At 70.3% G+C, this 56,695-nt stretch carries 52 protein-coding genes, 1 tRNA gene, 1 pseudogene and 1 other annotated feature (1 of these 55 cut by a window edge); of the genes and pseudogenes, 15 read left to right on the top strand and 39 right to left on the bottom strand.

All coding sequences use genetic code 11. The annotated features are described in order from the left end of the window. On the bottom strand, positions 1-1,656 hold the 5' portion of the coding sequence (locus B042_RS0113205) for an ABC transporter family substrate-binding protein (RefSeq protein ID WP_028648695.1). It extends 42 nt beyond the left edge of the window; only the first 1,656 of its 1,698 coding nucleotides appear in the window; it begins with the start codon at positions 1,654-1,656; its stop codon lies off the left edge, out of view. Between the two features lie 622 nt (positions 1,657-2,278). Here B042_RS0113205 and B042_RS0113200 point away from each other — a divergent pair. Both B042_RS0113200 and B042_RS0113195 read left to right on the top strand, forming a co-directional pair. Further along, positions 2,279-2,752, top strand: a complete 474-nt coding sequence (locus B042_RS0113200; RefSeq protein WP_028648694.1) for a hypothetical protein — start codon at positions 2,279-2,281, stop codon at positions 2,750-2,752. A gap of 97 nt (positions 2,753-2,849) precedes the next feature. Further along, positions 2,850-3,461, top strand: coding sequence for a rhomboid family intramembrane serine protease (locus B042_RS0113195; protein WP_028648693.1), 612 nt, complete (start codon positions 2,850-2,852; stop codon positions 3,459-3,461). Positions 3,462-3,533: 72 nt separating this feature from the next. Here the strand turns inward: B042_RS0113195 and B042_RS0113190 are convergent, their stop codons facing one another. The 4 genes from B042_RS0113190 to dcd form a co-directional block, all read right to left on the bottom strand. Then, positions 3,534-4,544 carry a glycine betaine ABC transporter substrate-binding protein gene (locus B042_RS0113190; protein WP_028648692.1) on the bottom strand — a complete coding sequence of 337 codons (1,011 nt, stop codon included), beginning with the start codon at positions 4,542-4,544 and terminating at the stop codon, positions 3,534-3,536. A gap of 46 nt (positions 4,545-4,590) precedes the next feature. Continuing rightward, on the bottom strand, positions 4,591-5,826 hold the full coding sequence (locus B042_RS0113185) for a proline/glycine betaine ABC transporter permease (RefSeq protein WP_028648691.1): 1,236 nt from the start codon (positions 5,824-5,826) through the stop codon (positions 4,591-4,593). After that, positions 5,823-6,824: a glycine betaine/L-proline ABC transporter ATP-binding protein gene (locus tag B042_RS0113180; RefSeq protein WP_028648690.1), complete on the bottom strand. Its 1,002-nt coding sequence runs from the start codon at positions 6,822-6,824 to the stop codon at positions 5,823-5,825. The genes B042_RS0113185 and B042_RS0113180 overlap by 4 nt, the downstream gene beginning before the upstream one ends. Before the next feature lie 428 nt (positions 6,825-7,252). Beyond that, positions 7,253-7,846, bottom strand: a complete 594-nt coding sequence (dcd, locus tag B042_RS0113175; protein WP_028648689.1) for a dCTP deaminase — start codon at positions 7,844-7,846, stop codon at positions 7,253-7,255. Between the two features lie 140 nt (positions 7,847-7,986). Between dcd and B042_RS0113170 the strand changes: the two genes are divergently transcribed. Together B042_RS0113170 and B042_RS23100 are read left to right on the top strand one after the other, a co-directional pair. Next, positions 7,987-8,057, top strand: a tRNA-Gly gene (locus B042_RS0113170). A 295-nt stretch (positions 8,058-8,352) separates the two neighbouring features. Further along, entirely contained in the window at positions 8,353-9,048 is a 696-nt protein-coding gene (locus tag B042_RS23100; protein ID WP_155989077.1) for an N-terminal phage integrase SAM-like domain-containing protein, read from the top strand. Here the strand turns inward: B042_RS23100 and B042_RS25050 are convergent. The 5 genes from B042_RS25050 to B042_RS0113145 form a co-directional block, all read right to left on the bottom strand. After that, the gene (locus B042_RS25050; protein WP_081748770.1) at positions 8,954-9,214 is read right to left on the bottom strand and encodes a helix-turn-helix domain-containing protein; all 261 of its coding nucleotides are present in this window, start codon (positions 9,212-9,214) and stop codon (positions 8,954-8,956) included. The two genes, B042_RS23100 and B042_RS25050, sit on opposite strands and share 95 nt — an antisense overlap. Then, positions 9,192-9,596, bottom strand: a complete 405-nt coding sequence (locus B042_RS25045; RefSeq protein WP_028648688.1) for a WhiB family transcriptional regulator — start codon at positions 9,594-9,596, stop codon at positions 9,192-9,194. Before B042_RS25045 ends, B042_RS25050 begins: the two co-directional genes overlap by 23 nt. A 707-nt stretch (positions 9,597-10,303) precedes the next feature. Continuing rightward, positions 10,304-11,140, bottom strand: coding sequence for a replication-relaxation family protein (locus B042_RS0113155; protein ID WP_028648687.1), 837 nt, complete (start codon positions 11,138-11,140; stop codon positions 10,304-10,306). Between the two features lie 145 nt (positions 11,141-11,285). Then, a complete protein-coding gene (locus B042_RS0113150; RefSeq protein ID WP_051415671.1) occupies positions 11,286-11,723 on the bottom strand; it encodes a hypothetical protein in 438 nt (145 codons plus the stop codon). A gap of 91 nt (positions 11,724-11,814) precedes the next feature. After that, positions 11,815-12,330 (bottom strand): ATP-binding protein, encoded by a 516-nt coding sequence (locus B042_RS0113145; RefSeq protein ID WP_081748768.1) that lies wholly within the window; start codon positions 12,328-12,330, stop codon positions 11,815-11,817. Between the two features lie 325 nt (positions 12,331-12,655). Between B042_RS0113145 and B042_RS0113140 the strand changes: the two genes are divergently transcribed. Continuing rightward, the gene (locus B042_RS0113140; RefSeq protein WP_028648684.1) at positions 12,656-13,510 is read left to right on the top strand and encodes a helix-turn-helix transcriptional regulator; all 855 of its coding nucleotides are present in this window, start codon (positions 12,656-12,658) and stop codon (positions 13,508-13,510) included. Continuing rightward, entirely contained in the window at positions 13,507-13,899 is a 393-nt protein-coding gene (locus tag B042_RS23095) for a DUF397 domain-containing protein (protein WP_081748766.1), read from the top strand. The genes B042_RS0113140 and B042_RS23095 overlap by 4 nt, the downstream gene beginning before the upstream one ends. Here the strand turns inward: B042_RS23095 and B042_RS0113130 are convergent. After that, positions 13,886-14,731, bottom strand: coding sequence for an NAD(P)-dependent oxidoreductase (locus B042_RS0113130; RefSeq protein ID WP_028648683.1), 846 nt, complete (start codon positions 14,729-14,731; stop codon positions 13,886-13,888). The two genes, B042_RS23095 and B042_RS0113130, sit on opposite strands and share 14 nt — an antisense overlap. A 192-nt stretch (positions 14,732-14,923) precedes the next feature. Here B042_RS0113130 and gltX point away from each other — a divergent pair, with 192 nt between their 5' ends. Beyond that, complete coding sequence (gene gltX, locus B042_RS0113125; protein WP_028648682.1) at positions 14,924-16,291, top strand: glutamate--tRNA ligase; 1,368 nt, start codon at positions 14,924-14,926, stop codon at positions 16,289-16,291. A 1,271-nt stretch (positions 16,292-17,562) separates the two neighbouring features. Here the strand turns inward: gltX and B042_RS0113115 are convergent. From B042_RS0113115 to B042_RS23090, 5 genes are all read right to left on the bottom strand, one after another. After that, positions 17,563-18,465, bottom strand: coding sequence for a sulfatase-like hydrolase/transferase (locus B042_RS0113115; protein WP_028648680.1), 903 nt, complete (start codon positions 18,463-18,465; stop codon positions 17,563-17,565). Positions 18,466-18,469: 4 nt separating this feature from the next. Next, positions 18,470-19,717, bottom strand: a complete 1,248-nt coding sequence (locus B042_RS0113110; RefSeq protein WP_028648679.1) for a methionine adenosyltransferase — start codon at positions 19,715-19,717, stop codon at positions 18,470-18,472. Continuing rightward, on the bottom strand, positions 19,698-19,829 hold the full coding sequence (locus B042_RS26885) for a hypothetical protein (protein ID WP_255342344.1): 132 nt from the start codon (positions 19,827-19,829) through the stop codon (positions 19,698-19,700). The genes B042_RS0113110 and B042_RS26885 overlap by 20 nt, the downstream gene beginning before the upstream one ends. Before the next feature lie 150 nt (positions 19,830-19,979). After that, entirely contained in the window at positions 19,980-20,162 is a 183-nt protein-coding gene (locus B042_RS27080) for an HAD family hydrolase (protein WP_369797701.1), read from the bottom strand. 39 nt (positions 20,163-20,201) lie between these two features. Continuing rightward, entirely contained in the window at positions 20,202-20,675 is a 474-nt protein-coding gene (locus B042_RS23090; RefSeq protein WP_197024295.1) for a haloacid dehalogenase-like hydrolase, read from the bottom strand. Positions 20,676-20,909: 234 nt separating this feature from the next. Between B042_RS23090 and B042_RS23085 the strand changes: the two genes are divergently transcribed. The 3 genes from B042_RS23085 (at position 20,910) to B042_RS23075 (ending at position 23,074) form a co-directional block, all read left to right on the top strand. Continuing rightward, positions 20,910-21,617, top strand: coding sequence for an XRE family transcriptional regulator (locus B042_RS23085; RefSeq protein ID WP_197024293.1), 708 nt, complete (start codon positions 20,910-20,912; stop codon positions 21,615-21,617). Further along, positions 21,532-21,837: an NUDIX domain-containing protein gene (locus B042_RS23080; protein ID WP_081748764.1), complete on the top strand. Its 306-nt coding sequence runs from the start codon at positions 21,532-21,534 to the stop codon at positions 21,835-21,837. Before B042_RS23085 ends, B042_RS23080 begins: the two co-directional genes overlap by 86 nt. 5 nt (positions 21,838-21,842) lie before the next feature. Beyond that, a protein-coding gene (locus tag B042_RS23075) for an IS3 family transposase (protein WP_231494002.1) occupies positions 21,843-23,074 on the top strand; the annotation gives its coding sequence in 2 pieces (ribosomal slippage) (positions 21,843-22,122 and positions 22,122-23,074; 1,233 coding nt in all). Continuing rightward, positions 22,121-22,234, top strand: a sequence feature (AL1L pseudoknot). (Overlaps the previous gene by 114 nt.) 244 nt (positions 23,075-23,318) lie before the next feature. Here B042_RS23075 and B042_RS0113080 read toward each other — a convergent pair. Next, positions 23,319-23,870 carry an HD domain-containing protein gene (locus tag B042_RS0113080; protein WP_028648676.1) on the bottom strand — a complete coding sequence of 184 codons (552 nt, stop codon included), beginning with the start codon at positions 23,868-23,870 and terminating at the stop codon, positions 23,319-23,321. A gap of 312 nt (positions 23,871-24,182) precedes the next feature. Between B042_RS0113080 and B042_RS0113075 the strand changes: the two genes are divergently transcribed. After that, positions 24,183-24,329 (top strand): hypothetical protein, encoded by a 147-nt coding sequence (locus B042_RS0113075; RefSeq protein WP_155989075.1) that lies wholly within the window; start codon positions 24,183-24,185, stop codon positions 24,327-24,329. A 769-nt stretch (positions 24,330-25,098) separates the two neighbouring features. Here B042_RS0113075 and B042_RS0113070 read toward each other — a convergent pair. Then, positions 25,099-25,446: a MerR family transcriptional regulator gene (locus tag B042_RS0113070; protein WP_028648674.1), complete on the bottom strand. Its 348-nt coding sequence runs from the start codon at positions 25,444-25,446 to the stop codon at positions 25,099-25,101. A 1,333-nt stretch (positions 25,447-26,779) separates the two neighbouring features. Here B042_RS0113070 and B042_RS0113065 point away from each other — a divergent pair. Next, a complete protein-coding gene (locus B042_RS0113065; protein ID WP_028648673.1) occupies positions 26,780-27,547 on the top strand; it encodes a hypothetical protein in 768 nt (255 codons plus the stop codon). Between the two features lie 10 nt (positions 27,548-27,557). On the opposite strand, the gene B042_RS0113060 is transcribed toward B042_RS0113065, so the two are convergent. The 8 genes from B042_RS0113060 to B042_RS0113025 form a co-directional block, all read right to left on the bottom strand. Further along, positions 27,558-28,292, bottom strand: a complete 735-nt coding sequence (locus tag B042_RS0113060; protein WP_155989078.1) for a spermidine synthase — start codon at positions 28,290-28,292, stop codon at positions 27,558-27,560. Positions 28,293-28,339: 47 nt separating this feature from the next. Next, entirely contained in the window at positions 28,340-29,434 is a 1,095-nt protein-coding gene (locus B042_RS0113055) for a sorbosone dehydrogenase family protein (RefSeq protein ID WP_028648671.1), read from the bottom strand. 125 nt (positions 29,435-29,559) lie between these two features. After that, on the bottom strand, positions 29,560-30,705 hold the full coding sequence (locus B042_RS0113050; protein ID WP_028648670.1) for an aromatic acid exporter family protein: 1,146 nt from the start codon (positions 30,703-30,705) through the stop codon (positions 29,560-29,562). A 229-nt stretch (positions 30,706-30,934) separates the two neighbouring features. Next, the gene (locus B042_RS0113045; protein WP_028648669.1) at positions 30,935-32,095 is read right to left on the bottom strand and encodes a VWA domain-containing protein; all 1,161 of its coding nucleotides are present in this window, start codon (positions 32,093-32,095) and stop codon (positions 30,935-30,937) included. Beyond that, positions 32,092-34,401 (bottom strand): DUF5682 family protein, encoded by a 2,310-nt coding sequence (locus B042_RS0113040; protein ID WP_028648668.1) that lies wholly within the window; start codon positions 34,399-34,401, stop codon positions 32,092-32,094. The genes B042_RS0113045 and B042_RS0113040 overlap by 4 nt, the downstream gene beginning before the upstream one ends. Continuing rightward, positions 34,401-35,516, bottom strand: coding sequence for an AAA family ATPase (locus B042_RS0113035; protein WP_028648667.1), 1,116 nt, complete (start codon positions 35,514-35,516; stop codon positions 34,401-34,403). The genes B042_RS0113040 and B042_RS0113035 overlap by 1 nt, the downstream gene beginning before the upstream one ends. Then, positions 35,513-37,021 carry a DUF5691 domain-containing protein gene (locus B042_RS0113030; RefSeq protein ID WP_028648666.1) on the bottom strand — a complete coding sequence of 503 codons (1,509 nt, stop codon included), beginning with the start codon at positions 37,019-37,021 and terminating at the stop codon, positions 35,513-35,515. Before B042_RS0113030 ends, B042_RS0113035 begins: the two co-directional genes overlap by 4 nt. Continuing rightward, on the bottom strand, positions 37,018-38,268 hold the full coding sequence (locus B042_RS0113025; RefSeq protein ID WP_028648665.1) for an SWIM zinc finger family protein: 1,251 nt from the start codon (positions 38,266-38,268) through the stop codon (positions 37,018-37,020). Before B042_RS0113025 ends, B042_RS0113030 begins: the two co-directional genes overlap by 4 nt. An 826-nt stretch (positions 38,269-39,094) precedes the next feature. On the opposite strand from B042_RS0113025, the gene B042_RS0113020 reads away from it, so the two are divergent. Then, positions 39,095-39,400, top strand: coding sequence for a hypothetical protein (locus tag B042_RS0113020; RefSeq protein ID WP_028648664.1), 306 nt, complete (start codon positions 39,095-39,097; stop codon positions 39,398-39,400). A gap of 65 nt (positions 39,401-39,465) precedes the next feature. Here B042_RS0113020 and B042_RS0113015 read toward each other — a convergent pair whose 3' ends face one another. Both B042_RS0113015 and B042_RS0113010 read right to left on the bottom strand, forming a co-directional pair. After that, a complete protein-coding gene (locus B042_RS0113015) occupies positions 39,466-39,645 on the bottom strand; it encodes a DUF397 domain-containing protein (RefSeq protein WP_028648663.1) in 180 nt (59 codons plus the stop codon). Then, complete coding sequence (locus B042_RS0113010) at positions 39,642-40,451, bottom strand: Scr1 family TA system antitoxin-like transcriptional regulator (RefSeq protein ID WP_028648662.1); 810 nt, start codon at positions 40,449-40,451, stop codon at positions 39,642-39,644. Before B042_RS0113010 ends, B042_RS0113015 begins: the two co-directional genes overlap by 4 nt. Positions 40,452-40,704: 253 nt before the next feature. On the opposite strand from B042_RS0113010, the gene B042_RS0113005 reads away from it, so the two are divergent. Beyond that, entirely contained in the window at positions 40,705-40,983 is a 279-nt protein-coding gene (locus B042_RS0113005) for a hypothetical protein (RefSeq protein WP_028648661.1), read from the top strand. A gap of 131 nt (positions 40,984-41,114) precedes the next feature. Here B042_RS0113005 and B042_RS0113000 read toward each other — a convergent pair whose 3' ends face one another. The 8 genes from B042_RS0113000 to B042_RS0112965 all read right to left on the bottom strand — a co-directional run bounded on the left by B042_RS0113000 (position 41,115) and on the right by B042_RS0112965 (position 51,626). Next, complete coding sequence (locus tag B042_RS0113000) at positions 41,115-42,437, bottom strand: ABC transporter substrate-binding protein (RefSeq protein WP_028648660.1); 1,323 nt, start codon at positions 42,435-42,437, stop codon at positions 41,115-41,117. 22 nt (positions 42,438-42,459) lie between these two features. Then, positions 42,460-43,554 carry a branched-chain amino acid ABC transporter permease gene (locus B042_RS0112995; protein ID WP_028648659.1) on the bottom strand — a complete coding sequence of 365 codons (1,095 nt, stop codon included), beginning with the start codon at positions 43,552-43,554 and terminating at the stop codon, positions 42,460-42,462. A gap of 2 nt (positions 43,555-43,556) precedes the next feature. Further along, positions 43,557-44,408, bottom strand: a complete 852-nt coding sequence (locus B042_RS0112990; protein ID WP_028648658.1) for a branched-chain amino acid ABC transporter permease — start codon at positions 44,406-44,408, stop codon at positions 43,557-43,559. 10 nt (positions 44,409-44,418) lie between these two features. Continuing rightward, positions 44,419-45,138: an ABC transporter ATP-binding protein gene (locus tag B042_RS0112985; protein ID WP_028648657.1), complete on the bottom strand. Its 720-nt coding sequence runs from the start codon at positions 45,136-45,138 to the stop codon at positions 44,419-44,421. Further along, positions 45,135-45,929, bottom strand: a complete 795-nt coding sequence (locus B042_RS23070) for an ABC transporter ATP-binding protein (protein WP_051415669.1) — start codon at positions 45,927-45,929, stop codon at positions 45,135-45,137. Before B042_RS23070 ends, B042_RS0112985 begins: the two co-directional genes overlap by 4 nt. 115 nt (positions 45,930-46,044) lie before the next feature. Then, positions 46,045-48,942, bottom strand: a complete 2,898-nt coding sequence (locus B042_RS0112975; protein WP_081748763.1) for a LuxR family transcriptional regulator — start codon at positions 48,940-48,942, stop codon at positions 46,045-46,047. Between the two features lie 399 nt (positions 48,943-49,341). Beyond that, entirely contained in the window at positions 49,342-50,316 is a 975-nt protein-coding gene (locus tag B042_RS0112970; RefSeq protein ID WP_028648655.1) for a carbohydrate kinase, read from the bottom strand. Then, on the bottom strand, positions 50,313-51,626 hold the full coding sequence (locus B042_RS0112965) for an AGE family epimerase/isomerase (RefSeq protein WP_028648654.1): 1,314 nt from the start codon (positions 51,624-51,626) through the stop codon (positions 50,313-50,315). Before B042_RS0112965 ends, B042_RS0112970 begins: the two co-directional genes overlap by 4 nt. Before the next feature lie 179 nt (positions 51,627-51,805). On the opposite strand from B042_RS0112965, the gene B042_RS0112960 reads away from it, so the two are divergent. After that, the gene (locus B042_RS0112960) at positions 51,806-53,797 is read left to right on the top strand and encodes a cation:proton antiporter (protein ID WP_051415672.1); all 1,992 of its coding nucleotides are present in this window, start codon (positions 51,806-51,808) and stop codon (positions 53,795-53,797) included. A 30-nt stretch (positions 53,798-53,827) separates the two neighbouring features. On the opposite strand, the gene B042_RS0112955 is transcribed toward B042_RS0112960, so the two are convergent. From B042_RS0112955 to B042_RS0112945, 3 genes and pseudogenes are all read right to left on the bottom strand, one after another. Further along, the gene (locus B042_RS0112955) at positions 53,828-55,162 is read right to left on the bottom strand and encodes an acyltransferase (protein ID WP_028648652.1); all 1,335 of its coding nucleotides are present in this window, start codon (positions 55,160-55,162) and stop codon (positions 53,828-53,830) included. 281 nt (positions 55,163-55,443) lie between these two features. After that, entirely contained in the window at positions 55,444-56,028 is a 585-nt protein-coding gene (locus B042_RS0112950) for a putative glycolipid-binding domain-containing protein (protein WP_028648651.1), read from the bottom strand. A gap of 96 nt (positions 56,029-56,124) precedes the next feature. Further along, positions 56,125-56,695: pseudogene (locus B042_RS0112945) on the bottom strand (sodium/proline symporter PutP); the annotation flags it as partial.

Genomic DNA, 56,695 nt, shown 5'->3' with positions numbered 1-56,695 from the left:
GAAGCTGGAGAACAGGTTGTCCTCGATGCCCGCGACCCGGTCGCTGGCGAAGAAGTAGTTCGGGTCGGCCAGGATGGGCAGGACGTAGGCCTCCTGGACGACGAGTTCGACGGCCTCGTTGGAGTACTCGGCGGCCTCGTCGAGGGTGGGGGCGGAGTTGGCGGCCTCGGCGGCGGCGTCGATGTCCTCGTTGGAGATGCTGCCGAAGTTGCTGCCGCTCTCGCTGTGCCAGAACTGGTGGGCGCTGCCGGCGAAGTAGGGGGAGCCGCTCCAGCCGAACTGGAAGATGTCGTAGTCGGCCTCGGTCAGGTCGCCTCCGAGGTCGTCGGACATCTCGATGTTGGCCTCGATGCCGATCGCGGCCAGGTGGGACTGGACGAGCTGCACGGAGGTGCTGCGGATGTCGGTGTCGGTGGTGCGCAGCCGCAGCGGCCCGACCTGCTCACCGTCGAGGGTGAGGGTGTCCCCGTCGAGCTCGTACCCGGCCTCCTCCAGGATCTCGATGGCCGCCTCGGTGTCACCGGTGCCCTGGGCGGTCTCGCCGATGTAGTCCGTGTAGTACTCGCTGTCGCTGTTGAAGATGTGGTTGTTCTTCAGCTCGTAGTCGGGGTAGCCGGTGCCGTAGAGGCGTTCGGCGATGTCGGCGCGGTCGATCGCGGTGAAGATGGCGCGGCGCAGTTCGACGTCGGCGAGCCACTCGTTCTCGGTGTTGAGGTCGATGTGCTCCCAGGTGGAGCCCTCGGCGACGGTCACGGTGGCACCCGGCAGGTCCTGGAGACCGAGGATGACGTCCTCGGAGTACTGGGCGGGGTTGGCGCCGTCGATCTCACCGTTGGCGAAGGCGGTGACGAAGGTGCCCTCCTCGGTGTTGAAGGGGTGGATGATCCGGTCCACCTGCGTCTCGGCACCCCACCATTCGGGGTTGGGCTCCTTGACGACCTGGTTGGTCAGGTCGCCGTCGACGATCTGGAAGGGGCCGCCGGACCACTCGGGGCGGGTGTCGTGCAGCCAGGTGTAGAACTCGCCGAGCTGGTCGGGGTCCTCGACGTCCCAGCCGTTCTCCTCGGCCAGGTGGGAGGGGTAGAAGCCGGCGCCCGCGCTGGCGAAGTCGAACAGGCTCGTCCACTCGGGGTCGGCCATGCCCTCCTTGAGGGTGACGGTGAGGGTCTTGCCGTCGACCTCCATCGTGTCGATCATGTCCTCGGTGGCACTGCCGCGGGGGTCGCAGGTCGTGCAGTAGCCCTCGCTGGGGGAGGCGGTCATCATCACGGTGACCCGCAGGTCCTCGGCGGTCATCGGCGTACCGTCGTTCCAGACGGCGTCCTCGTGGAGGGTGAAGCTGTACTGGAACGGGCCCTCGTCGAGGTCGCCGTTGATGAGGACTGGCTCCTCGGCGAGGACGTCCATGTTGAACTCGTACTCGCCGTTGGGCAGGTAGGTTCCGGTGTTGGGGACCACGCCGGAGAGCATCTGGACGGTGTAGACGCTGCCGCCGGCACCACTGGTGCTGGCCCACTGCGATGGGACGTTGTTGATCACCCAGGTGATCTGCCGGACCTCCTCGGCGGGGTCCGCCCCGCCGGCGCAGGCCGTCAGAGCCATCATCGCTGAGGTGCCCGCCGCGGCGAGCGCAAGCGTCTTCCTACTTCTGTGCATCGGTTCCACCCTTGGTCACTGATACCAGCCGAACGTCTATCGTTTCAATGCTTCGCGCATACCCCGACGAAGTTAGGCGATTAGTCAGCTAGAAGACCATTAAGCGAAATGTCTGTATAGCCCTGAGGCCGAATTCGTGACCGATCCGCAATCGCCGCGCGCTCCTCGCTCGACCCGGCGGAACCGCCTTCGTGACTCCGGGGAAACATCACCGCAAGGGAGTATGTTCGCGCAGCTCAGCGCGGATCTCTATCCGATCTTCATGACTCCTTGATTCGGGCGTAACATAATTAATTTATAGATCCCGACCAAGGCTTTCCGGCTACTGGGAGTAAACCGGGAGCAGCAACGGCCAGCATTCCGTACCGCACCGCCGGAGAAAGCGGCCACCTCCGCACACCCTCCGCAGCACCCGCCCCGAACAGCTGGAACACCGACGCCCGACGCGATCATGACACACGCGCACATCATAGTCACAAAAAGTAACAAAAAGGGGTGTGGCGCCGGTGAGCGTGCGGCATACTGGATGTCCGAAACCCCCGAGCGCAGGACCTATGAGCCGATAGGGTTTCGACCGGTGCCCACCACCCCCATGCAGCACTTCAGCGAAAGAGGCCCCGCCGTGTCCGAAACCGTCCGCATGGTCTGCCCCGTGGGTCGCAAGCACGTGGAGCTGTGGAGCGGTTGCCTGCTGGTGGCGGCGGCCGCCGCCATCGCGATCGCCGCCGGAGGCCACTGGGCCGCCGTCGCCCCAGCCCTCGTCCTCGCCGCCTGCGGCGTCGCCCTGGCCGTCCACGGACGCCTCATCAAGGCACCCGTGCTGGAGGTCGCCGACGGCGAGTTCCACTACACGCGCGGCCGCTACACCGTCAGCGTCCCCTTCCACTCCATCGGCTCCTACCACGTGCTTCCCGGCCGCATCCGGTCCCTGGCCCTGTACGACACCGCCGGACGGCCCAAGCGCTTCCCGTCGCTCCAGAAGCGCCGCACGGCCCGCACCCACCTGCCGCTGACCGGGATCACCAGGCCCGCCAGGGTGGAGGCGTTCATGGCCGCCGCCGGAATCCCGCCCCGCGAGCGTGCGCTGCCGTCCTGAGCACGGGCCCGCGCCCCACCGGCCGCCCCCGTTCTTCGGCACACCAGGAACCACGCCGACATACCGGGACCAGGGCACATCATCTACCCTCGGTGGGGTGAAGCAGTCCAGAATCACCGCCATCCTGACCGTAGCGGGGATGCTCGCGACCATGTGGGTCTTCGAGATCCTCGACAGCGTCCTGTTCATGGAGAGCCTCGACAGGCGGTTCGGGCTGCGCGCCTGGACCCTCGACGACCTCTGGACCGTTCTGACCGCGCCGTTCATGCACGGCAACCTTCCCCACCTCATCGGAAACTCGCTGCCGTTCCTGGTCCTGGGCTCCCTGGTGGCCTTCAGCGGGCTCAGCCGGTTCCTGCTGACCACGCTGATCGTGACCCTGGTCAGCGGGGTGGGGGTCTGGCTGTTCAGCACCCCCGGCACACTCACCGTCGGCGCCAGCGGCCTGGTCTTCGGCTACTTCGGCTACACCGTCCTGCGCGGCATCATCGAGCGCAAGACCGTCGACATCGTGATCATGATCTGCGTGATCATCTTCTACGGCACCATGATCTGGGGGGTCCTGCCCCAGTACCCCGGCGTCTCCTGGCAGGCGCACCTGTTCGGGTTCATCGGCGGACTCGTCTCCGCCTACGCCCTGCCCAAACGGGAGAACCCCCGGGACGACCGGTGGAACCCCGGAGCACAGGGCGGCTACTACGCCCCCTGACCCGCACACGGGCGGGCCGCCTCCCCAGGGGGAGGCGGCCCGCCCTTCGCTTCAGGTTCGAAGAGGCACGGCCTAGAACTCCAGGCCCTCGGCGTCCTCACCCAGCGTGCGCTCCAGGAACTCGGGGTTGTCCGCGAGCCAGGTGCGGGCGCCCTCCAGCGGGTCCTCCACGTCCGCGGCCGCGGTCAGGGCCTCCAGCTCGCCCAGCTCCTCGTCGTTGAGCTCGAAACCGCTCAGCCAGGAGGCGGCGTTCGGGTAGTCCTCAGCGAAACCGGTGCGGCCGATCGAGTGGATCGTCTCCGCGCCGCCCATCATGCCCTCGGGGTCCTCCAGGTCCTTCAGGTCGTACTGGGCGTAGGCCAGGTGCGGACGCCACAGGGTGACGACGATCGGCTCCTCGGCCTGGTAGGCGGAGTCCAGTTCGGCGAGCATCGCGCCCGTGGAGGACTCCAGCAGCTCGAAGTCGTCCTCCAGGCAGTAGCCCGGCATGGCGTGTTCCTTGGTGGTGCGCACCAGGCCGGAACCAGACTCGATACCGACGATCTCGCCGCCCAGGTCGTCGGCGTGCCCGCGCAGGTCCGCGATGGTGTTGACGTCCTCCATGTAGGTGGGGACCGTCAGCGTCAGGACCGCGTTGTCGTACCAGGCACCCAGGTTCTCCAGGTCGGAGCCGTAGTCCGCCCAGTAGTCCGAGTGGGTCTGGGGCAGCCAGGTGTCCAGGAAGAGGTCGATGTCGCCCTGGGCGGTGCCCTGGTACATGGGGGCGACGTCGAGCTCGGTGATGGTGACGTCGTAGCCCTTCTCCTCCAGGATCGCCTGCCACAGGTTGGTGGCGGCGATGCCCTCCTCCCACGGGATCAGGGCGATGTTGATCTCCTCGGCGTCCTCACCGGACTCGGGGATGTCCACCACGGGGATGTCGGCGTTCTCGACCACCGGCGCCTCGGCACCGGGCACGCACTCGTCCGCGGCCTGGTCGCCGCCCTCCTCCCCGGTCAGGTCCTGGTCGCCGCCGCCACAGGCGGTCAGCAGAAGGCTTCCACTCAGGCCCAGGGCCGTGAGCGCTGCGAGACGCGCGTTCATAGACTCTTCCTTCCCTCGGAATCTGGGTTCTTCGGAATCTGGGTTCTCACGAGCGCGCACTCGCGGCGCGCGCCTGCGGGGTCTTGTCGGTGACGGCCGCCGTCAGCCTGTCGAGGAAGATCGCCAGGATGACCACGGCGATGCCAGCCTCGAACCCGAGAGCGCCGTCGTTGCGGGCGATGCCCTGGTAGACCTGGTTGCCCAGGCCTCCGGCACCGACCATGCCCGCGATGACGACCATCGAGAGGCTCAGCATGATGACCTGGTTGATACCGGCCATGATCGTGGGGAGGGCTAGCGGGAACTGGATCCCGGTGAGGATCTTGCGGCTGGGCGCCCCGAAGGCCTCCCCGGCCTCCACCAGCTCCTTGTCGACCTGGCGGATGCCGAGCTCGGTCAGGCGCACGCCGGGCGGCATCGCGAACACGATGGTGGCGACCACGCCCGGCACGGACCCGATCGAGAAGAAGAAGATCGCCGGGATGAGGTAGACGAAGGCCGGCATGGTCTGCATCAGGTCCAGGATCGGCTTGACCGTCTTGCTGACCGTGCCGTTGTAAGCGGCCAGGACCCCGATCGGCACCGCGACGGCCACGGCGATGACACTGGCCACGAGCACCAGGCCGAGGGTGTCCATGGCGTTGGTCCACTGCTCCACGGACGCCACGAGCGCCAGCGCCACCAGCGCGAACAGGCCCATGCGCCACCCGGCCACCAGCCAGGCGAGCAGGCTCAGCAGCAGGAGCATGAGCAGCGCCTCGGGTTCGGTCACCAGGAGGGGCAGCACGAACCAGCCGAGCAGGACCGCCACCAGCCACCCGCCCGCGACGACACCGGTGCGGACCCGGGTCGACCGTTCCAGGGCCCCGAGCACCGTGACGGCGAGCAGTGACAGGAACGCGACGACGAAGAACCCGTCGGCGTACTCGCCGGTCACGTCGATGAGCCAGAGGATCGGCGCGGGCGGCAGGAGGTTGTTGATGATCCAGTCCCCCGCCCCGGCGAACACCTGGAGGAGGAGCAGCAGCGCGCTCGCGGCCGCGATCACCAGGACCGGCACGGTCCGGATCCGCAGCAGCGGCAGCGCGACGGCCACCGCGGCGATGAGCGCGAGCTGACCGGCAGCGGGTTCGGTGAAGAACCCGGAGAGGAGGTCCACGGACCAACTGATGAACGCGCCGAGGGCGTCGAAGAACCACCCGAAAGTGGACTTGAGCCATCTGTTGAGCGCCTCGAAACCGGCACCGATCGGAATGCTCGGCGGGAAGTCGACGGGTGTCACTGGCTCTCCTCCCCGTCGTCGGCACCGGAGAGCGCGGCGAGCACGGACTCGCGCGTCACCGTCCCGACCGTCCGGCCCTCGTCGACCACGCGCATGCGGTCGGCGGCGCTCACGTCGGGGTACAGGTCGGCGATCGGGGTGTCGGCGTCGACCTTGGGCAGGGAGTCGTCGGCATCGGCTGTGGAGTCGAGCGCCGACACGGCGGTGAGCACGCGCGTGCGGTCGACGTCCTCGGTGAAGCGCGCGACGTAGTCGTTGGCCGGCTTGCTGAGGATCTCCTGGGCGGTGCCGATCTGGGCGACGCGGCCGTCACGCAGTACGCAGATCCGGTCGCCCAGGCGCATGGCCTCGTTGAGGTCGTGCGTGATGAAGACGATGGTCTTGCCCAGCGACTTCTGGAGTTCGAGGAGCTGGGACTGCATGTCACGGCGGATCAGCGGGTCCAGGGCGCTGAACGCCTCGTCCATGAGGATGATGTCGGTGTCCGCGGCCAGGGCGCGGGCCAGGCCCACGCGCTGCTGCATACCGCCGGAGAGCTGGTGGGGCAGCCGCTCCTCCCAGCCGCCGAGTCCCACGAGTTCGAGGGTCTCGTCGGCCTTGCGGTCGCGCTCCTCACGCGGCACGCCGCGCAGCTCCAGCCCGTAGGCGGCGTTCTCCCGGACGGTGCGGTGCGGCAGGAGGGCGAAGTGCTGGAAGACCATGCTGATCTTCTCACCGCGGAGCGCGAGAAGGCTCTTCTTGTCCAGGGCGGAGATGTCGACGCCGTCGACCGCCACGGTGCCCGCGGTGGGCTCCAGAAGGCCGTTGAGCATGCGGATCAGGGTCGACTTGCCCGAACCGGACAGGCCCATCACCACGAAGATCTCTCCGGGCTGCACCTCGAACGAGACGTCGATGACGGCAGCGGTGACGTCGAGGTCGGTGATGGTGTCCCGGTGGCTGCCGTCAGAGAGACGCTCGACGGCGGCCCTCGTCCGTTTCCCGAACACCTTGTACAGGTGGTCTGCGCGTACTGCTGGCACGGTCTCCTCTAGGGGGCTGTCACGCCGCGAAGCCTGCCCAGGCACAGTGTGGTGTCCCTTCGTCGCTCGCGGTTCCCTCAGGTGACGGGTCGGCGCGGAGCCCCCGTCCGCGCCCCCGGGGACGGGGCAGAGCCGTCACCTGATCACGTCAGCTCGTCACGGTACCGGCGAAGTACACCGACGGTTTAACCCGACGATAAACACCCGATAACGGGTTTAACCTGGGTAAAAATCGACCACCAGCCCACATCAGGAGATGTGGGCACGCCAAAGCGCCCGGTTGTGATCTGTGCCACCGGGAGAAAAGATGTGACTCCGGTCACTTATTCAATGTGGCCACTTCAACGAAACGGTGCCCCTCGCGCCCCTGGGTCAGGGCCGCGTCACACACGGCACTGGAGTACTCAGCGCTCCTGTGGGGCGGGGATCGGCGTTCGGGTGAAGTTCATGTGCGCACGAGAGGGCGTGGGCCCCCGCTGCCCCTGGTACCGGGAACCGTACCGGGCGGAGCCGTAGGGGTACTCGGCCGACGAGGAGAGCCGGAACAGGCACAACTGGCCGATCTTCATACCCGGGTAGAGCTTGATCGGCAGGGTCGCCACGTTGGACAGTTCCAGGGTGACGTGCCCGGAGAACCCGGGGTCGATGAACCCTGCCGTGGAGTGGGTGAGCAGCCCCAGACGCCCCAGGGAGCTCTTGCCCTCCAGGCGGCTCGCAAGGTCGTCCGGAAGGCTGACCACTTCGTAGGTGGAGGCCAGCACGAACTCGCCGGGGTGCAGTACAAAGGCGTCGTCGCCTCGGGGCTCCACCAGCCGGGTCAGGCCCGGCTGCTCCACCGAGGGGTCGATGTGGGGATACCTGTGGTTCTCGAACACCCGGAAGTAGCGGTCCAGCCGGACATCGATGCTGGAGGGCTGGACGAGGTCCGGATCGAAGGGGTCGATACCGACCCGGCCGGCGTCGATTTCGGACCTGATATCGCGATCGGAGAGGAGCACGGTCCGAACCTACCGCCTGCGGCGACGCCCCGTCCGAGGCGGCGGCCCGGTGGCACGGGCCGGAAATCCGGTTACCCGTCGACAGCGGAGTTGGGCTACGATGGGCCTTGTTGCCGACCGGTGAACCATCGGTGGACGACGCGGATGTAGTTCAATGGCAGAACTTCAGCTTCCCAAGCTGATAGCGCGGGTTCGATTCCCGTCATCCGCTCCGTTCGAAAGACGGCCCCTGATCTGCGAATATCGTTCGCACACCAGGGGCCGTTTTCGCGTCGAGGGTGCACCAGCGGGTGCACGGGGCCGGGATTCGCCCGGCGGGTGTCCTCCGACCACCCCGTCATACACACCCCGGCCAGGGTGCGCGCGGGTACACGAATCAGGCGTGTGAGCGCGACAACCAGGGCGAATACGGATGGATCACCTGTTCTGGCACCGGGGTCGAAGGTTCTCCGAGATCCTTCACCAATTCCCTTCGCTTCCGCGCCGACCCGAGCGATGGTCCACGCATGGCAACCATCAACCAGCGAAAACTGGCCGACGGACGCATCCGCTACTGGGTCAAATGGCGCCTCGGCGGCACCCGTAGCGGCGCACCCCAGTCCGAACCCTTCGACGTCCACGCCGACGCCTACACCTTCAAACTCCACGTCGAAGCGGCGGGCCACCTGTGGCCAGAGCACTGGATCCCCCGCCGGGGGTGGGCCGAGGGGTGGGTCCCCGGCCACGGATGGGTGAACACCGACGACGAACCCGAAGACGAACCGGTGCTGTTCACCGACTTCGCCCGCGACCTGATCGACTCCATGTCCGGCATCGACGAACGCACCCGCGCCGACTACCACCGCGACCTCAACCGCCACCTGCTCCCCCACTTCGGGAAGGTGAACCTGCGCGACACGTCCCAGCTCAAACCCAAGGACGTCCGCGCCTGGGTCAACCACCTCCAGACCGGCATCCCCGACCCCAGGACCCCCATCAACCCCAACAACGGCAAGGGCAGCAAGAAGGGCGCCGAACGCGGCCAGAAGAACGGATGGCTGCGGCCCCCGCTGGCCCCGAAGTCGATCCAGAACCTGCACGCGCCCGCCCACCGGCCCCTTTCTCCCCCTACCAGGTGTGCGACCTCCCGTAGTAGGTGCGCCGTGCGGGGGCCACCCGCTGAGCGGACTGCTCCACGATCCGCTCCAGATCGGCGGCGGTGAAGCGGACGTGCTTGCCGAGCCTGCGGTGCGGCACCCGCCGCAGCCGCACCCGCTCGCGCAGCCACGACTCGGGCACCGCCAGCACCCGCGCCGCCTGCGCGATCGTCAGCAACCGCTCCCCCGCCCCGCCCTCCCGGCCCTCCTCAGGCCGCGTGCTCCCATCCACCGGCGCCACCTCCCCTCGCCCTGCGCTCGTCCCGGCGGGCAGCGCGGAACCGGCGCCGCTCCTCCTCCGACGCACCACCCCACACCCCGTACGGCTCGCCTCGCCTCATCGCCTCGGCCAGACAATTGACCTGCACCGGGCAGGCCCGGCACACCCGCTTGGCCGCGCGCACCGCCCCGCCCTGGGCCGGGAACCACAGATCCGGGTCCATCCCCCGGCACGCCGCGTGCGCCTGCCAGCCCCCACCCCGGGGTTCGGGCCGTGCGGGGCCGCCACGCGGCCCGTCCGCGCCCACCGCACCCGAACCGCCCATGGGGCGCGGGACCGGGGTCGGGGCCGCCACAGTGCCCCACTGCCGCCGTCGCCGATGCGCATCGCCCATGTCCGCCCTTTCGTGATCGGTCCGGGTCGCCTCGCCGCTTCCCGGTGACGGTCCCCTATGAAGCCGTGCCGGGGCCCGGATGCGACATCCGGCCTGCGAGATGACGGCGGCGGCGCGCGGTGCGGCTGGCGCTGGCACGCGCCAGGCGCGCCATGGCGGCCGTGGAAACGGCGCGCGAGAAATGCACGGGCGGTGCCGTTGCGGCCGCTTTTCTGCGCGGCCGTGGCCGCGCCAGGCCGCTGCCTTGGTGTGGCTCTTTATGGGTGGATGTGGTGGGAGAGAAAAGGTGGAAGAGGCGGGTGGGTGGGGATAGTGGGAGCGCCTGCGGGGCGGGTGTACGGGGGCGAGCACGCGCCCGCACACCCCGGGCGCCGCCCGCCCTACGCGAAGGTGAAGACCTACTTGGGTATACAGCCGGGGCGGCCGGTGGACCACCCCCAAGCCCGCGCGACCTGCACTGTGACTAGCGCCAGGGGTGGTCCACCCAAGGCCGGAGCCCCAGGCGGAGGCCAAGGCGGACTGGTTACCGGACCACCGATCGGCCCAGTCACAGGCCCAGTCACAGGCCCCCTCCGGTGCCCGCTTCTCACCGCACCCGGCCGCACCGCCTCAATCGGTGGATTCCTTGACCGTGGCAGGTCCCACCGAATGCAGACAGTTCTTTCCCGCGCGTCTGTTCCGGAATTCAGAGAAACGTTCTCCTGGACTCACACCTCCTTTTCACGACTGGGATAGTCGCGGGGAATGTCGGTCAGGAACACGCGGTCACAGCGGTGCGCCGGTCGCCAAATGCGCCCGGCGGCCCCGTGGACCGCCAGCTTCCGGTGGGTGGTCAGGTACACCCCCATCGTGCCGGTACAGGACTTGGCCAGTACGCGCGCGGCGTTGTCCTCGCGCTGGCCGGAGTGGACCAGGAACAGCACGATCAAGGGCGGCCTGCTGCGCTGGGCCAGGAGTGCGTAGCCGGGCATCTTCTTCTTGAGCTGGGTGAGGGGCTCGGTGCCGGTGTCGTACTCCACGAACGCGCCCACCGCCGCCCCGTTCTCCTCCCAGCGCACGCGGGCGTCGGGGCGGATGTAGCGGCCCCAGATCTCCCTGCACTTGCGCTCCGACCTCCAACGGCGCAGATCGGCGCCCGCCTGGCGGGCGCTGGCGGTGAACTCGGCGCGGGTCCGGGCCAGGCCGAGGATGTGGTCCAGGCGCGGGGAGTGGGCCAGCGCCAGAGCCCGGTCGGCGCGAAAGTTCAGCTCCTTGAGCTCCTTGCCCTGGTACAGGGCGACCAGCACCGCCCCGGTGGGGGAGAGGATCCAGTGGTCGGGGGCGTTGCGGTCGTGGGCGTGGCGGCGGAACCGGTCGGTGAGTCCGTAGCGGTGCAGGGCCAGCAGCCGGGAGCGGACCCGGCGGGCTCCGGCGTCGGGGAAGAAGAGGCGGTGCAGGTGGTGGGTGGTCAGCACCTGGTGCTGCCACAGGGCGACCAGGATCTGGCGGTCCCGATCGGTGATGCGGGGCACCAGCCGGGCCAGGGTCTGCTCGTAGTCGTTCACTTCTCGTCCTCTCACGGTCGCCGCCCCCGGAAAGGGGCCTACGTCCCCGTAAGAAGCCAGGGCGGGGCGGGGATGCGACACGGGGCGAAGCACCTTTTCCGGGGCGGCGCCGTGTGTCGGCGCCGCCCCTGGCCGGTCTTGGTTCTCAGCCGACGGTGCGCAGGTAGGTGCGCACGGCCTCGGCGAGGTCGGCCATGTCATCGGGCTGCTGTCGGGGCACGGCGGCCAGCAGGTCGCCCTCGAAGGCCCGCCGGGGCCGGGGCACGGGCGGCCGTTGCACAGGCGGCGGGGGCATGTAAGGGCGCACCAGCGCACCCCATACCTGGTCCGGGTCGGGCTCTTCCACGGGTGCCCGCCGCTCTCGCTGCGGACGCGGGCCGTGCGGCTCAGGCACGGACAGGAGGGCGGTGCGGGCACCGGTGGGCGGTGTCGGGGTGAGCGGGGGCCTGGGCCGCTTCGGGGTGTGGGGAACGAAGACGAAGGTCAGGGCCGCGGCGAGCAGCGCGGCGGCCACGGCCCACACCTGGGCCGCCACGGTCCGGTGGCGCCTGCGGTGGCGCCCGATAGTGTGGTGCACGGTCATCCTCCTGGTTGTGTCAGGTGGGTGGTCGCGCCCCGGCTCGGTGGTCCTAAGCACCGGACGGGGCATCTTCGTGTGAGGGAGTGGTCAGGGGTCAGGTGTCGGGGTCGCGGTAGGGGTCGATGAGTGCCCACACGGTCAGCGGTCCACCCGGAAAGCCGGTCCACCACCACCGCTCCGACAGGGCCGCCACCAGGTGCAGGCCTCGGCCGGACGGCAGCGGCCCGGCGGGGTCACCGGCCGGGGCGGGCACCGTGGCCGACCGTCCTGGGCGGGGGCCGTCATCGGTCACCGACAGCAGCACGACGTGGGCGGGCATCGTCTCCACGGTGATCCGCACGCGCCCGCACTTCTGGCCCGAGGCGCTGTGCCGCACCGCGTTGGTGACGAGTTCGCTGGCCACCAGCAGTACGGGGAACATCCGGTGGGCGGGCAGGCGCGTGCCCTGTCGGCACCAGCTCCGGACGCGGGCCACCTGGTCGTCGGTCCCGCTGAAGGAAGCGGCGCGCACCCCCGGGCGCGGGCCGGGCACCCTGCGGGGCAGCGCAGCGGGGACGGGCACCCCTTGGCTCTGCGGGTGGCGCGGTGGCGGGATCTCGAAATCGGGCATGGGCTGCTCCTCCAAGCGGCGTGCGTGAACCGGATGCGGTGGGTGAGCGCGCCGTCTGCACAGCCCGTCTCGGCAGGACCCTCTCCCCCGGTGATCGGCGGTTGCGGCGCAGGCGGCTCACCGTGCGCCGCGCGGCCCGGGCCCGGACAACCGTGACCGTCGGTTGTGGAACCAGCACGCGGCACAGGATCATGATGCATTCCAGGAACATTCCTGGCAAGTGCTGGGAAGAATATTTTGAAGTTCGTGGGAGGCCGGAAACCCGCAGCTGCCAGCCGTGCCACCATGGGCAAAGCCCACCAGGACACGAACCGAGGGGAACGACGTGGAAGCCCAGCAGAGCCCGGCCGCCGCCCGCCGAAAACTCGGCGCCCACCTGCGGAGACTGCGCTCGGCAGCCAAGCTCACCGGCGCCCGGGTCGCAGCCGACATCGGGTGCGCCCCCTCCACCATCAGCAAGTTCGAAGGCGGCAGCCTCATCCCCGACACCGAACAGCTCGACCAGCTCCTGGCCCTGTTCAACGTCCAGGACGCCGACGAGGCCCACTCACTCCACCGGCTCCTCGAAGCCGCCTCGGAGTCGGGATGGTGGGAGGCCTACGACGACGTCCTCCCACCCCGCTTCGACACCTACATCGGCCTCGAACTCGACGCCGCATCGGTCCAGGCCTACGAGACCACGCTGATCCACGGCCTCCTGGAGACCAGGGAGTACGCCAGCGCCCTGCTCCACGGCGCCTCCTTCGGCACCCCGCCCGAGGACATCGACCTCCTGGTGGACGTGCGCATGCGCCGCAAGGAACTCTTCGACCGCGACCCCGCCCTGCGGCTGTCCGTGGTCATGGAGGAAGCCGCGCTGCTGCGGCCCATCGGCGGCACCGAGGTCATGCGCGACCAGATCCAGCACCTCATAGAGGAACAGAGCCGGCCCCACATCAACATCCAGGTACTCCCCTTCTCCCTGGGCGCCCACGTGGGCCTGAACGGCAACATGGCCCTGCTGGAGTTCGAGGACCAGCCGCCCGTGGTGCACGCCGAGGGCAGCACCGGCAACAGCTTCCTACTCAAACCACGCGAAGTACGCCGCTGTAAGCTCCTGCTGAAGCGCCTGCACGAGATCGCGCTGAGCGCGAGCGAGACCACTCGCTACCTGACCACGACCCTCAAGGAGCTGAAGTGAACCACGCCCCCTGGGAGCAGCACGGCCCGGCCACCGCGTGGGTCAAAGCAAGCTTCAGCACCAACCCGCAGGGCTGCGTCCAGGTACGGGTCCCGCGCACAGGCCTGGTTGAGATCGGTGACACGAAGGACCCCCACGGCCCCACCCTGACCGTCCCCGCCCGGGACTGGGACCACTTCCTCGACCAGGTCGCACGCGGCACCACCGACTTCGCACGCCTGCACGCCGCGTTCCCGACCGGCGGCGGCTTCACCCTCACCGACACCGCCGCCCCCGGCTCCCCCGCACTCGTCTACACGCGGGCCGAGTGGGACGCCTTCAAGCTCGGCGTCGACGCCGGAGAGCTGCGCGGCCACGACCCGCGCGGCGCCCTCGTCAGTCGCGCCTGAGCCGATCCAAGACCTGTGGCAAGGACAGTTCCCGGCCGTCCTTGTCCGCCTCCCACAAGTCGAACACCGTGGCAGCGGCCTCGGCCATCTCCTGGGGAAGACCAGCAGCGGCCAGGGTCTGGGACACTTCCCGCATCTCCGGAGCCCAGCGCCATGCCTTGGCTGCCACACCGGTCAGGTAATCCGGAGTGGCCAGAGGGGACTTGGCCAGACGGCGCGCCTCGGCCGTCAGGTATTCGTCCACCCCGTGCGCGCGCCCCAGCGCCTGCGCGACACCAGCCAGGGCGCACGCGGCCTTCTGGTATGAGCCGTAGGCCATCTTCAGGGACGAGGCGGTTCCTACTGAGCCCTCCGTCTGGATCTGGACGACGGCGGTGCCCGCGAACAGTTCCGCGGCCACCGCCGTCTCCCCTGGTTCCCCGGAGAGGTAGAGGTGGGCGGCAGCGGAACCCCCGGGCGGAGGGCCGATGACGCATCCGTCCACTGTGCGAACCCCATCGGCGGCCATGTCGTCGGCGATCTTTCGAGCGCGTTCGGGGCTGATGGCGTTGGCCTCGACGAAGAGCCCCGAGAAACCCGCCTCCCTCACCGCGTCGGCCGTCTCCTCGGCAGCGGCCGGTGGGCACAGGGAGATCACCACGGACGAATGCTCCAGGAGCGAGCCGAGCTCGGGAACGGCGTCGAGTCCGGCCTGTTCGGCACGCCGAGCGCTCGCCTCACTTCTCCCGGTGGGGCACCACAGGACACGGACACCGGCCTTGGCGAGCTCGTGCCCGACAGCGGCACCCATCTGGCCGGGATGTAGTAGGCCAACGGTGACGGGGCTGGTCATGACGTGTGTCCTTCAGGGATGGCGGGAGGTAGCGGGGCACAGAACTCGATGGTGTCACCTCATCGCCGTCTCAACCGGAGTAGGCATCCTTTGGCCGGTCGGAAACGACGAGACCCGGAGACCCTACGGGGATAGGATCCTCGGGTGACTGACACCTCGATTCGCACCAGGTTCGCACCGTCCCCGACCGGCATGTTCCACGTGGGCAACGCCCGGTCCCTGCTGCTGAACTGGGTGGTCGCACGACAATCCGGCGGCACCATGGTGCTGCGGATCGAGGACACCGACGCCGCCCGCTCCCGCCCCGAATGGACCGAGGGAATCCTCGCGGCCATGGCCTGGTTGGGCGTGGACTCTACCCAGTACGAGGGCCCCTACTCCCAGACCGACGCCGCCGACAAGCACACCGAGGCCGCCCAGGGCCTGCGCAAGGAGGGCCTGGCCTACTACTGCGACTGCACCCGCGACCAGGTCCAGGCCCGGCGTGACAACCCCAACCTGGGCTACGACGGGTTCTGCCGCGACCGTGTCCTGGACGCGGGACCGGGCCGGGCGCTGCGCTTCCGGATCCCGGAGGGTGGGCCGACCGTGGTCGAGGACCAGATCCGGGGCCGGGTAGAGTTCCCGCACGACGCCTTGGAGGACTTCGTCATCGCCCGCGGTGACGGCACAGCGCTGTTCGTGCTGGCGAACGTGGTCGACGACGTTCAGATGGGCATCACCCATGTCATCCGGGGTGAGGAGCACCTGTCCAACACCCCCAAGCAGCAGCTGCTGTGGGAGGCGCTGGGGCACATCCCGCCGGTGTGGGCGCACGCCCCGGTGCTGGTGAACGACAAGCGGCAGAAGTTGTCCAAGCGGCGCGACAAGGTCGCCATGGAGTCCTACCAGGCCGAGGGCTACCTGCCCGAGGCGATGGTCAACTACCTGATGCTGCTGGGCTGGGCGCCTGGTGAGGACCGCGAGATCATGCCGATCGAGGAGATGATCCCGCTCTTTCACCTGGTCGATGTCAACTCCTCGCCCGCGTTCTTCGACGAGAAGAAGCTGCGCGCCTTCAACGGCGACTACATCCGTGCCCTGGAGGTGGACGAGTTCGTCAAGCGGTGCGCCCCCTACCTGGGGGGTGAGGGGGTGCCGTGGCGGATCGAGGACTTCGACGCGGACGTCTTCGCCCAAATCGCCCCGCTGGCGCAGAGCCGGGTTGCGGTGCTGAGCGAGATCGTGCCGAACGTGGACTTCCTGTTCTTGGACGCACCGGTCTTCGACGAGAAGAGCTGGGCCAAGGCCATGAAACCCGGCGTCGGCGTGGAGATACTCACCGCCGCGATCGCCTCCTACTCGGACGAGGCTCTGTCTTGGGACGCGGAGTCCCTGAAGGGAGCCCTTGAGCAGGCCGGGGCCGCTCAAGGGCTCAAGCTCGGCAAGGCTCAGGCACCGGTACGGGTGGCGGTGACCGGCCGCACGGTCGGGCTTCCGCTGTTCGAGTCGCTGGAACTGCTCGGGCGTGAGCGCACGCTGACACGGCTTAAGGCCGCGTTGAACCGGCTCAGCTCCTGACGGGCCAACGCCAGACGGTGGTTCACCAGCCAGGAGGGGAAGACCTCCAGGAGCTTCGTCACATGGGGCCCGTCCCGTTGTCCGATGAGCACCCAGCGCACCGGGTGCGGGGGTGGGCCCTTCGCCGCTCCACGTGACCAGGAGTCCAGCCACCGCCACGCCTCTTCGGCCTGTCCGGGAGGCGGTTCGTAGTCGATCGCTGAACCGGTGAGTGCCCGGCACAGCCGAAGCTGCTGAGCCAGTGGACGCGGGTAGTGTCGGGTGATCCACCCGATGACATGCGTGGGGGCGCTCGGACAGTGACCACTCAGTTCCTGCCAGGCCACCGCCGGGTCAAGGGTGGCGGACAGCTTCCGGTCCACGGAGTCCAGGCGGCGTTCGTCCAGCAGGCTGTCCCCGTACGAGGGAAGGTCCGTACGGATCCGCCCCACGAGTTCGGAGAAGCCGACTGGCCAGGCGGAGGCCTGTGCTCGGGTGAGGTACGGCTCGGTCAGGAAGTAGCGCAGAGCCGAGGGCCTGACACCCCGATCGAGCAGGTCGGCGACTCTCGGCAGTACGGTTCCCTTCCCCAGGACCTTGGGCAGGAACAAATGGGCCGGAGGAAGCCTCCCTTCGACTAGAGCCCAGTGCAGGCGGACCTGGACGGGTGTGGCGTCCCTCTTGTCGGTACCCCGGACGATCAACGTCGTGCGCTGGTCGATGTCGTCCACCACCGTGGCCAAATGCCACAGGGCCCACCCATCACTGCGCATGAGCGGAACCGCCCCCTGCGCCGGGGAGCGGGCCGTGGTCGCGTTCACGGGCACGGAGGCGGTCAGTGCCTCGGGTGAGACACCCCGCGCGGTCATGAGCCGGTCCACGGCATCCACATCGAGGCAGGCAAGGCCGTGCCGTACCGTCAGGAGCCGCCGATTATCCAACCTCTGGAGTGCCCGCCGGTACCGGGCGTCACGTCGACTCTGGCGAAGGGCCATCATCCCGGGTTCGGTCGGTATCTGGGCCACCTGGCCGATCTCGTGGACGAGCGTGGGGCGGTGCTCGTCGCGGCTGCGGAGACCGTCGCTGTCATCCCACCGGATCGCTACATGCGCCCGAACGCCGAGGTGGTGCGCGGCGCTGTGGGCGAGGAGCGCGGTGAGCAGGTGGGTGCGCAGAACTCCCACACGGAAGGAGGCGTGGTTGGAGGAGATGCCCAGGCGCGTCCGAACGCCTTCGGAGGAGGTCGCGGTGATCGCCGAATGCGTGAACCACGGTTGGGAGTCCGCCATGGATCAGCCTCCACCCAGCACGCCGCACCAGAGCGGGACTGTGGATACCGTCGGGTGGGGGTGTCCGTGACCGAACCTGCCGCCTTCCCCGAACTCCTCACCGTGGTCGGCACAGACCACCACCAACGGGCGTCTTGTGGCCAAGCGGGAGAACAGATCACCCAGGCGGGCATCGGCCCACTCCAGGGCCCGCCGCTGCATCCCCAGGAGAAACGCGATGTCCTCAGCGGCCAAGACGTCATCTCCGGAGGCGCTCCCGTGGGAGTCGTGCAACCGGTAGAGGACCGCAAGCAGCTCCCCGGAACGGTCCGTGAGAGGGCTGCACGGTGTCGTGTAGGGGATGTGGGTGCTGGGGCAGTTGAGGAACAGGAAGAACCGCTCGGCTTCCAGGCACAAGTCCGCGAGCCGCTGGGTGTGAGTCAGGGGTAGAACCTCGTCACGGTCGACGACACGCGTCGCCATGGTGGCCGGAGTTCGTGAGAGCCGTCCGAAGTAGTGGAACTCCGGAAACAGCGCCGGAAGGCTGTTGGCGGGATTCGTGGAGTCGAAGAAGGTCACGCCACCTACTCCGATCACCCGGTAGCCCTTGTCGCTGTAGTGCGCCATCAAGGTGGGGCCCTCGAAGGGGATGGCAGCGTGGCGCTTGGCGGCACGGGCCGCAGCGGAACGCCAGATCGCGTCCACACGGTCTCCATTGAGTGCGAGGAATTCCGAGACGGGTCGGGGCAGGAACCCGTTGAACAGCGCGGCGTGGGCGGGAAGCGTGTAGGTTCCCGGGCTCTCGGCCCGCGCCAGCGGACCGAGCCTGTCGAGGTTCGGTGTGTGGGCTTTCACCGCGATGTCGTAGCGGCAGGAGTCCAGCGTGACGAGCACGACGCTGCGGTCGGCCGGATCGGCGACGGCCATCGGTTCACACCTCCAGGACCAGCGACGGGTCACGGAAACGGTCGATCGGCGACAGCTCCAGCAAGCGCTCGGAGAGCAATGGCAGTTCGGCCAGCGTCGCGGCGGCCAATTCCTCGATGCCCCCGTGGTCGTGACGGGTGCCCCGTCGTTCCAACCGCACACCCACGAACGAGGGGTCTTCCAACGGGTCGCCATTACGCGACACAAGCACCACCTCGTTGGGCACGCCGAGCTTGGCGTGGATGCGGTCCGCCAGACGTGCGGCGGCGAGCGTGTACAGCTTGCCGGTGTGGTGTACCGGGTTTTTCCCGGCCAGGGCCTCCACCCCCGCCCCACCGCTGGCGGAGATGACTCCGTTGGCCTTGTTACCGCGACCGACGAGTCCACAGTCGCCCTTGCCCAGCGAGGTCCCGAAAGGTGCGAGGTAGGCGCTTCGGCCGCGGTCCTTAGTGTTGACACTCAGTCGTGTGAGCCACGGACACAGCCGGACGGTCGGGTGCTGGGTAACGAAGGAGTCGAGCCGGTCGTACGCCTCACGCACCAGGGCGGTGTACTCGCGGTGCGAGCCCACCGCTTCCGGGCGCACCGGAAGGCAGGCCGTCACCTCCAACACGTCCGCTGCCCTGGCCAGCATCACTTTGATATCGGCCCCGAGCCCGTCGAGCCCTTCCCTGAAGCAGACACCGTTGGCGTGGTTCTCCACATCGATCGCCAGCGCGTCCAGGGGATCGGCGGGAGCGTAGGCGCTACAGAACGCGGTGTCGTTGGCCAGCGCATCCTCACCGGGGACACGGCGCTTCTCGTCGGAAGTTGGGCGGTAGAACGAGGCCGGATGATCCGTCGCCACGCCAGCGGTGTTCTCCCCGACGGTGCGCAGGTGCTGGAGGATGTCACTCCCGACCACCTTCCCCAAGACCTCCTCGACCGCCGCCGTGAACAGGTCCTCGATCGGGAGGCGCTCAGAGCCAACCGAGCGCGTCACCTTGCCGAACAGGTAGGCGGTTACGGGCTTGTGGATCGTGTAGCCGCCGAAGGTGACCTCGGCCTCCGCCCCGATCAGGGCCACCTTGTCCACCCAGTGGTTTGGGACGAATCCGAACCGGTCGAGCCCGTGGAGCGAGTAGCGTCGGGAGAACTCCTCCGCGACGAGGTCGGCGAGGGAGTCCGGGTGCCCGACCCCCTTGCGCTCGACGACGTTGAATCCCGTGCTCGCGGAAGGACGCGTGAGATCGTCATGCCAGGTAACGCGCATTGATCATCTCCAGTTGTGCGGGAACAAGCAGGGGCGTGATCAGATTCGCGTTCGTGATGCGCAGGGGATGCGCTTCTATGCCCCACCAGTCGTCGAGCCCGACGACGTTCACACGGACTTCCTTGCCTCGAAGGCTCGTCCGCCAGGGATGGGAACCGCGCCATGCGGGCCATCACGAACACTGCGACGATCCCAGCGAGGCGGGGACGTCGGAACCCTGTTTGAGGACGTTCACCAGACGTCCCAGGACGTCCTGGGACGTTCAGGAGTGCACGCGCAGACCGCGGAGATGTTCCAGGAGGACGTCGGTGCCCGTCAGGTCATCGAGGACGTGGCTGGCCCCAGCCCTATGGAGTTCCTGGGCCGTGTGGACTCCCGTGGCCACCGCGATGACGTTCGAACCCGTGAGGAGGGCCGCTTCGACATCTCTGGGGGTGTCCCCGATCAGAACGACGACGGTGTCCTCGGGTAGGTCGAGCGCCGTTCAAGCCCGGACCAGAGCCGTGTCCACGAGTGCGGAGCGGTCGGCCGAGCCTGCCCCGTACGCCCCGATCGACAGGTCCACCAAACCATCGAGGCCGAACGCAGCCAGTTTCACCCGGGCATTCGGGCCGATGTTTCCCGTGAGGACGGAGGAGATCATCCCCGGTTCCCGAACCACCGCTTCCAAGGCGCTCCTCGCCCCCGGAAGCACCCACCCCCGACTCCGGAGGGCTTCGAGATGAGCCGCTCCAGCCTCAGCCAGGGCTCGCCTCGTCGTCTCCCAACCGGGTTCGGCGAGGCCGTTCCGCCTGAACAGATCGGACATGATCGCGCGATCGGTTCGGCCTCCCGTGCGAACCGGGGCGTGCGGAGGATGTCCGGCTACGGCGGCGAAGGCGGCGGCGTAGATCTCCTTGCTCACTCCCGAGTTCTCGATGAGTGTGTGGTCGATGTCCCACAGGATCAGAAGCGGCACACGCCCAGCTTAGGCACGATGTGGTCCGCTGTTGAGGGGCTGGTAAACGGATCCCGCGTTTGCTTCGGTAAGTTCCGGTCCGCTTGGATAATGACCGTGAATGAGCGTCTTCGTTCCGTACTCGCCCAACGGGGCGTATCGATCGAGGCACTCGCGAGTGTCTGCCAAGTCGACCCCAAGACCGTGGACAGATGGATTGGCGGGCGGCGCCCCCACCGACGTCACCGCTGGAGCGTGGCACGCCGCCTGGAGGTGGACGAGTCCTTCCTGTGGCCCGCCCCAGCCGCCACCGGGCAGCCCTCATCCGATGCGACCAGCCACGAAGTCGTCGCGACGTACCAGGACCGCGCGAGCGTTCCCCGGGACGTGTGGCTGACACTGCTGCGGGACGCGACGAAGACGATCGACGTACTGGTCTTCTCCGGCACCTTCTTCGCGCAGTCGAACCCGAAGGTCGCCCAGATGCTCACGGAGAGGGCGGCGAACGGGGTCCGCGTCCGGCTCTGCTTCGGGGCCCCGGACGGTGAGGCCGTCAGGGTACGAGGCGCCGAGGAGGGGATCGGGGACACACTGGCCGCCAAGATCCGTGCCTCACTGACGTACTACCGGTCGCTGGTCGGTCTGCCCGGCTGCGAGATCCGCCTGCACGACACGACCCTGTACAACTCCCTGTTCCGCTATGACCAGCACCTTCTGGTCAACCCGCACGTGTGGGGCCAACCCGCCAGCGCCAACCCCCTCTTTCAGCTCGACCGCGCTCACGCCCACACCTGGTTCGACCACTTCATCGCGGGCTTCGAAGCCGTCTGGAACACTTCCATCCCCTGGAACCCCGAGACCGAGGAGCGCACTCACCATGGGCAGGACCGAGTACTACCACGACCCCACCGCGCCCAAGGCCAACACCCTGATCCCCGCGAGCAACCTGCTGGTGGTCAATGACCAGGGCGCCGTCCTCCTCCAACGTCGGAGGGACACCGGCCAGTGGGCCCTGCCCGGCGGCGCCCAGGACATCGGCGAGTCCGCCGCCCAGTGCGCGGTGCGCGAATGCGCCGAGGAGACGGGCGTGCTCGCCGAGGTGACCGGTTTCCTCGGCGTGTACTCCAACCCGGCCCTGTCTCGTGCCGGGTGTGATGGAGGCTCTCAAACCTGGGAAGGATGAGAGACATGCCAGCACCGAGGAAATACCCCGATGAGCTGCGCGAACGCGCCACCCGGATGACCGTGGACGCCCGTCGGGACCCGGCCAGCCGCAGCGGNGCCATCGCCCGTATCGCTGACCANNTGGGCATCAACCGCGAGACCCTGCGCAACTGGGTCACCCAGGCCGAGGTCGANGCCGGAGAGCGCCCCGGCACCACCACCGACCAGGCCCAACGCCTGGCCGAACTCGAACGCGAAGTGCTCGAACTGCGGCGGGCCAACGCCATCCTCAAGTCCGCATCGGCTTTCTTCGCGGCGGAGCTCGACCGCCCACACATCAGATAGTCGCCTACATCGACATCCACCAGCAGGAGTTCGGGGTCGAGCCGATCTGTCGCACGCTGCAGGTCGCCCCGTCCACCTACTACGCCGCCAAGACCCGGCCGCCGTCGCTGCGCTCACGCACCGATGAGGCCACCACCGCCAAGATCCACCAGGTGCACGCCGACAACTACGCCGTGTACGGGGCTCGTAAGGTCCACGCCGAGCTGAACCGCCAAGGCCACCGGGTGGCCCGCTGCACGGTCCAACGCCTGATGAAACGAGCCGGGCTGCGCGGGATCTCCCGCACCAGGCAGCCCCGCACCACGGTAGGGTCCGCGGCCCCCGACACCCGGCCGGACCTGGTGGAGCGCGCGTTCACCGCTGACGCGCCCAACCAGTTGTGGGTCGCCGACATCACCTACATCCGCACCTTCGCGGGTTGGGTCTACGCCGCGTTCGTCATCGACGTGCACTCCCGCCGCGTGGTGGGCTGGCAGGTGTCGAAGTCGCTGCGCACCGACCTGGCCCTGGACGCGTTGGAGATGGCGGTGTGGAACCGGGCGCACGTGGGCCGGCGCATCGACGGGCTGGTCCACCACTCCGACCGCGGCGTGCAATATCTCGCGGTGCGCTACACCCAGCGCCTGGCCGAGGCAGGGGCGGTGGCCTCGGTCGGCACCACCGGCGACTCCTATGACAACGCCCTGGCCGAGGCTTTCCACTCACTGTTCAAGGCCGAGCTGATCCGCAACCGGGGTCCGTGGCGGGGGCTGGACGAGGTGGAGATCGCGGTGGCCGAGTACGTGGACTGGTTCAATCACCGCCGCCTGCACGGCGAGATCGGGTTGGTCCCGCCAGCGGAGTTCGAGGACAACTACTACCAGCAGGAATCGGTGTCAGAGCAGGACGAAGAGTTGGTTCCGAGCCTCTAAAGAACCCGGCACGAGACAGCCCACATCGTCGCCTACACCGACGGGGAGATCCGCCAGCAGTTCGAGGCGGCCTACATCGGCACACCCGTCGGAGGCAAGCCGACCGTCAACGACGAGGCGGACGGCGTCGAGTGGGTTCTTCCAGCCGACCTGGACCGGTACGACATCCATCCGAGCATGCGCCAGCAGATCGGCGACTACCTGACCGACGCCTACCCCTACCTGGGCTGAGTCCTGGTCCCGGTCAGCGCCCGCCGAGGGCGGCGAGTCGGTCCTCAACCCGGCGGACGGCGGCCTCCAGCGCCGGTCGCGCCTGGGTGATGGAGTCGAAGACCACCGATCCGGGGCCGTAGCGGGCCAGGATCTCGCCCAACCGGGTATCGACGTCGACTGTCTCCCCGATGGGGGAACTCGTCAGGTCCGCGTACCACAGCGCGTTGGTGACCTCGGAGTCCTCGAAGCAGAACTCCTCCAGTTCGGCGCGCAGCCCACGCCGTTGTGCCTCGACGAGGGCCGCGGTGTGGTGGGCGACCAGGCACACGAGGCGCTCATCGACGCCTTGGTCCTGGAGCCAGCGGGCACCGTCGAGGGGGTGGAACCCAGTGTGAGCGAGGGCGGGGGCGTAACCGATGTCGTGCAGCGATGCGGCAGCGACCAAGAGCTCACGGTCCTGCTCGGGGACGGTGTGCACCACGGCACGGGCCTGCTGGGCGACGCGTTGGACGTGCGGCCACCGTGTACCGACGTCGCGCAACAGGTCGCGGGAGACCTCGGCGGCCCACCTGACGAGTTCCAAAGGAGTTTCGCCTCCTACCTCGGCCCAGTTTCCCTGGACCGTCGGAACCGAGGATCCCTGAACAGTGGCAACGCCTCAAGACAGAGGGACTGATGCGTGCGGGGTTCACGGAGTAGCTCCACGAGCGAGACACCTCACAGGCAATGCGGCACAGAGCGGCATGATCCTACGTCCCGTAGGGATGAGAGGTAGTCCAGTTGGCCAACACAGGGGCAGGGATGAGGCACGAGCGTCGACCTCTTGGCCTCCACGTCACCGCACACACTCCTGGAGGGACACGTGCATCACTTCATCGTGCGAACACATATCTGGATGACGGACGACCAGCTGGCCCGGTACCGGGAGGCACGCGAGATCGATGAGAGCACAGGGACGCGGCAAACCCTCATTGATCACCTCCAGGAGGAAATCGATGGCTTGGGAGTTCTGGACGACTGGTGGACAGCGGAGATTCACTAGATGAACGCGCTACCTCCTCTTCAGACTGACCAATGATGCGGCCATGTGGTGCACCCGCAAGGGTGCACCACATCGGCGAAAGGCGTGCACCCGGAGGGTGGACGGGGCCCGGTGGAACACAGGCCAACCGGGGACAACCAGGGGAACCACGGCACCCCTACCTGCAATTTCTCGTTTTTTCGCAGGTCAGGACACTCACCGACCCCAGTTCGATTCCCGTCATCCGCTCCGTTCGAAAGACGACCCCTGAGCTGCGAACACGCTTCGCACGTCAGGGGCCGTCTTCGCGTCGGGGGTGCACCAGCGGGTGCACGGGGCCGGGATTCGCCCGGCTGGTGTCCTCCGACCACCCCGTCACACACACCGGACCCGCCGATCTGACTGCCGTGCCCGACACGGCACCGCGCGGCTCTCGGGGTCCCGCCGATCCCGGAGACACCGTTGGCCGGCCCCCACACGGAAAGCGTCGGTACGGGCCATCGGTGTGGATGCCACGGTCTCAGATCCACTACCCGGGCCGGCGAACCCTCAACACAGCGGCGGCCCGGGCATCCATCCCCGCGCGCGTACGCCGTCTCCCGGACGGGCATCACCGTGTGGCCCGGGCACGGCCTAGCCCCCGACACCGAGTGGATCCAGGAGCCGCTGTCGAGCAGCCATGACGATGCGGAGCGTGACCCGGGTCCTCCGAGGCTACGTCGGGGGCAAGGTAGCCGCTGAGTGACCGCGAACGGGCCGTGACCGCGCCGAGGGCGGGTGCGGTGCGCGTTCAGACCTGGTCGTCGGCCTTGTCGGGCTCCTGGCCCCGGCTGGTGGCGCGCAGCTCCTCGTTGATCCGGTGGGCCTCCTCCAGTTGGTCCTCCAGGATGATGATTCTGCACGCGGACTCGATGGGTGTGCCCTCGTCCACGAGTTCGCGCGCTCGGGCGGCGATCCTGAGCTGGTAGCGGGAGTAGCGGCGGTGCCCTCCCTCGGAACGCAGGGGCTCGATCAGTTTGGCCTGGCCCAGGGCGCGCAGGAACGCCGGCGTGGCGCCGATCATCTCCGCGGCGCTGCCCACGGTGTAGGCGGGGTAGTCGTCATCGTCGAACCGGTCACCGGTGTCGGGACGGGGCAAGTGCGTGTCTTCCTTCTTGTGAACGCACGTCGAGGGCCCCAACGCCGAACGGCGCTGGGGCCCGAGAGTTCAATACCACCTACCGGCCGCTGCCGGTCTTCCGCTTCCCGAGGTCAAGCCGGAACGGGATCGCGGGGATCGCGGTTGTGTGACCGTGGACCACCCTCTTCCAAAACCAGGGCCCTGCGGTACCCGAGCGGAATTCTCGCCTCGCCCGGGCGATCCTGATGGCATCTACTCCTCTCGACCTCACTTCGTGCACTACTTCGACTGCGGCCCTGGCGGCTCGGCCGACACCGTTGGAGCGTGCGCCGACCGAGCCCTGCCGCGTCCTTCTTCCTACTACGGCCTCCCCGGTACGAGCGGAAGGCCGGTACTGCGGGTACTGCTCAACCTTCTGTACTGCGGTACTACCGGCCCCCGGTGTCTTGAAGCACGTGCACACCGTCGAGCCGTCCTGCTCTACTCACGTTCGGTGCCCCCTGTGGGAGCGGGACACCGGTACTGCGGTACTACCGGCCCCCAGCGCCGTACAACCAAGCACGCCGGTCGGGCCGTCCTGCTCTCCACCGGCCCCAGCCGGTGGTCCAGCCGTGAATCTCTGTGGCTACGAGAAGAAACATAGCAGCACCGCGAGGGCATGTCTACTCTCACCACTACAAGTTTCTGGGCTCCGCCGAGGAAGGCTTCCTGGAGTCGCGGGGTCGTTCGGCTGTCAGCCGACTCAGCCTCCGACGGTTCCCGCGACGGGGTCGCCGACGGTGCGGGGCAGGCCGTGTCCCGTCGGTGAGGCCCGACCGGGACCGCGGGGCGACCGGAACGGGACCGGACCCGGCCGATTCGACGATCGACGGCGTTTACTGAATCTGGAGCGAGAGCCTGAGATTGAGCACGGTCTGCCTCTTCCGGATTGGGCCACCGCGGTCGGGAAGTGCCGCGGTGCGGACTCGAACCTCCACTGGAACCGCGTTGATCACGACGAACTTCAGTTTCAGCTTGCGCTGCTCGCGCACCCCGCCCCGACAGCCAGGGATCTTCAAACCATCCGAAGAGGGAGCCGGACGCGGCGGCCCCGCCCCGCTGATCGACGACCTCCGCAGCGTTGGCCTCCTCCCGGGCGAACTTCACGGCCTACCGGAGCCTGTCCACCCGGTCGGGGAGTTCGTTGACGCGCTGTGCGGACCGGCTGGTGGACGAGGGGTTCGGCGTACGGCCCCCCGCAGCGGAGGCCACCCCGCGAGCGCTCTAGACGGCGTGTCCGAGTTGTACGATCATCGCGGCACCTCCACCCGATACCGGGTGGGACCCACGGCGAGCGCGGAAACGGACGGGTATGGACGCTGAGGCAACCCAGGTGATGACCAGGACCGGTGAGTTCACGACCTCCACCGTCAGCTGGGAGGTCCCCGTACGCAGCAGGATCGCCGCGGCGATCGACCGCCTCTCCGGCCCGCTCGACGAACTCGTGGAGCGCGAGGCCAACGAGGGCGACACCCGCATGCTCGTCGCCGACTTCCTCAGCGTGGGCATGAACTACAGCAAGTACCAGGACCTCACCACGCAGTTCCGCACCGGTTCGGAATCGGTGGACTACGCGATCGTGCGCGAGGGCGAGCTCTTCGCCCCCGTCGAGGTCAAGGGCATCTCCCAGGACCTGGACGTGCGCAACATCCTGACCGCCCGCAAGGTCGCCGCCGAACACGGCGCCGAGTGGATCGTCCTCACCAACGGTCGGCACTGGAAGGCCTACCACCTGCGCCCCGACGAGGACGGCGAGGGCCACCGCGCGGTACCGATCGTGGAGGTGGACCTGCTGGACGCCGACGCCTACGACCGCAACCTCGACGCCCTCTTCCACCTCACCCACGAGGCGGTCGAGCACGGCCGCCTGGACGCCCTGCGCCGGTGGAACGAGGCGCTGGAGGCGGCGCCGCTCGCCGAGATCGTGCGGTCGGAGGCCGTGGTGGAGGCGATCCGCGCGGGGCTGCGGGAGGCCACCGAGCACCCGGGCCACACGGGCGACACCGAGCAGGTGCTGCACGCGCTGACCGGTCAGGTCATCGCGGGAGGCCTGCTCCGCGACGAAGAAGCCAGCGAGTAGCGGGCCTCCGTCAGTCCCGCGGACGCGTGCCCAGGTAGACGGTGTTGGTCGCCGGGCGGTCCTGGTACGGGTTGGGGAAGGAGACGACCTCGGCCCGTACCCGCTCCATGACCGCACCGAGCAGCGCCGTGTAGTCCCCGTCCGGCGGGTCGTTGGACCACAGCGCGAACACCCCGCCCGGGCGCAGGTGCTCGGCCAGGCGCCGGGTCCCCTCCGGTGTGTAGAGCGCCGCGTGCGAGGGGTCGAGCACGTGGCGGGGCGAGTGGTCGATGTCCACCACCAGGGCGTCGAACACGCGCTCTGGAGCGTCGGGCAGCAATCCGCCGGGCGAGGCGACCGCCGCGAAGAAGTCGGCGCGCTCCAGCCTGCACCGGGGGTCGGCGGCCAGGGTGCGCCCGGCGGGGATCAGGCCGCTCTCGTGCCAGTCCACCACCTCGGCGAGGGCCTCGACCACGGTCAGGGAGCGCACGCCCGGGTCGGCTAGGAGGGTGAGCGCCGTGTAGCCGAGCCCGAGGCCGCCCACGGCCACGTCGAACCCGTCGCCTTGGCCGCCCGCACGCAGTTCAGCAAGGGCGAGCCGGGACATCTCCTCCTCGGCCTCGGTGAACAGGCTGGACATGAGGAACTCGTCGTCGAGCTTGATCTCGTGGACGTCGGCCCCGGCCACGGGGTCCCACCGGCGGCGCAGACTGATCTCGCCCATGGGTGTGGGGCGCCAGCCCAGCTCCTCGATCCGCGGTCGCACCACGGGCACTCCTGTTCACCTGGAGGGAAACACCTGTCCCGGCGACCCTACGGGAGGACGGGCACGCGCAGGACGCGGTCGTCGCCCTCCTCCGGGCTTCCGCGGCCGTCGCGCTCGCTGGTGGCGACCCACAGGTCCTCGCCGTCGGCGGTCGCCGCGACCGTGCGCAGCCGCCCGTACTCGCCCACCAGGTGGGCCCGCGGTGTGCCCGTGCCGCCGTCGAGGGGGACGCGCCAGAGCCGCTCCCCGCGCAGCGCCGCCACCCACAGGGCACCGCCCGCGACCGCCGCGCCGCTGGGCGAGGCCTCCTCGGGCGTCCAGGTGAGCAGGGGGTCGGTGAAGGCGTCACCGCCGCCGGGCCCCTCCACCTCGGGCCAGCCGTAGTTGTTCCCGGGTTCGATGAGGTTGACCTCGTCCAGGGTGTTCTGTCCGAACTCGGTGGCGTACAGGCGGCCATCGCCGTCCCAGGCCAGCCCCTGGACGTTGCGGTGCCCGTAGCTGTACACCTCGTCGCCGAACGGGTTGCCCTCGGCCGGCGCGCCGTCGTCGGTGACACGCAGGATCTTGCCCGCCAGCGAACCGGTGTCCTGGGCCAGCGCCCCCTGTCCGGCGTCGCCGGTGGCCACGTACAGGAGGCCGTCGGGACCGAACGCGATCCGGCCGCCGTTGTGGTTGCCCGCCTTCGGGATGCCGTCGAGGATCACCTCGGCCGCGCCCAGGCTCCCGGTAGCGGCGTCGTAGCCGATCCTGGCGACGCGGTTGTCGGATTCGGCCGTGTAGTAGACGTACACGAACGGGTCGGCGGGGTAGTGGGGGTCGACGGCCAGGCCCATCAGGCCGCCCTCGCCACCGGGGACGACCCCCTCGACTGTGCCGGCCCCGGTGGTGGTGCCGTCGGAGGCCACGCGCACCACCTCGGCGGTGTCGCGCTGGGTGACGAGCGCGGAGCCGTCGGGGAGGAAGTCCATCCCCCAGGGGACGTCGAGGCCGGTGGCGACGGCCTCCGGGGCGCCCGGCCCCTCCTCGGCGGGGTCCGCGGCGTCCGTCGCCAGGGGAGAGCACGAGCACAGGGCGAGGGACAGGGCCGCGAGCGCGGCGGCGCGCGCCCGCCGGCGGCCCCGGCGCGGGCGGGAGGTGTCCATGCCCTGTCCCTGCCCGCACCCGGCCGCCCCTACGCCCGGCGCACCAAGGCGAGGACGCCGCGGGGCCAGTCGAGCAACGGATTTTCCACAGGCTGTGGACGGATTCCGGCGGCGAACGCCGGCGGTCAGGCGCTCTGGCGCGGCTCCCCCGCGCACAGTTCGTCGTAGAGGCGCTCCACGTCGGTGAGCAGCGAGGTGTACAGGGAGGCGCGACGGGGCTCGCGCTCGCCCTCGATCCAGCGCCGGGCCTCGTCGAGTCGGCGGCGGCCCTCGTCGACGCGGGCCGCCAGATCCGCGGAGACCGACTCGCGTTCGGGCTCCTCGGCGTCGTGGACGGCCTGGAAGGCGTCGGCCGCCGAGTCCAGGACCCCCGCGAACTCGTTCAGGAACCCCTCCTCGGGGCGGGAGCGCACCCGACCGTCCACGGCGTTGCGCAGTGTGCGGGTCAGGGACTGCACGTGCCGGGCGGAGCGCTCCAGGGCGTTGATCCACGACCGGTAGCGGCTCAGGTCCACGGCGCGCGCCGGCCCGGCCACGAGTCGGCGCGGGTTGAGGCGCACCCGCTCCTCCTGCCGTGCGACGGCGGTCCTGGCGTTGCGCGCGGTCTCGTCGAAACCGGTGGCCCGCCGCTCCCACCGGGCCGCGTCCACACCCTCCTCCCCCTCACGGCACCCCCGGGCCATGTCCCGGTTGAGGTCCCGCAGCCCGTCGGAGAAGTCGAGCACGGCCATCTCCGCGTCGCGGAAGCGGATGGCGGGGGCCAGGAGGAGGTTGACGGCCAGGGCGCAGGCCGAACCCACGCACACCATGGCGAGCAGTTCGCCGAGCATCGCCGCGCTGGAGGCCGTGCCCCCGGCCAGGGCGAAGGCGGTCACCACGGGGATCTGCTGGCCCTGTTCGCCGAACCAGGGCACGTAGCCCACGGAGAGCGCCGCGAGGAGGATGAGCGGGAAGACCCACAGTTGGGCGCCGACGGTCAGTCCGATCGCGCCCGCCAGCAGCGCGCCCAGGACGACGGCGGCCACGTAGCGGCCGGACTGCAGGACGGACCCGTAGACGCTCGGCCGGACGACCAGGAGCGCGGAGAAGGGGGCGAAGCCCACCTGGGAGGAGCTCACCAGTTGGGACCCCACGGCCCAGGCGAGCGTGGCGGCGAGCGCGCACTTGACGATGACGACGAGAACCTCGCGCTCGTAGCCGCGCCGCGCCAGAGCACGGCGCAGCGCCCGGCGGACCCGGTCGAGGACCGGAACGCCGTCGTCGTCGGACATCCGGCCCCACCCCCGCCACACATCGCGTCACCCTTTGTACTCATGATGCTACGAACATGCGCGCGGCCGACCGGAACACGCCCGGAGACAGGGGCCAACTGCGGGACCTAACGCTGGGCCTCCCCCGAGCGGACACCGAGCGCCTGTGCGAGGCCCTTTGATCGTGCTACCAGCGCAGGAGACGACCGGTTTTCGTGCGCTGGTAGCACGATCAACGCCCGGCGTGCGCTCAGCCCTCCTTGCTCCTGTCCACCCAGGCGGTGAGGGGCTGTCCCTGGATGGCGGCGGCCATCAGCTCCGGGAACAGGTCCGGGGTGCACGCGAAGGCCGGCACGTCCATCTCCGCGAGCGCGGCGGCGTTCTCCCGGTCGTAGAACGGCGCCCCCTCGTCGGACAGCGCCAACAGGACCACCACCTGTGTGCCCTGCGCCTTGAGCTGGGCGACCCGCTTGAGCATCTCCTCGCGGACACCGCCCTCGTACAGGTCGCTGATGAGCACGAAGATCGAGTCCCGGGGCTTGGTGATGAGCCCCTGGCAGTAGGCGATGGCCTTGTTGATGTGCGTGCCGCCGCCCAGCTGGGTGCCGAACAATACCTCCACCGGGTCGGTGAGCTGCTCGGTCAGGTCCACCACCGCCGTGTCGAACACCACCAGCGAGGTGCTCAGCGACTTCATCGACGCCAGCACCGCGCCGAACACGCTCGCGTACACCACCGAGGAGGCCATGGATCCGCTCTGGTCGATGGCCAGCACCACCTCCTTCTGCACCCCTCGGCTGCGGCGCCCGTACCCGACCAGTGTCTGGGGCACGATCGTGTTGTGCTCGGGCAGGTAGTGGGCCAGGTTGCGGCGGATCGTGGCGTTCCAGTCGATGTCGGCGGCGCGGCGCGGCCGGTGCGTGCGCGCCGACCGGTCGATCGCCCCGCCCACGAGCGAACGCGTCTTCTGCGCCACCCGCCGCTCCAGGTCCTCCACGACCGTGCGCACCACGGTGCGGGCGGACTCGCGCGCCTGGCCCGGCATCACCTTGTTCAGGGACAGCAGCGTCCCCACCAGGTGTACGTCCGGTTCGACGGCCTCCATCATCTCCGGCTCCAACAGGAGCTGGTGCAGCCCCAGCCGCTCCATGGCGTCCTTCTGCATCACCTGGACGACGGAGGTGGGGAAGTACTCGCGGATGTCGCCGAGCCAGCGGGCCACGCTCGGCGCGGAGCCGCCCAGGCCCGCGCCGCGCCGCGAGGACCCGCCGCCCCCGCCGTCGCCCCGGTTGTACAGGCTCTCCAGGGCGGCGTCCATGCCCTGGTCGCCCGTGCTGAGCCCCGACGGGCAGTGCCCCTCCCGGCCCAGCACCAGCCGCCAGCGGCGCTCCCTCTCGTCCACCGTGGTCACTGCGCACTCCTTCCGTCGGTGAGGATGGCCAGGGCCGTGGCCAGGGCGGGCGCGGCCCGGTCGGCGTCCACGGGACGGCGTTCGGGGCCGGTCTCGGGCCCCGCTCCGCCGCCGAGGCGGACCGCGGCGACGCCGATCTCGCGGCGTTCGGGGCCGTCGAAGGCACCGAAGGTGCGGCGCAGCAGCGGCAGCACGGCCGTGAACCGCTCCTCGGGCAGCCCCAGCAGCCAGGTGTCGATCAGTCCGAGCAGTGCGGGGTCGTGCACGAGGATGAGCCCGCTGCCCTGGAGGAAGCCCTCCAGCCAGGCTGCGGCCTCGGCGGGTTCGGTGCCCGGGGACATGGCGCGTCCCAGGCGTCGGCGCAGTTCGCCGGGTTCCAGCCGGGAGGCGTCCAGCAGCATGCGGTTGACCCGGCCCGAGATCCGTCCGGGCAGGCCCTCGCGCAGCGCCAGGGAGGCCAGGGTCTCGGTCCACGCCCGTTCGCCCTCGCCGCCGAGCAGGTGCGCCGCGGTGTGCACGGCGTCGATCCGCTCGACGAACCGTGCCGCCGCCTCGTCGTCCAGCCCGTGCACGGCCGGGGCCAGCCCCACACACACCCGGCGCAGGATCTGTTCGGCGACGGTGCGCAGCCGGGTGCCGTCGGTGCCGCGCACGTCACCGTAGCGGGCCGAGCGGGCGAGCGGGGGCAGCGCCTCCATGAGGTGGGTGACGTCGCCGTCGGTGGCCGCCCGGTCGGTGAGCAGGGACAGCACCGGCGGCAGAGCCCGACCCAGGTCGGCGTGCAGGCACTGTTCGGTGAGCGCGGTGAGTTCGGGCAGTGTCGCCCCGGCCGCCGTGTCGACGGCCTTGGCCGCCGCCGCCCCGGCCACGGTGGTCCCCCACCGGCTGGCCTCGATGAGCGCCACGTCCAGGTCGGGCTCCCAGCGGATGCGCCACGACTCGCGAAAGGTGCCCTTCCCACCGCTTTGGTCCCTGCGCGGGACGCCCCATTCGACGCCGAGCATCCTGAGCCGGTGCAGCAGGACGCTCCGCTCGCGCTGGGAGGCCGTGCGCAGGTCCAGGTCGAGGTCGCGGTCGAACGGCTCGGCCTTGAGGCGCAGCCGTTTGCGCGCGGCCATGACATCGCGTTGCAGCGGCACCATGGGGGTGGACGGCGGGACCGAGCCCATGCGCTCGCCGAGGGACATCCGCCCGTGCACGAGCGCGGCGCGGGTCTGCTCGCCCTCGCACAGGACGGAGGTCAGGGCCTCGAACACCTCGTCGAGTCCGGCGAGCGGCCGACCGCGCAGCACCGCGAGGCTCTCGGCGAGCCGCACTCCCTCGATGACGTGCGAGGACGACACCTGCTGTCCCTCATCGCGGAGCAGACGGGCGGCGTCGGTCAGCCACCGGTGCACCGGCCGGTCGGGGGCGGTGAACAGGTGGTGGTACCAGCCCGGGGAGGTCACGCCCGCGCCGTAGCCGCTTGCGGAGGCCAGGCGGCCGTGGGTCCACGGCACCCACGTGGCGGCGACCCTGACCTTGGGCAGGCCCTTGAGCAGGGCGGCGTCGCCGCCGGCCGTGTAGTCGGCGACGTCGCGCAGGGCGGGGGCGTGCCAGGCGCCGCACACGACGGCGACCCGCCGGTGCCCCTCCTTGAGGACGGCGCGCAGCACCTGGCGCATGTGGGCCTCGCGGCGCGCGCCCCGGCCCGTCTCGGGTCCGGTCTCGGCGCGGACGGCGGCCATGGCGTCGGCGATGGCGGGGAACGGGGAGGGCTCCCCGTCGCGCCGCTGTTCGACGACGTCGTCCCACCAGCGCTCGGCGTCGTCGTATCCGGCGGCCTCGGCGAGGACGGCCAGGGGGTCGGCGCGCAGCCCCTCGGTTTCGGCCTCCTCCGATTCGGCCCCGGGCTCCTCCTTGCCGGGTCCGTCCTGGCGCGCCTCCTCGGCACGGGCGATGCGCTCGGCGAGGGTGTGGGCGGCGGGCAGGTCGCAGAAGCGCACCGGGACACCGCTCGACACGGCGTAGCTCAGCGCCTCCCACTCGGGGGAGAAAGCGGCGAACGGCCAGAACGCCCAGCCCTCGTTGGCGCTGCCGTCGGCCGTGCCCTTGCCCTTGGCGGTGTCGTCGGCGTAGGCGAGCAGCGCGACCGGCGGTTCCAGTTCGCCCACCAGGGGGGTGAGCCCGTCGGCCTCGGGCGGCCCCTCGATCAGTACGGCGTCGGGCTTGATCTCCTCCAGAGCGGCCCGGACGGCCCGGGCGGACCCCGGGCCGTGGTGGCGCACCCCCAGGACGTGCAGCCCGCTGGTGTCGGGGCGGGCCATCAGGCGCCCACCTCGCGGCACGCCTTGTAGAACTCGGTCCAGCCGTCGCGGCCGCGCGCGACGGTCTCCAGGTACTCGCGCCAGACGACGCCGTCGGAGACCCGGTCCTGGACGACGGCGCCCTGGATGCCGGCCGCCACGTCGGCGGGGCGCAGCGTTCCGTCGCCGAAGTGGGCGGCCAGCGCGATGCCGTTGGTGATCACCGAGATGGCCTCGGCCGTGCTCAGGGTGCCGCTGGGCGACTTGAGCTTGGTGCCGTCGTCCTCGGTGGCCCCCGAGCGCAGTTCGCGGAAGACGGTGACCACCCGCTGGATCTCGGTGAGGCTGGTGGGGACCTCGGGCAGGTCGAGGGCGCGGCCGAGCTGCTCCACGCGCTGGGTGACGATGCGCACCTCGTCCTCGGCGCTGTCGGGGACGGGCAGGACGACGGTGTTGAACCGGCGGCGCAGCGCGCTGGAGAGGTCGTTGACGCCGCGGTCGCGGTCGTTGGCGGTGGCGATGATGTTGAACCCGCGCTGGGCCTGTACCTCGATTCCCAGTTCGGCGACGGGCAGGGACTTCTCCGACAGGACGGTGATGAGCCCGTCCTGCACGTCGGAGGGCATGCGGGTGAGCTCCTCGATCCGGCCGATGGAGCCGCGCGCCATCGCGGTCATCACGGGGCTGGGCACGAGCGCCTGTTCGGAGGGGCCCTCGGCGAGCAGGCGCGCGTAGTTCCACCCGTAGCGGACGGCCTCCTCGGAGGTTCCGGCGGTGCCCTGCACCAGCAGGGTGGAGTCCCCTGCGACGGCGGCGGCCAGGTGCTCGGACAGCCAGGTCTTGGCGGTGCCGGGAACGCCGATGAGCAGCAGGGCGCGGTCGGTGGCCAGGGTGGCGACGGCGACCTCCACGACCCGGCGGGAGCCGATGTACTTGGGGGTGATCTCGGTGCCGTCGTCCAGGGTGGTGCCCAGCAGGTACTGGGTGACCGCCCAGGGGGAGAGCTTCCAGCCGGGCGGGCGGGGGCGGTCGTCGGCCTTGGCCAGCGCCTCCAGTTCGGCGGCGTAGGTCTGTTCGGCGTGCGGCCGCAGGGCCTGTGCCGCTTCGGTGCTGATGGAGGGGGCGGTGCTGGTCAACGGAGCTCCTTGTGCATGTCGAGTCGGAAGCGCAGGGTGTCGCGCATGGCGGTGTAGGTCTGGTGGGATCCCACACGCGGGAGTTCTTCGGGCAGGTTCTCGCCGTATTCGGGCGGCAGGTGCAGGGCCGCGATGTCGCACAGCATCCAGCGCAGGTCCCCGGCCCGGCCCTTGGTGCGGGCGGCCCCGGTGATACGGCCGTAGACGAGGTCGGCCGTGTGTGTGGACCAGGGGCTGCCGAGGGAGCCCACGATCTGGGCGAGGTCGCCGGAGCCGACACCGTCGTCCACGCTGGCGGAGAGGCGTCTGCCGCGTTCGTGCTCCGGCAGCGCCGCCAGGAGGGTCCCCACTCGGGTCGTCCAGTCCCTCCCGGAGACCCAGTCACTGAGCTTGCCGCCGCCCGCGAGGAGCATGGCACGCGCCCACTCGGCGTTCCCCTGGAGCCCGACGGCGTTGACGAAGGCGTCCCACAGACGGGGCTCGTGTGAGTTGCGGACCAGTGCGGCGACGCCGCCCGGGTCGGTGTCGAACAGGGTGGTCCACACGTCCAGGGGGGCGTGGGTGACCAGGGCCCAGCTCCGCTCGAAGAGCTCGCCTCGTCCAGCGTCGGCCTTCTTGGGTACCGCGAGCGCCAGGTCGCGGAAGGCCTCGGTGCGCTCGCGCGGAACGGGGTCCACCAGCAGCGCTCCCGCCTCGCCTTTCCGTGCGTACTCGTGGACGTAGCCGCGCAGGCGGTGGGCGTGTGCGCTGTCGGGCAGGCGGGTGAGCAGGGACAGGGCGGTGCCGCGAACGTTGGCGCTGCGGTCGTCGAGGGCGCGGTCGAGCAGGTCGGCGTCGCCGGGGCCGAGCCCGGTGGCGAAGGTGTCGAGCAGGGTGCGCCGCAGGTCGGCCCGGCCCAGCCCGGACCACACGGAGTCCAGGCGCTCTCGGGCGGCGGCGGGGTCGGTGGCGCGCAGGACGGCCAGGGCGCGGCGGCGTTCGGCGGGGGTGCCCTCCGTCCAGTCCCGTTCGGAGAAGGTGTCGGTGGTCAGGGCCTCGGAGGCGAGGTAGGCCCAGGCGGGGTTGTGCCGGGCCAGCCAGCGGCCGCGCTCTCCGACCGTGGCGGCGAGGGCGGGGCGCAGGCGGCTCTCGCGCGCGCCCTGGTCGAGCAGCGCGGGCAGAGCGGTCGGAGCCACCGTGCGTCCGCTCGCGGCGACCAGGTCCAGCCATTCCGGCAGCAGGTTGGTCCTGCCGTCCAGGATGAGGGCCAGCCGGTGCATGGCCGCCTCGCCGAGGGGCTCGGGGGCGGGTGCGTGGTCGGGCTCCACGGGTGCGGCGGTGGCGGGTGTGTGCCCGGCGAGCCTGCGCACGGTGGCGAGGGCCGCGCGGTCCAGGAGGGCCCGTGTGTCGTCCTGGGCGGGGGTCTTCGGAAGGTCGGGGGTGTCGGGCGCCGGGCGCCGGGACGTGCCCGCCAGGGCGGCGGAGACCAGGCGGTCCCAGGAGTCGGCGGGGGGTTGGCTGTTCACAGCGGGTGGACCCTTCCTTCTCGGTCCCACACGGTCATGGGTGTCAGTCCGTCGCGGGGCGACCATTCGGCCGCCACGGTGCAGGGGTGGCCGCCGGTGACCGCGAGGAGCGTCCAGGGGGCGTCGGTGTCCAGGGGCAGGGCGGCGCCGTCGGCGGTGGCCATGTACCACCGGCCGTCGTGGGCGGGGGCGGCACCGGCGAGCACCACCGGCCAGGTGTCCCGCCAGGGGTCTGCGGCGAGAGCGGCGGCGCAAACGTCGAGTGCCTCGGCGACCGTGGTGCCCTCGGGCGGGGACGCGGTGCGGGCCGCCGTGTCGGCGACGGGAACGATCCGGTGCCCGTCCGGGTAGAACGCGAACTCGGCCTCCACCTCGGTGCCGGCGCGAAAGGGGGCGCGGGGCCCCTCCTGGAGGCGGGCGAAGCTCAGGAACAGGGCGGTGCGTCCACTCTTCTCGCCGTGCAGCCACACCCGCCGGGCGGTCATCTGTCCGTCCTCGGTGGGCGCGTCCCTCAGGCCGAGCACCCGCCAGGTGTCGCGGACCCGCTCCCCCTCGGACAGGACCTCGCCGGCCTTGACGGCGATGCCGATCCTGGCGCGGACGGCCGCGCGGGTGGGCGCGTCGAGGGCGTCCCCGGCTTCGTGCGCGGACACCAGCAGGTGGAGCAGGCTGAGGCGTTCGAGCAGGGCTTCGGGCCAGTGCGCGGACCGGATGGCGGCGGGGAGCGCGGCGACGGCGGAGGCCGCCGCCCCGGCCTTGGCGTCCACCAGGCGCTTGGCCATGCGGTCCCAGTGGCCGTAGCCGTGTTTGGGTGCCTCGGCGAGTCCGGCCTCGATCTGGTCGTCGAGCCAGAGGCGCAGTTCGCGCATGCCGCTCTCGACCGCCTCCTCACGGGCCTTCAGAGTGGCGGCGGCCCGCTTGGGGTCGGCGGGCGCGGCAGTGCTCTCCTCGGCCTTCTTCCGGCGTTCAACGCGCCCGGAAAGCCAGTTACCGACCCATTCGGGATGCTCCTCCCGCGTGTGGACTCCTTCCTGTGCCCACAGCACGAGCAGGGCCAGGACGTGTTTGCAGGGGATCTTGCGGCTGGGGCAACTGCACTTGTAGGCCGGGCCCCCGGCACCGTCGAGGTGGACGGCGGCCAGGTAGGGCTTGGCGCCGCTGCCCTTGCACGCGCCCCAGACGGCGGAGGTCGCGCCCTCGGGGGCGGCGACGGTTCCGCTCTCGGGCCAGGAGGCGGGTTTGGCCACCTTGAGTGCGGCTTTGCGGGACGAGGGGTCCGGAGCCAGAGCCCAGACGTCGTCGGTACTCCATCGATCGCTCACGGAAAGGGACACTAGAGGTCGGGGGCGACAGTCCCGTCACGGGTGCCGAAGCGGTGGCCGGTAGGCCCCGGTGGAGCCCGGCCGTGGCCCCCTGAGAAGCCGTGCGAGGGGCCGCCTGTGCCAGTGCGCGATCCACGGAAACCGTCGGCCCCGCCCCTCTCGAACGCACCTCCCGACCGGAGGGGCGAGTGTCCAAGCACAGGTGAAGCCGCATGGCTGTCCGGTGAAGCACGCGTCACGCGAAACCAGACAGAAGAGACTATGCCCACTGACCTGCGACAAAGGCTCTCTCCAAGAGGAACTTCGACGACGCGAGCGAAGCCTCCGACACGACACACCAGTGGTCGCACCGATGACGGCCCACCGAACCGAACCCGCAGCGGAGCCGACCGGCCAAAAAGCACTTACCGCCGGACCCGAAACCGGATAAATGAATGAAGATCACCTTTGAAAGGCCCGGGTGGCAACGGATCCGAAAGAGATGGATCGACTTTTTCTCAAGGTCGCATAAACCAATGAAACCCTCCTCTCGGAGGAGAGGATTCCCGGGGCACGAAAAGGAAGCAACGTGCGCACCATGCCCCCTTCCACTGATGGTTCCGCAACCACCGACACCCCCTTTCGGGGATGCCGCGTGTGACCTCCCGCACCATGCTGGCCGCAGCCGTGGCCGCCCCGGCCTGAGGGCGATCGCGCCGGTCACCCCGGGCACCCACCCGGGACGGCTGGGGCCAGCATCACCGTCCCGGCCATGATCACCAGCGCCGAGAACGACACCACCGCCCCCGACCACACGCACTCCGACCCGTTCTACGACGGCCTGAACCCGCATCTGGAGCCGGCCGGCGAGGGGCACCTCGTTCCCGACAGCCCCAACACGCTGATCGCCCGCGTCGCCCTCTCCTGGCTGAAGGTGTTCGTGGACGAGGACGACCGCTACGAGCGGCCCCTCTGCCCCCGGCCCCAGCGCCGGAGGCTGGTTCGGCAGCGACTACTCCGACCACCGGGGCTCCTGCCCCTTCATCAAGGGGCACGGCCGCCCGCGCTCCGCGGATGACCGGTCAGGTGTGACACAGCGGCGGGCCGCACACGCGGCCCGCCGCCCCTTCGTTCTGCCCGAGGTTATCGGAGAGGAATTTCCTTGAGGTCACCAAGGAAGGAGTTCCATTCCGAGGACGTGAAACTGAGATGGCCGAGACCCCGGTTCTGCGTATCCCGGACCTGGACGGTACCGGAGGCCTCCTTCACCTCCACACAGAAGCGGTCGCCCTGGCTGTATGTGGATTTCTTCCAGCCGTTCACAGTTCTTCCCTCACTTCTTCTATCCTCTGCAACGAGGCATCAGGGGAAAGGGCCCATACCTGGAGCCTGCTGTACGTCGCCTCCAGCCGCCGCACAACCGACTCCTCGTCCGTGACATGTTCGCCCGAAGAGTGCTCGGAAACGACCAAGGGACTTTGGTCACTAAAGTATACGAGCCAGAAGGCTCCCGCTGTCCAGGCGAAGTCGCGGATTCCTGAGGGGAGGACCTGGACCGTGACGGCCTCCTCACGCGCCTCCGCAGCCAGCCGCTCCAACTGCCCGCGCATGACCTCGGCACCCCCCACGAGCCGGGTGAGCACGAACTCGGGGATGACGACACTGACGACGAGGTCGGTGTTCTCCCGCAGCCGCTCCCGCCACTGCGTGCGCCCCGAGACCACCCGCTGGACGTGCTCCCTGTCGAGGGTCGTGGAGGCGTGCGAGGCAATCACCCGGGCGTACTCCTCGACTTGAAGGAACCCAGGAAGGACAAATGGGTGAAAATACCGCATTTCAGTACCTTCCCGAACATAATCATCCGGATCGTAGTACCAGACCTTCCCGTTCTCCGAGCGCTCCACGTCCCGCCACATCCTGATGAGGGCGCCGTTTGTACCGAACTCGCGGTCCAGAGCCTCCACAATTCCGGCATTGGGCACCCGTACCGCCCGTTCGATCTTGCTGTGGTAGGTCGCGGAGTAGGACGTCATCCGAGACAGCCGATCCAGCGAAAGGTTGCCCTGCGTGCGCAAACGCCGAACGTGCTTGCCGAACTCCACCCACGCCGGCTTCAGTCGGTCCACCATGTACCGACCATGGCAACAAATCAGTACTGGCAGGTACAGAACTGCCCAGAGCGTGACCTCTTTGTATCCTCCCTTCCCACGGGAGCCCTCCCGGTGCGAACCTCAACTACATGACCACCACAAGCACTCCGAGGAAAAAGGGCACGTCTTCAGAGATCACTCAAAGGAACTTCTTCACTACGAAAAGCCACAATTCGGTCCTGGCGGTGGCCGTGCCCTCCACCGCTCCTCCGGCCCACACCGTGACTGCGCCATGAGTCCCGCCCACACGGCCCGGGACCGGGCCCTCAAGGAGCTGTACGCCGCCCTCCGGCGCGCCGACGCCCCGGACGCCGTGCTCGACCTCTACAACGACCCGGCGGTGTACACGCGGGACACCCGCACCAGGGTCAGGGGCCAGTACTTCCTCACCTCCAGGACCGCCCACGGGGGCGCGGTCCTGGAGACGGGGTCGGTCCCGGTCCACAACACCGAAGCCGCCGTCCGCCTGGTCCTGGAGATGGCCTCGGCCGCGGGCCCGCGCTCGGCCTAACGCGGGCACCCCGCCCACGGGGCCCGGGGACGAGGCGCCCCGGGCCGCACGCACGGCGAGGGCCGGTGCCCCCAGTGGGGACACCGGCCCTCGCCGCCTCGGGGTGGGCCCGCAGGCACCAAGGGAAACCGCTAGTCGTGGAAGGCCAGCTCGCTCGGGGAGAGCTGCGTGAAGTCGGTCTCCTCGATCGGACCGCCGGCGTTGTCGGTGACCCGGGTGTCCTGGATCAGCTCGATGTCGCCGCCGGCCTGGTACTGGACGACGTAGACGCCCTGGTGGCCGCCGCGGTCGTCCTCGCTGGAAGTGAAGGGCACGGGGCTCGGTCCCTGCCACTCAATGCTGTGCAGGGTGTCGATCAGGGCCTGGCGGTCCAAGTCCTCACCGGCCTCCAGCAGCGCTTGGGAGAACATGACGGCCTGCGTCATACCGAACACGTGGGTGTTGGTGAGAACCTCGCTGTCGTCCTCGCGGTAGTCCTCCCAGACCTCGATGAACAACTGCGCCCACTCGTCCTCGGGGTCCTCGATACGCGGCATGTAGCTGGTGATGACCAGACCGTCGAGGAAGGCGTCGGCAGCCTCGCCCTCGACCGCGCCGTCGGAGAAGGCGGCGAGCATGCCCTGCAGGGTGCGGGTGTCACCACCGATGCTGGAGACCACCCACTGCGGGCTGTACTCCATGGCGGAGGCGGTCAGCATCGCGTTGGCCATGAAGGCCGGGATGCAGGAGCACACCACGACCTCGGCCTCGGCCGCCTGGAGGGCGGCGATCTGCGCCGAGATGTCGGTCACGGAGGACTCGTAGTGCTCGCGCGCCACGACCTCGTCGGTGAGGTACTGGTCGAGGCCGGCCTGGGAGTCCGTGCCGACGTCGTCGTTCTGGTAGAAGAAGCCGACGTTCTGGCCGGGGAAGTTCTCCGCGATGTACTGGCCCTGGACCTTGGCCTCCTTGGTGTAGTCCGTCTGCCACCCGTAGGTGAGCGGGTACTCCTCGGGGCTGTTCCAGACCAGGGCGCCGGAGGCCGGGAAGACGTCCGGGATGCCCTCCTCGTTCAGGTAGTCGAGCACACCCGAGTGGGTCGGGGTGCCCAGACCGCCGAACATCGCGAAGATCTCTTCGTCGACCAGCTCACGGGTCACGTCGACCGTCTGCGCGGGGTCGTAGGCGTCGTCCTTGACCACGTAGTCGATCTGGCGCCCGTTCACGCCGCCCTGCTCGTTGACGTAGTCGAAGACGGCCTGGGCCCCGCGGGAGATCGGGCTGTAGCCGGAGGCGGCCACACCGGTCAGCGGCTGGTGGGTGCCGACGGTGATCGTGTCCTCGGTGACACCGGTGGCCACGGCCAGGTCGGCGTCCTCTCCCTCGGTCACCTCTCCGGCGCCTTGGCAGGCCGTGGCCATGAGGGCCAGGGCCAGGGCCGCCGCGGCGACCGGTGTTCCTCTGCGCATACGCATGGTGCTCTCCTTCTTCAGGGGGTTATCGAGAGGTCTCGCTGAGCCGGCGCCGGGCGGCCAGCCGTTGGAAGATGCCCTGGATGCCCAACGGCCAGAACCGCAGGACCAGGATGAGGACGATGCCGAAGAACACGAGCGGAAGGTTGTTCTCGACATTGCTGTTCATTTCGAGGAGACCCGCCAGGTCGGATACCCAGAGCTCCAGGTAGACGACGGCCAGGGCCGCCCACAGGGCACCCCACATGCTGCCGACCCCGCCGAGGACGAGGACGGCGAGCAAGGTCAGGGACAGAGCGAGTGTGAAGATGCTCGGTGTCGCGGTGCCCAGCACGTAGATCTGCAGGGCACCGGCCAGCCCGCCCGCGGTGGAGGCGATGACGAACGCGGCCACCTTGGTGGAGCCCACAGGCACACCGGCCATGGCCGCGGCGGTCTCGTCGTCGCGGACGGAGCGCATCCTGCGGCCGAGGCGGCCACCGGAGACCGTCGCCAGTACGGCGAGGGCCAGCAGCACGACCGTCCACACGACGATCGACGTCCACTGCTCGTCACTGACGAGGTTCTCAAGGCCCGGGGGAGCACCCGCGACACGGATGCGGAGGCCGTTGCTCCCTCCGAGCACATCGTGGTAGCGGTGCGCCAGGCCGGGCAGGCCCACGGCCAGGATCAGGGTGGCACCGGCCAGGTAGGGGCCGTGCAGGCGGGCCGTGGCCGCGCCGACCAGCAGCCCGGCCACCGCGGAGACGACGACCACGATCAGCAGGTTGGCCGCCAGCGGCAGCATCGGCAGGTGCAAGACGAGCAGCGCCATGCTGTAGGCACCGATCATCATGAACGCGCCGTGGCCGAGGGAGACCTGACCGCTGCCGCCGACCAAGAGCTGGAGCCCGGCGATCGCCAGCAGCGTGTACCCGACCGCCGCGTAGCGCAGCGAGGACAGGTCGCTGGAGAACAACATCAGTCCGCTGATCGCGGTGAGCGCGAGTGCGGCCAGCAGCAGGTTCCGCACGGGAGAGGGGATCCGCTTCCAGAAGCCGGCCTTGGGGGACGCCGGAGGCGAACCCTGGGAGGTGGGAGCTGTAGCGCCTTCGGCGCGCTCCCGGGTGGGTGAGGACACGGCTACACCTTTCGCGCTTTCGGGCGGGACAGGATGCCGTCGGGACGGAGGCTCAGCACGAGGACCACGACGACGAGGGCGGCGAGAGTGGCGACTTCGGGACCGACGTAGCCGCTCACGTAGGACATGGCCAGACCCATGAGGAGGCCGCCGAGGATGGCGCCGAACGGGCTGTCCAGGCCACCGATCACCGCGGCGGTGATCGCGAAGACGAACACGAGGTCGAACGAGTGCGGGGAGAGGAACGGCGGACCGGCGAGCATGCCGGCGAGGGCACCGATCGTGGAGGCGATCGCCCACCCCGCGGTGAGCATCAGGCCGACCTTCACACCGCTGAGCCTGGCGGCCTCGGGACGGAACGCCGCGGCGCGCATCCGCAGGCCGAGCGGGCTGAACCGGTAGAGGACGAACACCAGGACCGCCACGACGGCGATCGAGGCCACCGCGAAGACGTCCGCCGGGGAGAAGTCGCCCTTGTAGTCGAAGGCGTACCGGAGGCCGTGCTCCCGGCTGCCCCAGACCATCCCGATCACGCCCTGGACCACCAGGAGGAGACCGAGGGTGACGATGATCGCGTTGAGTTCGGACTTGCTGGCGATCGGGCGGATGACCACCCGCTCGACGAGCGCACCCGCCAGGGCACCGACGACGAGCGCGGCACCGAAGCCGAGCCAGTAGCTGTCGGTGGCCTGGATGACGGCGAAGGCGGTGTAGGCCGACACCAGGGCGAAGGCCGGCTGGGCGAAGTTCACCAGGCGGGTGGCCTGGAAGATGATGACCAGGGACAGCGCAAGCGCCGCGTAGACGGCTCCGCTCGACAGCCCGTTGTAGGTCAGGTCGAGAAACTTTTCCATGGGGGTCCCCTCAGAAACCGAGGTAGGCGTGGCGCGTGCGCTCGTCGGAGAGGAGTTCGTCCGAAGCCCCGCTGACGGCCACCTTGCCCTGGTTCAGGACGAACCCGTGCTCGGTGGTCGCCAGAGCGCCGGCGGCGTTCTGCTCGACGAGGACGACGGTGAGTCCGGAACTCTTGCGCAGGTCGCGCAGGAGGTCGAAGATCTGCTGCGTGATCAGCGGCGCCAGACCGAGTGAGGGCTCGTCCAGGAGGAGCACCCTGGGCTTGGCCATGAGCGCACGGCCGATGGCGAGCATCTGGCGCTCACCGCCGGAGAGTGTGCTCGACGGGCGCTTGCGGCGCTCCGCCAGCGGGGGGAAGAGCTCCAGGACCTCCGCCATGGCCTTCTTGTCGGTGCGGGAGGAGCGCCACAGGCCGCCCAGCCGCAGGTTCTCCTCCACGGTGAGTTCGGCGATGACGCCGCCGCCCTCGGGGACGTGGGCCAGGCCGCGGGTGATGATCCTCTCGGCGGGCAGGCGCGTGATGTCCTCCCCTTCGAGCAGGACCTTTCCGGAGGAGACCTTGTGCAGCCCGGACAGGGCGCGCAGCAGGGTGGTCTTGCCCGCGCCGTTGGCGCCGAGGACCGCGCACATGCCCTCGGGGGGCACGGAGAGCGTGATCCCGTGGAGGGCCTGGACCGGGCCGTAGTGGAGGTCGAGGCCCTCCACCCGGAGGATCGGTTCGGTGCTCATCGGGTGCCTCCGTCCGCGGCCGGCTCGCCGAGGTAGGCGCGGGTGACGGCCGGGTCGGCCTGGACCTGCTCGGGGGTGCCGGTGGAGATGACCTGGCCGAAGTTGAGCACCACGATGTGGTCGCACACCTTCATCACCAGGTCCATGTGGTGCTCGACCAGGACGACGGCCATGTCGTTGCTGAAACCGCGGATCTGGTCGGCGAGGTTGTCCACCTGCTGCTTGGACAAGCCGCTGGCGGGCTCGTCGAGCAGGAGCAGTTCTGGGTCTCCGACACAGGCGCGGGCCAGGGCGACCTGTTTCTGGATGCCGTAGGGGAGCATGCCCGGGAAGTGGTGGGCGAACTCGGCGATGCCGAAGCGCTGGAGGGTCGCGCAGGCCTTCTCGCGGATCACGCGCTCGTCCCGGTGGTGGCCGAGCAGGCCGGTGACCATGGACAGGGCACCGCCCTTGGCCAGGCGGTCGGCCCCGGCCACCACGTTCTCCAGGACCGTCATCATGGGGAAGAGGTTCAGACCCTGGAAGGTACGGGCGATCCCGGCGCGCGCCAGGCGGTGCGGACCGGTCTTGCCGGTGCGCTCGCCCTTCCAGGTGATGGCCCCCTCGGTGGGCTTGAGCACACCGGACAGGACGTTGAACAGGGTGGTCTTCCCGGCTCCGTTGGGGCCGATGAGCCCGACGACGGTCCCAGGCGCGACCTGGATTCCGACATCGTCGAGGGCTGTCAGCCCGCCGAAGCGCATGGTCACCCCCTCCGCCTTCAGGAGATGGCCGCCTGTGGTCGTTGTCATGACTGCCTTTCTCGAGGGTGCTGACCGGAGTTACCGTACCGACCAGTTGGTATGTTCCGGTGGGCCGGGAGGCCTCCCCGCCCACCGCGCCGCGGAGGGTCTGCCGCTCCCCGCGTCAGGTGAGCAAGCGGGCCAGGTCCACGCGGGACCTGATGTTCAGCTTGCGGAAGATGCCGCGCAGATGGTGTTCGACCGTGCGCGGACTGATGAACATGTGCGCGGCGACCTCGCGGTTGGTCGCGCCTTCGGCGACCAGCCGGGCGATCTGCTGCTGCTGAGCGGTCAGCTCACTCGTCGGGGGCGGGCCCGGGTCACGTTCGGCGGTCCCGATGGCCCTCAGTTCGGCCCGCGTCTGGCGGACCCAGAGTCGTGCGCCGAAGCGCTCGAAGGATTCCAGGGCGTCGTACAGGTGTTCGCGTGCCCGGCCGGGGAGGCGGGACCGGCGCAGGAACGCCCCGAAGAGCAGTTGCGTGCGCGCCTGTTCGACGTCGTCGTCACCGCAGGCCCGGTGCAGGGCCAGCGCGTTCTCGAAGTGGTCGGCGGCCTCGTCGCCCGCGGCCAGGAGCCCTTGGCCACGCGCGGCCAGCGCGCGGGCGCTCAGGCTGCCGACCGCGTCGGCCCAGTGCTGGTAGCCGGCTTGCGAGGTTCGGGCCCAGCCGGTCTCCCCCATCCGGGTGGCCGCCTCCACGAAGTGGGGCGCGGTGAGCAGGCGCATCGTCGGGTGGCCGTACCCCGGCCCGGCGTGGACCAGGGCTCGCAGCCGGAAGAAGGCCTCCGCGGCGTTGCCCCGCGACAGTTCCAGGACGGCCAGAGCCCAGGAGGCCAGCGCCGAGGCCAGACCGAGACTCTTCTCCCCCGCCTGGGTGGCGACCGCGCGCGCCCGGATGCGGCAGGTGTCCACGTCGCCCTGGATCGCGGCGATCATCGCCAGCGAAGCCAGGTTCTGGGTGGCCCAGATCGACTGTCCGTGCTCGCGCGCCGCCTTCAGTCCATAGAGGGCGTGGCCCGCAGCGGAGGGAAACCGGCCGCTCCAGAACTCGGAGAAGACCAGGAACCCCAGTGCCGCCGGGACGGGGGCGTGCTCTCCCTGGGTCTCCCCGGCCTCCACGGCCCGCGTCATCACCCGCCGCACGAACGGCGCGTCGCCGAGCCGCAGACCGCAGACCCCGGCCCAGATCAGCTCGGAGGGGAGGTCCATCCCCTCGGAGAGCTCCATGCCCTCGCGCAGGATCGGGGTGGACCCGGTGTAGTCGCCCCGGAAGGAGAGGGTGCACCCCTTGAGGTAGGCCACGACCAGGCGCATCGGCGCCGGGTCGTCGTCGCGTACCAGTGGGGCGGCCAGGTCGTAGGCCTTGCCGTGCCGGATCGGGTCGCCCGCCAGGGAGGCGGAGTCGGCCGAGCGCACCAAGGCGCGCAGGGCGAGTTCGCGATCGTGGCCGATGAGCTCCCGACCCACGGCCATCAGGCGCTCGGCGGCGTCGATCGCGTTGCCCTCGCGCATGGTCGACTGCGCGTCGACCAGGTCGATGATCGCCCGTCGCCCGTCGGTCACGGCCAGCGGCCGGGCCTTGCGTACCAGGTGCGCGCCCCGGTCGGTCCTGCCGCCCGCGTAGGCCTGGTAGGAGGCGCTGGCCAGCCGGCAGGCGCGGAGGTCGGGGTCCGGCGTGAGCTGGGCGGCGCGTTCGTGGGCGTAGGAGGCGGCCAGCGGCCCCTCCAGCCTGCGGGCGCGCAGGGCGGCCTTCTCCACGGCGTTCGCCAGGGCCTCGTCGGGGCTGCTCGACCCCGCGGCGGCGTGGCGGGAGAACTCCAGCGGCGCGTACTCCGGGTCCACCGCCTCGGCGAGGGCCCGGTGGACCGCGCGCAGCCGGTTGGCCGGGGCGTCCTGGGCGATGGCCTCGCACAGCAGCGGGTCGGAGAAGACGACGTTGGCACCCTCCACATGCACGATTCCGGCTTCCTCTGCCGGCTCCAGGTCCCCCACCGTGAGTGCGGGGGCCCCGCCGGCCTCGATCAGCAGGTCGACCCCGGGGTCGGCGGCCAGGGAGGCGATGAGGAGCAGGTGCTGGACGTGCTCGGGCAGTTCGCGGTAGGCGGTCAGGAACGAGGAGCGCAGCCGTCCGGGCAGCCGGAGCTGCGCGGGCAGGGGCTCCAAGCCCCGGATCTGTGGTGCGGACAGGCCCCTCAGGTGGCCGATGGCCACGGCGGGGTTGCCGTGTGCGGCCCTGACGAGGCGGGTGCGCACGGCCGAGGCGGGCGTCACCGGCGCACGGTCGGTGATGATGTCGTGCACCGAGCGTGCGTTCAGCGGCTGGAGGAGGTGCTCGGTGACCCCGGGCACCAGCTCGTCCGGAGCGGGCTCGCCCTCTGAGGCGGGCAGACGGGCCGCGGACTTGCCGTGGCCGACGTGGGCGGTGAACACGGCCGCGATGCGCAGGCCGCTCAGCCGCCGGGCTACGAAGGCCAGGGCCTCCAGGGAGGCGGAGTCGAGGTGGTCGGCGTCGTCGACGCAGATCAGAAGGGGCTTGTCCTCGGAGGCGAGCCGCAGCAGGTCGAGGACGGCCGTGTACAGGGCGAAGCGGTCGGGGTCCGAGAGCACGCCGCGGGTGAGGGTGTCGCGGATGAGGTCGCGCCTGGGCTCGGCCAGGCGCTCGGCCTGGCCCTCGACGGGGCGCAGGAGACGCTGGAGCCCGGCGAGCGGAATGTCGGCCTCGGTGGGAACACCGGCCGCGTGCAGGACGGTGAAGCCTTCGGCAGCGGCGCGCGCGTGTTCGACGAGCGCCGTCTTACCGCGCCCGGGCCCTCCGGAGAGAAGTATGGAGGCACCGCGGGCAGACCTCGCGTCGTCCAAGACGTCCGCGAGGATCCGTCGCTCTGAGTCCCGCCCCCGGAGACGGACACCCGGGGGCATCGTGCACCTGCCAGTCACAGGCTCACATTCGCATATGAAGACCCCATCGCGGCAGGTGCGAGTGGGCACACTGGTCGTTTCACCGATACCAGGACAGGCTCGCATGGGGCGTGGCCGAGACCGTCTCGGACGGCGGGGCGCGACGGTGCGGGACTCACTGACCAGTGTTGCATCAAAGCGACCACCAGGGGTTCTCTGGCACCGAAGGGTGAGGAGACTCACTCGCGAGGGTGTCCAGGACCTCCCTCACGCCCCCTTGACGACCAAGGTGCGGTTATCAACCTGCAATACCCCCGTAACACCCCCCGCAATTCGGCCATTCCGGACATTAACTATCAAATCTGCCCTTTAGTCTCGTCTTGGCGTCTTCGTGATCCCCCCGTAGGGGATTCCACCGGTCCCCGCACCGGACCGGCGAGGTCGGTGCGGCGCACCATCCCCCACCGACCTGCACGATGCCCGCAACCCCGAGGTTTCGGGCAGACACAACCGATGACCCGCCCCTCAGGCCTCCGACAGGGCCAACGCCAGCTCCCCACCCGTGGGCGGGTCGGCGCCTTCGCGGGTCACCGTCACCGCCGCCGCCGTACTCGCGAAGACAAGCAGCTCGCGCACCCGGTCCTCAGTGAGGCCGGCCCGTTGCCCGGCGGGGTCACCCCCGAGCAGGTCCGCCCGGTCAAGCCAGTGCAGCAGGGCACCCATGAAGGAGTCACCCGCACCCACCGTGTCCGCCACCCGGACCTTCGGTGCGCGGACCTCCACCTGACCCGCGCCGCAGACCGCGAGAGCGCCCCGCCCTCCCAGGGTGACCACCACCAGTTCCGGCCCCAAAGCGGCGACCTCACGGGCCGCCCGCTCCGGGGGAAGGCCCGGATAGAGAAAGGCCAGGTCCTCGTCACTGGCCTTGACCACGTGGGCCAGCGCGGCGTAGCGCGGCGCCAGTTCCCGCACGGCCTCCGCGTCGCCGATGACGTCCGGCCGGATGTTGGGGTCGAGCGTGAGCGCCACCTCCCCACGCGCGCGTTCGCGTTCCAGCAGTTCCCCGATCCGCGAGGCCCCCGGCTCCCGGAAGAGCGCCACCGAGGCCGCGTGCAACGCGCCGACCCCCGGGGGCAGGCGGTCGGGGAGTTCACCGGGGCGCCAGCGCCAATCGGCGGCGTCGTCCATCCGGAAGTCGTAGCGCGCCGACCCGTCCGGGGCGAGCGTGGCCATCGCCAGCGACGACGGCTCCTGCGCCGCCACCAGCCCGGCCGGGTCGATCCCCTCGGCCAGCAGGCGCTCACGGACGCGTTCACCGAAGCCGTCCGATCCGATCCGCGCCAGCAGCCGGGTGGGGGTCCCCAGCCGGGCCGCGGCCACAGCCGTGTTGGCGGGCCCGCCACCGGGCACGGCCCGGACCACGTCGCGTCCGTGCTCGGTGGGCAGCAGGTCCATGACGTTCTCACCGACCACGACGAGCCTGGGCTCGTGCCCGCTCATGCCGCGCCTCCCCTCTGCGCGCCGGAGCCGCCGGCCAGCGCGCCCGCCAGGGAGCCCGCCAGACCGATCCGGGGCAGGAGCACCGCCTGGTAGGCGTGGTAGACGTCGGGCTTGCCGGGCCACACGCTTCCGGCGGGCCGGTGGTCCGGATCGAGTTCGTGGTGCCAACCGCCGTGCTCACGGTCGATGTGGTGGCGGTCGGCATAGGTCCACCAGCGGTCGTAGTCGCGGCCGTAGGCACCGTCACCGGTGGCCTCGCCCAGGGCCCAGGCGGCCATCGCGGCCTCGGCAACGACCCAGTGCATGCGCTCGCGCACGACGGGGCTGTCGTCCCAGTCGAGGGTGTAGACGAACCCCTCCCGGCCGTCGGCGGCCCACCCCCTGCGGACGGCGTGGCCGAAGAGCGCGACGGCGTCGGCCCGCAGCCACGCGGGGGCCTCCTCCCCCGCACCGGTGAGGGAGGCCTCCAGGTGGACCAGCAGCCGGGCCCACTCCAGAAGGTGGCCGGTGGTGCTGCCGAAGGGCCGGAAGGGGTGGTCCGGCTGCTCCCGGTGGTGCTCGGGCAGGGCCTTCCAGTCGGAGGTGAAGTGCTCCGGCAGACGCCAGTCGTACTCGGCGGCCACCCCGTGCACGAGCCGCTCGGCGATGGCCAGCGCCCGGCGGGCCCACCGGGCATCGCCGGTGGCGTCGGCGGCGGCCAGGAACGCCTCCACACAGTGCATGTTGCTGTTGGCGCCCCGGTAGTCCTCAGTGGCGGTCCACCCCCGGTCCCAACTCTCCCGGACGGCCCCCGCGGAGTCCTCCCAGAAGCGCTCCTCGACCACGCCGAGCGCCTCGGCGAGCAGGTCGGCGGCGCCCGGTCGGCCCGCGACGGCGGCGCTGGCGGCAGCCAGGACCACGAAGGCGTGCTCGTAGGCGGACTTGCGGAGCTCCTGCCCGGCCCCGGCCCGGCCCCCTCCATCGTGGGAGCACTCCCACAAGGCGGGGCCGGAAAGCGCCGTGGGATCGGAGGGGACCGCGTCGAACCAGCCGCCCAGTTCGGCGTCGCGCAGCGGACCTGCGAGTGCCGCGAGCCCGTGGTCGGCGAGTGCCGCCGCCCCCTCCGCGCCCCGCAGGTGCGCCAGGGAGAACACGTGCGTCATGCGCGCCGTGATCCATGCGGCGGTCGGCCTCTCCTCGACACGGCCGCGGGCGTCCAGCCAGCCGAAGCCGTCGGGGACGACCGAACCGGCGGCGAAGAAGTACAGACGTTCCTCCTCCGCGCGCAGCCACTCGGGGTGTCCCGGGCCGGGACGGTGCGATGTCGTCACTCCACTGCCTCCTCAGGGCACGTCGGTACGCGGTTCAAGATATCCGCCGCGCCCTGACGCGTACACCCGTGTTCGCAGATGACAGCGGGGCTGGCGGGACCCGAGTGAAAGTCCGCCGATACGCTCGGGAAGAACCGGATCCGCCCCCAGGGCGCCGTGTGAGGGGATTGTGTGTGGTGATGCTCGCTGCGGGGGAGAGCCCCGCCTACCTCGGACCGATCGTCGCGCTGCTCCTCGCCGCGGGGCTGATCGGCGCGCTCTTCGTCCGGCTCAGAGTCGTCCCGATCGTGGGCTTCCTGCTCGCGGGCGTGGTCATCGGACCACACCAACTGGGACTGGTCCCGGACGTGGAGATGGTCGAGGCCGCCGCCGACATCGGCGTGATGCTCCTGCTGTTCACCATCGGTGTCGAGTTCTCCCTCGAACGCCTGGCCAAGATCAGGCGCTTCGTCCTGGGCGGGGGCACCCTCCAGGTAGTCCTGACCACGGCCGCCGTGGCCGGGCTGTGCCTGCTGTTCGGCGCGGACTGGAACGTCGGCGTCTTCACCGGCTTCCTGGTGGCACTGTCCTCCACCGCGATCGTGCTCAAGGTGGTCGCCGCCAAGGGTGCCACGCAGCAGCCCGTCGGCCAGGCGTCCGTGGGCACCCTCATCCTCCAGGACCTCGCCATCATCGTCATGGTCCTGCTGATCCCGGTCCTGGGCGGCCAGGCCGGCGGCACCTGGGAGGTGGTGCGGGCGCTGGGCACCGCCGCCCTCGTCCTCACCGCCGTCATCCTGGTGGCGCGCAAGGTCATGCCCCCGCTACTGGAGCGCATCGCCCGGCTGTGCTCACCGGAGATCTTCCTGCTGTCCATCGTGGCCATCGCCCTAGGGGTGGCGTACCTGACCTCGCTCGCCGGGATCAGCACCGCTCTGGGCGCCTTCCTGGCAGGCATGGTGCTGAGCGAGTCGCGGCACAGTGCCCACGCGCTGAGCGAGATCATGCCGCTCCAGATGATCTTCAGCGCCGTCTTCTTCATCTCCATCGGCATGCTGCTCGACCTCGCCGTCCTGGCGCAGCTGTGGTGGATCGTCCTGCTCCTCGCCGTGGCGGTCGTCCTCATCAAGGTGCTGACGACCTTCACCGCGGTCTCAGTCCTGCGGGTGGGACCGGCCACCGCCGTGGGCTCGGCCTTCCTCCTCGCGCAGATCGGCGAGTTCTCCTTCGTCCTCCAGCAGACCGGGGCGGCCTACGGCCTGTCCCCGGCGGGGATGGGCGACGAGGGCGGACAGATCCTCGTCGCCGTCACGGTCCTGCTGATGACCGCGACACCGGCGCTGGGCGCCCTGGGCGCGGCGATCGCCCGCCGCCTGCCCCGGAACGCGGCCGCCGAGGCCGCCGCCGGGCTGGAGCCGGACACCGACACCCGCGACCGGGTCCTCATCTCCGGTTGGGGGCCCGTCGCCCGAAACCTGGGCGCCTATCTGGAGGCCAACGGCGTCCCCTCGACCGTGACCACGCTCAGCCCCGACCTGGCCGCCGACGCCGAGAGCCGCGGGCACACCGTCGTCCGGGGCGAGGCCACGAAGGCGACCGTGCTGCACGAGGTCGGCATGGACCGCGTGAAGCTCATCGTCATCGCCGAGAACGACTCCGAGGCCGCCGTCCACATCGCCCACGTCCTGCACGGGGTGGCACCGGGCGTGCCGATCGTGGTGCGCCCCACCGACGTCCCCGACATCACGGGCTTCTACGACGCGGACGTGAAGCGGGTCGTGGACACCCACCGCGCGGTGACCGAGCCCCTGGGCGGGGCCGTCCTCGACCTCCTCGACATCGACCACACCCACCGGGGCCACCCCGACCCGACCGTGGTCAGGCACTTGCGCCCCGACCCCGACACCGCGTGCGCGCACATGGAGGACCTGCCCCCCGTCCTTCCCAAGAGTCCCGGATGCACGGAGTGCCTGCGCAAGGGGCGCCACGACTGGGTGCACCTGCGGATCTGCGCGCAGTGCGGCTTCGTGGGCTGCTGCGACGACTCCCCCGGCCGCCACAGCCGGTGGCACGCCGACCAGGCCGGGCACCCCGTCGTCATGTCCGCCGAGGACGGCGAGAACTGGGGGTGGTGCTTCCTGGACGAGCATCTCGTGACGGACACCGGTGCGGCCCCGGCGGAGAACGTCTGAACCCGGCCCCGCGCCGGGCGCACACCGGTCTCAGCCGACCGGGCGCACCCGGCGCAGACGGGGCGCGTTCATGAGGAGGAGTCCCGCCGCCACCGCGGTCAGGGCGAGGAGGGGCTTCCACCCCACTCCCAGCCCGATCCCGGTCAGCGCGCCCAGACCGCCGCCGATGAGGGCGGCCGAGGCCAGGACGAGGGTCGGTCCCGGGTCGCCCGCGAGCAGCCTCGGCGGTTCCTCGAACCGTGCGGTCAGGGAGGCCGTCAGAACCACCAGCGGCGTCAGCGCGGCCGTCCCGAGCGCCCCGAACAACAGCCAGGAGACGGTCATCGGCTGGGGGGTGTCGACGCCCAGACCGTAGACCAGGGTTCCCGAGACCACGCTGACCGGGATCATGTGCCACAGGTAGACGGTCATCAGCCGGGGGCAGAGCAGGTCCAGGACCCGTGACGGTCCGGGGCGGTCGGCCCACGCGCCGATCCAGCTCCGCAGCAGCACGGCGGCACCGATCTGGAGAGCGCCGACCGAGGCCAGAACCAGGTTCGGCGGGAAGACGTTGGACGCCTCCATCGCGAACACGCCGGTCATGTTGGGCGAGTACAGGCCGGTGAGAGCGAGCACCCCCACGGTGGCGGCGCCGACCGCGGCGAGGACCGCCCCCTGGCGGGCCCGCAGCGCGCCGCGCGCGTAGAGAAAGCCGAGCTGGTGCAGGCCCAGCCACACGAACACCACGTTCGCGTAGCCGGCCGTGTCCGACCCCGTCGCGATCCGGGCGGCGTCGGTCAGGCCCGCCGCGGCGAAGAGCGCCACCGCGGCCCAGGGGCCGGTCCGCGCGTCCGCGGCGGCGAGCACCGGGGTCGCCACGACCACCAGGACGTACACCGCCAGGAACCACAGCACCATTCCCGCAGCCTCGGCGGCCACCGAGACCGGCTGCTCCGGCACACCGCCGACGGACAGCAGGTGGGCTGCGCCGATCCACACGACCGCCACCGGGACCACCGGCCAGGCGATCCGGCGCAGCCGCCGCGCCACCCACGCGGTCGCCGTGCTCCCGCGGCCAGACGCGGACCGCCAGCTCAGGAGGTTCGACGCGCCGCCGACGAAGAAGATCAGCGGCATGACCTGGACGAACCAGGTGAGGGTGGAGCCGCCGTCCACACCGATCACACTGGTCGCGGCGAGCTCACCCGGCTGCCGCGTCAGGACCGGGAGCCACCAGTGCTGAAGCACGACGAGCCCCATCACCAGAAGGCGCAGGACGTCGAGGAAGCGGTCGCGGTCGGGCGTGCCGACCGGTGACACGGAGGCCGACCCGGCGGCCGGGAGGGCCGAAGGCCCGCCCCCGGCACCCGGTCGTCGGGCGGTCATGGTCATCGGCGCTCCTTGTCGCTTCCGGTCACAGGTGTGCCCGGGCCTTCGCGTGAGGGGATGGGCTGGCGGCTGATCGGACGCTCCCCTGGCGGGCGGCGGCCGTGTACTCAGTCATGGCGTCGGTACGAGACTAAGCGCGCGACGGGGCACCGCACGATGGATCAGCCCCCACAGTCTCGGTGGTACGGGTACTACCGCGGGCGGGGCGGCCCCACGGCAGTACCCGTGTCAGGTGCGAGGGGGCGGCACTTTCCACGCCGGGCGCGCGCCACGTCCGTTCAGGGGCCCGGGCGTACCCGCCGGGCGAAGCGCTCGTAGTCCACCACCACGCCGTCGGTGTCCACGGAGAATTCGTACTCGCCGTGGATCGGGTCCCGGTAGGTGTAGCGCTCCAGGCCGCCCCGGGCCGGGTGGCGGGTGTAGCTCCGGCGCATGCGGCTGACCGTCAGGGAGGGGATGTCGATCCGGGCCACCGCGATCTCGCGGTGCTCGCCGGGGCGCAGTCCCAGACGGCGGATCGGCAGGGTGCTGGTGAGCGGGGTGGCGGCGACGTCGACGTCCAGGCAGCCCATGAGTTCGGGGAGGGGGCAGCCCCGTGCGTCGCTCCAACGGCCGTCCCGTGCGGTGAGGCGGACCGATTCCGGCCCCGTGACGGTGACGGCCTCGACGCGCACCTCACGCGTGGTCCATGCCAGGTCGGTGCGGATGGTGAAGCGGGCGAAGAACCGTTCCCCGTCCGCCGCGACGGCCTCCCCGGCCTCCAGTCGGTACCCGCAGGGTTCGGCTAGGAGGCTGCCGAGCCCGAGCCCCTCGGAGACGTCGGTCCGGGTCCAGGCCGCCGGGTACGGCGTCGATGACGACATGCCCCCCGTTCTACCGTTTTCGGACACCGCTACGCCAGAGGACGACGGGCCCGTACCGCCGCGCGGCACGGGCCCGTGAGCACGGGAGGGGCCGGATCAGCCGGCGACCTCTTCCGCGACGGCCTCCGAACGGACGGCCTTGACCTCGTTCTCCACGCGGTCGAAGTCGGACTCCATCACGTCACTGACCNTGCCGAGCGAGTTCAGGGCGAAGATCGCCACGAAGCTCACGATGACGCCGGGGACCATGGAGAACAGGCCGATGCCCAGGTAGGAGCTGTCGACGATGTCCCAGACGATGGCGGTACCGGCGCCCGCGATCATGCCGGCGAGGGCGCCCGTCCAGGTCATGCGCTTCCAGAACACGGCGAGCAGCAGGACCGGGCCGAAGGCCGAACCGAAGCCCGCCCACGCGTAGCCCACCAGGTCCATGACCGAGCTGTTGCCCCACAGCGCGATGCCCGCCGCCGCCAGCGCGACCNCGANNACGGTNNCACGGCTGATCCACAGCAGCACCTTGCTGTCGGCGTCACGGGAGANGAANCCCCNGTAGACGTCCTCGGTCAGGGCGGAGGCCGCGACCAGGAGCTGGGAGTCGGCGGTACTCATCACCGCGGCGAGGATCGCCGCGAGCAGCACACCCGCCACCAGCGGATGGGTCAGGGCC

Source organism: Nocardiopsis sp. CNT312, from assembly GCF_000515115.1.
In the GTDB taxonomy this organism is placed as follows: Bacteria; Actinomycetota; Actinomycetes; order Streptosporangiales; family Streptosporangiaceae; genus Nocardiopsis.
This window is presented reverse-complemented; position numbering and strand designations above follow the sequence as displayed.

Coding starts and splice junctions, on each gene's coding strand:
- B042_RS0113190 (WP_028648692.1), bottom strand. CDS start 4,544: ATGAACGCGCGTCTCGCAGCGCTCACGGCCCTGGGCCTGAGTGGAAGC.
- B042_RS23100 (WP_155989077.1), top strand. CDS start 8,353: ATGGCAACCATCAACCAGCGAAAACTGGCCGACGGACGCATCCGCTAC.
- B042_RS25045 (WP_028648688.1), bottom strand. CDS start 9,596: ATGGGCGATGCGCATCGGCGACGGCGGCAGTGGGGCACTGTGGCGGCC.
- B042_RS0113150 (WP_051415671.1), bottom strand. CDS start 11,723: ATGACCGTGCACCACACTATCGGGCGCCACCGCAGGCGCCACCGGACC.
- B042_RS0113145 (WP_081748768.1), bottom strand. CDS start 12,330: ATGCCCGATTTCGAGATCCCGCCACCGCGCCACCCGCAGAGCCAAGGG.
- B042_RS0113130 (WP_028648683.1), bottom strand. CDS start 14,731: ATGACCAGCCCCGTCACCGTTGGCCTACTACATCCCGGCCAGATGGGT.
- gltX (WP_028648682.1), top strand. CDS start 14,924: ATGTTCCACGTGGGCAACGCCCGGTCCCTGCTGCTGAACTGGGTGGTC.
- B042_RS0113115 (WP_028648680.1), bottom strand. CDS start 18,465: ATGGCCGTCGCCGATCCGGCCGACCGCAGCGTCGTGCTCGTCACGCTG.
- B042_RS0113110 (WP_028648679.1), bottom strand. CDS start 19,717: ATGCGCGTTACCTGGCATGACGATCTCACGCGTCCTTCCGCGAGCACG.
- B042_RS23080 (WP_081748764.1), top strand. CDS start 21,532: ATGGGCAGGACCGAGTACTACCACGACCCCACCGCGCCCAAGGCCAAC.
- B042_RS0113075 (WP_155989075.1), top strand. CDS start 24,183: ATGACGGACGACCAGCTGGCCCGGTACCGGGAGGCACGCGAGATCGAT.
- B042_RS0113065 (WP_028648673.1), top strand. CDS start 26,780: ATGGACGCTGAGGCAACCCAGGTGATGACCAGGACCGGTGAGTTCACG.
- B042_RS0113055 (WP_028648671.1), bottom strand. CDS start 29,434: ATGGACACCTCCCGCCCGCGCCGGGGCCGCCGGCGGGCGCGCGCCGCC.
- B042_RS0113050 (WP_028648670.1), bottom strand. CDS start 30,705: ATGTCCGACGACGACGGCGTTCCGGTCCTCGACCGGGTCCGCCGGGCG.
- B042_RS0113040 (WP_028648668.1), bottom strand. CDS start 34,401: ATGGCCCGCCCCGACACCAGCGGGCTGCACGTCCTGGGGGTGCGCCAC.
- B042_RS0113020 (WP_028648664.1), top strand. CDS start 39,095: ATGATCACCAGCGCCGAGAACGACACCACCGCCCCCGACCACACGCAC.
- B042_RS0113010 (WP_028648662.1), bottom strand. CDS start 40,451: ATGGTGGACCGACTGAAGCCGGCGTGGGTGGAGTTCGGCAAGCACGTT.
- B042_RS0113005 (WP_028648661.1), top strand. CDS start 40,705: ATGAGTCCCGCCCACACGGCCCGGGACCGGGCCCTCAAGGAGCTGTAC.
- B042_RS0113000 (WP_028648660.1), bottom strand. CDS start 42,437: ATGCGTATGCGCAGAGGAACACCGGTCGCCGCGGCGGCCCTGGCCCTG.
- B042_RS0112990 (WP_028648658.1), bottom strand. CDS start 44,408: ATGGAAAAGTTTCTCGACCTGACCTACAACGGGCTGTCGAGCGGAGCC.
- B042_RS0112985 (WP_028648657.1), bottom strand. CDS start 45,138: ATGAGCACCGAACCGATCCTCCGGGTGGAGGGCCTCGACCTCCACTAC.
- B042_RS23070 (WP_051415669.1), bottom strand. CDS start 45,929: ATGACAACGACCACAGGCGGCCATCTCCTGAAGGCGGAGGGGGTGACC.
- B042_RS0112975 (WP_081748763.1), bottom strand. CDS start 48,942: ATGCGAGCCTGTCCTGGTATCGGTGAAACGACCAGTGTGCCCACTCGC.
- B042_RS0112970 (WP_028648655.1), bottom strand. CDS start 50,316: ATGAGCGGGCACGAGCCCAGGCTCGTCGTGGTCGGTGAGAACGTCATG.
- B042_RS0112960 (WP_051415672.1), top strand. CDS start 51,806: ATGCTCGCTGCGGGGGAGAGCCCCGCCTACCTCGGACCGATCGTCGCG.
- B042_RS0112955 (WP_028648652.1), bottom strand. CDS start 55,162: ATGACCGCCCGACGACCGGGTGCCGGGGGCGGGCCTTCGGCCCTCCCG.
- B042_RS0112950 (WP_028648651.1), bottom strand. CDS start 56,028: ATGTCGTCATCGACGCCGTACCCGGCGGCCTGGACCCGGACCGACGTC.